43 protein-coding genes, 1 tRNA gene and 1 pseudogene are annotated in these 49,785 nt (G+C 67.8%); 34 read left to right on the top strand and 11 right to left on the bottom strand.

The window, feature by feature from the left end; genetic code table 11:
* Window positions 1-352 (bottom strand): annotated as a pseudogene (locus tag FA743_RS16405) (hypothetical protein); the annotation flags it as partial.
* A 200-nt stretch (window positions 353-552) separates the two neighbouring features.
* On the opposite strand from FA743_RS16405, the gene infC reads away from it, so the two are divergent.
* The 4 genes from infC (at window position 553) to FA743_RS16425 (ending at window position 4,749) form a co-directional block, all read left to right on the top strand.
* Complete coding sequence (infC, locus tag FA743_RS16410) at window positions 553-1,092, top strand: translation initiation factor IF-3 (protein ID WP_136887183.1); 540 nt, start codon at window positions 553-555, stop codon at window positions 1,090-1,092.
* A 74-nt stretch (window positions 1,093-1,166) separates the two neighbouring features.
* A complete protein-coding gene (gene dut, locus FA743_RS16415) occupies window positions 1,167-1,646 on the top strand; it encodes a dUTP diphosphatase (RefSeq protein WP_136887184.1) in 480 nt (159 codons plus the stop codon).
* A complete protein-coding gene (locus FA743_RS16420; RefSeq protein ID WP_136887185.1) occupies window positions 1,646-2,698 on the top strand; it encodes a HesA/MoeB/ThiF family protein in 1,053 nt (350 codons plus the stop codon). Before dut ends, FA743_RS16420 begins: the two co-directional genes overlap by 1 nt.
* 26 nt (window positions 2,699-2,724) lie before the next feature.
* Window positions 2,725-4,749 (top strand): M3 family metallopeptidase, encoded by a 2,025-nt coding sequence (locus FA743_RS16425; RefSeq protein WP_136887186.1) that lies wholly within the window; start codon window positions 2,725-2,727, stop codon window positions 4,747-4,749.
* A gap of 78 nt (window positions 4,750-4,827) precedes the next feature.
* On the opposite strand, the gene FA743_RS16430 is transcribed toward FA743_RS16425, so the two are convergent.
* Window positions 4,828-5,313 (bottom strand): SH3 domain-containing protein, encoded by a 486-nt coding sequence (locus FA743_RS16430; RefSeq protein ID WP_246055011.1) that lies wholly within the window; start codon window positions 5,311-5,313, stop codon window positions 4,828-4,830.
* Window positions 5,314-5,553: 240 nt separating this feature from the next.
* On the opposite strand from FA743_RS16430, the gene FA743_RS16435 reads away from it, so the two are divergent.
* A complete protein-coding gene (locus FA743_RS16435; RefSeq protein ID WP_136887220.1) occupies window positions 5,554-6,558 on the top strand; it encodes a 2-hydroxyacid dehydrogenase in 1,005 nt (334 codons plus the stop codon).
* A gap of 12 nt (window positions 6,559-6,570) precedes the next feature.
* Window positions 6,571-7,716 (top strand): MFS transporter, encoded by a 1,146-nt coding sequence (locus FA743_RS16440; protein WP_136887188.1) that lies wholly within the window; start codon window positions 6,571-6,573, stop codon window positions 7,714-7,716.
* Window positions 7,717-7,902: 186 nt separating this feature from the next.
* On the opposite strand, the gene panB is transcribed toward FA743_RS16440, so the two are convergent.
* Window positions 7,903-8,712, bottom strand: a complete 810-nt coding sequence (gene panB / locus FA743_RS16445) for a 3-methyl-2-oxobutanoate hydroxymethyltransferase (protein ID WP_136887189.1) — start codon at window positions 8,710-8,712, stop codon at window positions 7,903-7,905.
* A gap of 9 nt (window positions 8,713-8,721) precedes the next feature.
* Window positions 8,722-9,567 carry a pantoate--beta-alanine ligase gene (gene panC / locus FA743_RS16450; protein WP_136887190.1) on the bottom strand — a complete coding sequence of 282 codons (846 nt, stop codon included), beginning with the start codon at window positions 9,565-9,567 and terminating at the stop codon, window positions 8,722-8,724.
* A gap of 152 nt (window positions 9,568-9,719) precedes the next feature.
* On the opposite strand from panC, the gene FA743_RS16455 reads away from it, so the two are divergent.
* Window positions 9,720-12,212, top strand: coding sequence for a GcvT family protein (locus FA743_RS16455; RefSeq protein ID WP_136887191.1), 2,493 nt, complete (start codon window positions 9,720-9,722; stop codon window positions 12,210-12,212).
* Between the two features lie 156 nt (window positions 12,213-12,368).
* Here the strand turns inward: FA743_RS16455 and FA743_RS16460 are convergent.
* Window positions 12,369-12,443, bottom strand: a tRNA-Gly gene (locus tag FA743_RS16460).
* Between the two features lie 125 nt (window positions 12,444-12,568).
* Complete coding sequence (gene uvrA, locus FA743_RS16465) at window positions 12,569-15,430, bottom strand: excinuclease ABC subunit UvrA (RefSeq protein ID WP_136887192.1); 2,862 nt, start codon at window positions 15,428-15,430, stop codon at window positions 12,569-12,571.
* Window positions 15,431-15,606: 176 nt separating this feature from the next.
* On the opposite strand from uvrA, the gene FA743_RS16470 reads away from it, so the two are divergent.
* From FA743_RS16470 to trmB, 23 genes are all read left to right on the top strand, one after another.
* Window positions 15,607-19,041: a pyruvate carboxylase gene (locus tag FA743_RS16470; protein WP_136887193.1), complete on the top strand. Its 3,435-nt coding sequence runs from the start codon at window positions 15,607-15,609 to the stop codon at window positions 19,039-19,041.
* A 144-nt stretch (window positions 19,042-19,185) separates the two neighbouring features.
* Complete coding sequence (locus tag FA743_RS16475; RefSeq protein WP_425467202.1) at window positions 19,186-19,584, top strand: NADH-quinone oxidoreductase subunit A; 399 nt, start codon at window positions 19,186-19,188, stop codon at window positions 19,582-19,584.
* Window positions 19,575-20,108, top strand: coding sequence for a NuoB/complex I 20 kDa subunit family protein (locus FA743_RS16480; protein WP_176562710.1), 534 nt, complete (start codon window positions 19,575-19,577; stop codon window positions 20,106-20,108). The genes FA743_RS16475 and FA743_RS16480 overlap by 10 nt, the downstream gene beginning before the upstream one ends.
* Window positions 20,109-20,110: 2 nt before the next feature.
* Window positions 20,111-20,731 carry an NADH-quinone oxidoreductase subunit C gene (locus FA743_RS16485; RefSeq protein ID WP_136887195.1) on the top strand — a complete coding sequence of 207 codons (621 nt, stop codon included), beginning with the start codon at window positions 20,111-20,113 and terminating at the stop codon, window positions 20,729-20,731.
* On the top strand, window positions 20,731-21,969 hold the full coding sequence (locus FA743_RS16490) for an NADH-quinone oxidoreductase subunit D (RefSeq protein WP_211242305.1): 1,239 nt from the start codon (window positions 20,731-20,733) through the stop codon (window positions 21,967-21,969). Before FA743_RS16485 ends, FA743_RS16490 begins: the two co-directional genes overlap by 1 nt.
* Window positions 21,969-22,880, top strand: coding sequence for an NADH-quinone oxidoreductase subunit NuoE (gene nuoE, locus FA743_RS16495; protein WP_136887197.1), 912 nt, complete (start codon window positions 21,969-21,971; stop codon window positions 22,878-22,880). The genes FA743_RS16490 and nuoE overlap by 1 nt, the downstream gene beginning before the upstream one ends.
* 48 nt (window positions 22,881-22,928) lie before the next feature.
* Complete coding sequence (locus FA743_RS16500; protein ID WP_246055010.1) at window positions 22,929-23,192, top strand: DUF5337 domain-containing protein; 264 nt, start codon at window positions 22,929-22,931, stop codon at window positions 23,190-23,192.
* A 24-nt stretch (window positions 23,193-23,216) separates the two neighbouring features.
* Window positions 23,217-24,512, top strand: coding sequence for an NADH-quinone oxidoreductase subunit NuoF (nuoF, locus tag FA743_RS16505; RefSeq protein ID WP_135815953.1), 1,296 nt, complete (start codon window positions 23,217-23,219; stop codon window positions 24,510-24,512).
* A 101-nt stretch (window positions 24,513-24,613) separates the two neighbouring features.
* Entirely contained in the window at window positions 24,614-25,012 is a 399-nt protein-coding gene (locus FA743_RS16510) for a DUF5333 domain-containing protein (protein ID WP_136887198.1), read from the top strand.
* A 10-nt stretch (window positions 25,013-25,022) separates the two neighbouring features.
* Window positions 25,023-27,035, top strand: coding sequence for an NADH-quinone oxidoreductase subunit NuoG (nuoG, locus tag FA743_RS16515; RefSeq protein ID WP_136887199.1), 2,013 nt, complete (start codon window positions 25,023-25,025; stop codon window positions 27,033-27,035).
* A gap of 5 nt (window positions 27,036-27,040) precedes the next feature.
* On the top strand, window positions 27,041-27,790 hold the full coding sequence (locus FA743_RS16520) for a hypothetical protein (protein WP_136887200.1): 750 nt from the start codon (window positions 27,041-27,043) through the stop codon (window positions 27,788-27,790).
* Between the two features lie 18 nt (window positions 27,791-27,808).
* Entirely contained in the window at window positions 27,809-28,840 is a 1,032-nt protein-coding gene (gene nuoH, locus FA743_RS16525) for an NADH-quinone oxidoreductase subunit NuoH (RefSeq protein WP_136887201.1), read from the top strand.
* Window positions 28,841-28,843: 3 nt separating this feature from the next.
* Window positions 28,844-29,335, top strand: coding sequence for an NADH-quinone oxidoreductase subunit NuoI (nuoI, locus tag FA743_RS16530; RefSeq protein ID WP_042248536.1), 492 nt, complete (start codon window positions 28,844-28,846; stop codon window positions 29,333-29,335).
* Window positions 29,332-29,745, top strand: a complete 414-nt coding sequence (locus FA743_RS16535; RefSeq protein WP_136887202.1) for a carboxymuconolactone decarboxylase family protein — start codon at window positions 29,332-29,334, stop codon at window positions 29,743-29,745. Before nuoI ends, FA743_RS16535 begins: the two co-directional genes overlap by 4 nt.
* The gene (locus tag FA743_RS16540) at window positions 29,742-30,344 is read left to right on the top strand and encodes an NADH-quinone oxidoreductase subunit J (RefSeq protein WP_136887203.1); all 603 of its coding nucleotides are present in this window, start codon (window positions 29,742-29,744) and stop codon (window positions 30,342-30,344) included. Before FA743_RS16535 ends, FA743_RS16540 begins: the two co-directional genes overlap by 4 nt.
* Window positions 30,345-30,404: 60 nt before the next feature.
* Window positions 30,405-30,710 (top strand): NADH-quinone oxidoreductase subunit NuoK, encoded by a 306-nt coding sequence (nuoK, locus tag FA743_RS16545; RefSeq protein WP_136887204.1) that lies wholly within the window; start codon window positions 30,405-30,407, stop codon window positions 30,708-30,710.
* A 4-nt stretch (window positions 30,711-30,714) separates the two neighbouring features.
* Window positions 30,715-32,820, top strand: coding sequence for an NADH-quinone oxidoreductase subunit L (gene nuoL, locus FA743_RS16550; protein WP_136887205.1), 2,106 nt, complete (start codon window positions 30,715-30,717; stop codon window positions 32,818-32,820).
* A 2-nt stretch (window positions 32,821-32,822) separates the two neighbouring features.
* Window positions 32,823-34,376, top strand: a complete 1,554-nt coding sequence (locus tag FA743_RS16555) for an NADH-quinone oxidoreductase subunit M (protein WP_136887206.1) — start codon at window positions 32,823-32,825, stop codon at window positions 34,374-34,376.
* A 10-nt stretch (window positions 34,377-34,386) separates the two neighbouring features.
* Window positions 34,387-35,865 carry an NADH-quinone oxidoreductase subunit NuoN gene (gene nuoN, locus FA743_RS16560; protein WP_136887207.1) on the top strand — a complete coding sequence of 493 codons (1,479 nt, stop codon included), beginning with the start codon at window positions 34,387-34,389 and terminating at the stop codon, window positions 35,863-35,865.
* The gene (locus tag FA743_RS16565; RefSeq protein ID WP_136887208.1) at window positions 35,855-36,622 is read left to right on the top strand and encodes a biotin--[acetyl-CoA-carboxylase] ligase; all 768 of its coding nucleotides are present in this window, start codon (window positions 35,855-35,857) and stop codon (window positions 36,620-36,622) included. Before nuoN ends, FA743_RS16565 begins: the two co-directional genes overlap by 11 nt.
* Window positions 36,623-36,626: 4 nt before the next feature.
* A complete protein-coding gene (locus tag FA743_RS16570) occupies window positions 36,627-37,406 on the top strand; it encodes a type III pantothenate kinase (protein WP_135313610.1) in 780 nt (259 codons plus the stop codon).
* On the top strand, window positions 37,399-39,075 hold the full coding sequence (locus tag FA743_RS16575; protein ID WP_136887209.1) for a ribonuclease J: 1,677 nt from the start codon (window positions 37,399-37,401) through the stop codon (window positions 39,073-39,075). The genes FA743_RS16570 and FA743_RS16575 overlap by 8 nt, the downstream gene beginning before the upstream one ends.
* Window positions 39,076-39,234: 159 nt before the next feature.
* Window positions 39,235-39,948, top strand: a complete 714-nt coding sequence (gene trmB, locus FA743_RS16580) for a tRNA (guanine(46)-N(7))-methyltransferase TrmB (RefSeq protein WP_136887210.1) — start codon at window positions 39,235-39,237, stop codon at window positions 39,946-39,948.
* Window positions 39,949-39,981: 33 nt separating this feature from the next.
* Here the strand turns inward: trmB and glmS are convergent, their stop codons facing one another.
* Both glmS and glmU read right to left on the bottom strand, forming a co-directional pair.
* A complete protein-coding gene (gene glmS / locus FA743_RS16585) occupies window positions 39,982-41,799 on the bottom strand; it encodes a glutamine--fructose-6-phosphate transaminase (isomerizing) (RefSeq protein WP_136887211.1) in 1,818 nt (605 codons plus the stop codon).
* Window positions 41,799-43,142, bottom strand: coding sequence for a bifunctional UDP-N-acetylglucosamine diphosphorylase/glucosamine-1-phosphate N-acetyltransferase GlmU (gene glmU, locus FA743_RS16590; RefSeq protein ID WP_136887212.1), 1,344 nt, complete (start codon window positions 43,140-43,142; stop codon window positions 41,799-41,801). The genes glmS and glmU overlap by 1 nt, the downstream gene beginning before the upstream one ends.
* A 115-nt stretch (window positions 43,143-43,257) precedes the next feature.
* On the opposite strand from glmU, the gene FA743_RS16595 reads away from it, so the two are divergent.
* Window positions 43,258-43,932 (top strand): HAD-IA family hydrolase, encoded by a 675-nt coding sequence (locus FA743_RS16595; RefSeq protein WP_136887213.1) that lies wholly within the window; start codon window positions 43,258-43,260, stop codon window positions 43,930-43,932.
* Between the two features lie 118 nt (window positions 43,933-44,050).
* On the opposite strand, the gene bfr is transcribed toward FA743_RS16595, so the two are convergent.
* Complete coding sequence (gene bfr, locus FA743_RS16600; RefSeq protein WP_136887214.1) at window positions 44,051-44,536, bottom strand: bacterioferritin; 486 nt, start codon at window positions 44,534-44,536, stop codon at window positions 44,051-44,053.
* The gene (locus FA743_RS16605; RefSeq protein WP_136887215.1) at window positions 44,484-44,777 is read right to left on the bottom strand and encodes a (2Fe-2S)-binding protein; all 294 of its coding nucleotides are present in this window, start codon (window positions 44,775-44,777) and stop codon (window positions 44,484-44,486) included. Before FA743_RS16605 ends, bfr begins: the two co-directional genes overlap by 53 nt.
* A gap of 119 nt (window positions 44,778-44,896) precedes the next feature.
* Between FA743_RS16605 and queA the strand changes: the two genes are divergently transcribed.
* The 3 genes from queA to lpdA all read left to right on the top strand — a co-directional run bounded on the left by queA (window position 44,897) and on the right by lpdA (window position 48,738).
* Window positions 44,897-45,943 carry a tRNA preQ1(34) S-adenosylmethionine ribosyltransferase-isomerase QueA gene (gene queA, locus FA743_RS16610; protein ID WP_136887216.1) on the top strand — a complete coding sequence of 349 codons (1,047 nt, stop codon included), beginning with the start codon at window positions 44,897-44,899 and terminating at the stop codon, window positions 45,941-45,943.
* 85 nt (window positions 45,944-46,028) lie between these two features.
* Window positions 46,029-47,279, top strand: a complete 1,251-nt coding sequence (locus FA743_RS16615) for an MFS transporter (protein ID WP_136887217.1) — start codon at window positions 46,029-46,031, stop codon at window positions 47,277-47,279.
* A gap of 67 nt (window positions 47,280-47,346) precedes the next feature.
* Window positions 47,347-48,738, top strand: coding sequence for a dihydrolipoyl dehydrogenase (gene lpdA / locus FA743_RS16620; RefSeq protein WP_136887218.1), 1,392 nt, complete (start codon window positions 47,347-47,349; stop codon window positions 48,736-48,738).
* Between the two features lie 100 nt (window positions 48,739-48,838).
* Here the strand turns inward: lpdA and FA743_RS16625 are convergent.
* Window positions 48,839-49,785: penicillin acylase family protein (locus FA743_RS16625; protein ID WP_136887219.1), on the bottom strand; the 947-nt coding region annotated here is incomplete at its 5' end.

The following is a 49,785-nucleotide window of genomic DNA, read 5'->3' on the forward strand; positions in this document are numbered from 1 at the left end:
CGGCATCGGCGGCGATGGCGGCCGCGTCGGCTGCGGCATCCGCGGCGGTCTCGGCGGCGGCCTGATTGTCCGCGTCGGAATCCGAGGGCGCCTCGTCCGCCCGCTGCGCGGCGTCGCCCGCCGCCTCGGCCGCATCCTCGGCCAGCCGCGCGGCTGCGCCGGCATCGGTCTGCGGGACATCGGTCTCGGCAGGCGTTTCGGCGGGCATCTCAGTAGGCATCTCGGTGGGCGTTTCGACGGGGGCAGGGGCCTCGGCCACGAACTCGGTCTGGTCGTCGGTGCCCCGCAGGGCCATCCATCCCCCTCCGGCCGCCAGCAGAAGAATCACGACGATCGGCAAAAGCTTGGACATGCGGCACCTGGGAACTGGGATCTAGGCTCTTCTATGGCACAGCCCTTCGGGTCAGAAAACCCGCCGCAAGGCCGCCACGACCCCCGATCCGGCCGCCGATGGTCGATTTGCGGCCCAATGCGATCAATTCCGGTTGAAACATGGCGCGCGGGGCCTTATTTTCCTGCCACTTGCGCATTGGCCATTAAAGGAGCACCGCCATAGCCCGTCGCCCGCATAACGCACCGCCCACCCGTGACACCGGCCCCCGGACGAACGAACGCATCCGCGTGTCGGAAATCCGCCTGATCGGCCCCGAGGGAGAGAATATCGGCGTCGTGCCGCCCTCGGTCGGTCTGCAGATGGCCCAGGATGCCGGTCTGGATCTGGTCGAGATTTCGCCGAACGCGGCCCCTCCGGTCTGCAAGGTCATGGACCTCGGCAAGTACAAGTACGAGATGCAGAAGCGCGAGGCCGAGGCCCGCAAGAAGCAGAAGGTCATCGAGGTCAAGGAGATCAAGTTCCGTCCCGGGACCGACATCCACGACTATGACGTCAAGATGCGCAGCGTGATGAAGTTCCTGGAAGGCGGCGACAAGGTCAAGGTGACCCTGCGCTTCCGCGGCCGCGAGATGGCCCACCAGGATCTGGGGCTTGAGCTGCTGCACCGCGTGCGCGACGATGTGGGCGAGGCCGGCAAGGTGGAAACCATGCCCAAGCTGGAAGGCCGCCAGATGGTCATGATGATCGCGCCGAAATAGGCCTGCGACATATGCGACATCTTCAGGGCCGCGCGGGCATTGCCGCGCGGCCTTTTGCATGGCTAGGGTGGCGCATGAGTGACGCACCCCAGATCCGCCTGATGCGCCTGCCCGAGGGCGATCCCGCCATTCCCCTGCCGCATTACCAGACGCCCGGCGCGGCGGGTGCCGATCTGTGCGCGAACCTGGCCCCGGCTGACCGGGCCGCCGGGATCACGCTGCCGCCCCTGGGGCGCACGCTGATCCCCACCGGACTGGCGCTGGCCATCCCCGAGGGGTGGGAGGTGCAGATCCGCCCCCGCTCGGGTCTGGCGCTGAAGCATGGCATCACCCTGCCCAATGCGCCCGGCACCATCGACAGCGACTATCGCGGCCCGCTCGGGGTGATCCTGCTCAATCTGGGCGATGCGCCCTATACGGTCGGCCATGGCGACCGGATCGCGCAGATGGTCGTGGCCCCGGCCCCGCAAGCCCGCTTCGCGCTGGTCGATGCGCTGGAGGAGACGGCGCGCGGGCAGGGCGGCTTCGGCTCGACCGGGATGGGGGGGCTCTGATGCTGGGCGTCTTCCTGATCGTGATGCTGCTGATCCTGGGCCGCGTGCTGGCCCTGCCGCGGCAGGTGGTGCTGCTGATGATCGGCCTGCTGTGGGTGGGCATGCTGTCGCTGCAGGTGGCGGCGCCGGGCAGCGGGGCTGCGGCGGCGGTGGGCGGATCGGCGGCGGGCTGGCTGGTGCTGGGCGCCATGGTGGGTCTGGTCATCGCCTATCGCGGCCTTCTGCGCCGGTTGCGCGCCCGCGCCACGCCCGATCCCGTGCCGGTCACCCGCGACGCGGGCCTGTCGGGCGCGGAACTGGACCGATACGCCCGCCATCTGGTCCTGCGCCAGATCGGCGGGGCGGGGCAGATGCGGCTGAAGGCCGCGCGGGTGCTGGTGGTCGGCGCGGGGGGGCTGGGCTCGCCCCTGTGCCTCTATCTGGCGGCGGCGGGGGTCGGGCGGATCACCCTGGCCGATGACGACACGGTCGGCCTGTCCAACCTGCAGCGGCAGGTGATCTTCCGCAACGACCTGCGCGGCGAGCCCAAGGCCTATGCCGCGGCGCAGGCGATGTTGGCCCTGAACCCGCATCTGGACATCACCCCCCTGACGCGGCGCATCACCGAAGGCGATGGCGCGCTGATCGCCGACCACGATCTGGTCATCGACGGCACCGACAGCTTCGCCACCCGCGCCGCCATCAACCGCGCCTGCGTGGCGGCGGGCGTGCCGCTGCTCTGGGGTGCCATCGGGCAATGGGACGGGCAGGTGACCCTGTCCGATCCCGCGCGGGGCGGCCCCTGCATCGCCTGCCTCTTTCCCAAGGCCCCCGAGCATGACGCGCCCTGCGCCGAGGCGGGCGTCGTCGGTGCCCTGCCCGGGGTCATCGGCAGCCTGATGGCGCTGGAGGCGATCAAGCACCTGACCGGCGCGGGGCAGGGGCTGCGGGGCCGGATGATCCTGTTCGACGGGCTCTATGGAGAGACGCGGACGATCGGCACTGCGCCCGACCCCGCCTGCCCGGTCTGCGGGGGGCAATCGGCTCTGGCCGGGGCGGCGGCGCGTATCTAGGGTGGCGCCAACAGACAGGAGGTCTCATGAACCCGCAACTGACCCGCTGGACCGGCCCCGAGGGGCTGCCGCGCTTCGATCTGATCGCCGACACCGATTTCGCCCCGGCCTTCGACCGCGAACTGGCCGCGTCGCAGGCCGCGCATGAGGCGATCGCCGCCAATCCCGACGCGCCCAATTTCGCCAACACCATCGCCGCGATGGAGCTGGCCGACGAGGGGCTGAACCGCGTGTTGTCGGTCTTCTACACCCTCGCGGGCGTCGATTCGAACGCGGCGCGGCAGGCGCTGCAGCGCGATTTCGCGCCGCGCCTGGCCGATCACGGCAGCCGCATCAGCATGGACCCCCGTCTTTACGCCCGGGTCAATGCGGTGGCGCAGACCGCCTCGACCCTGCCGCCCGAGGATGCGCGGATCACCGAGCTGGCGCTGCGCGACCTGACGCGGGCGGGGGCCGGGCTGGACGAGGCCGGGCGCGCCCGGATGACCGCGATCCGCGCCCGGCTGGCGGTCCTGACCACCCAGTTCACCCAGAACGTGCTGGAGGATGAGCGCGACTACATCCTGCCCATTCCCGACGACCGGCTGGAGGGCCTGCCGGGCTGGCTGCTGCGCGCCATGCGGGCGGCGGCGAAGGAACGCGGGCTGACCGGCCAGATCGTGACGCTGAACCGCTCGCTGATCGTGCCCTTCCTGGAGCATGCGGGCGACAGGGCGCTGCGCGAGACCGCCTTCCGCGCCTGGACCGCGCGCGGCTCGGGCAATGGCGCGGGCGGGCAGGCGACCGACAACCTGCCGGTCCTGCACGAGATCCTGGCCCTGCGCCATGAGCGCGCGCAGCTGCTGGGCTTTGCCGATTTCGCCTCGTGGAAGCTGGACACCCAGATGGCCGCCACGCCCGAACGGGTCGAGGCGCTGCTGTCCGAGGTCTGGACCGCCGCCCGTGCCCGCGCCGCTGCCGATGAGGCCCGGCTGACCGAGATGCTGCGCGCGGACGGCGTCAACGGCCCGCTGGAGGCCTGGGACTGGCGCCTCTACGCCGCCCGGCTGCGCCAGCAGGATCACGATGTCGATGCCGATCAGGTCGCGCCCTATCTGACGCTGGACGCGATGCTGGGCGCGGTCTTCGACGTGGCGCAGCGCCTCTTCGGGCTGGAGTTCCAGCCGCTGCAGGCGCCCATGTGGTCGCCCGATGTGCGGGCCTGGCGAGTGACGCGGGACGGCCGGTTGATGGCGGTCTTCGTGGGCGACTATTTCGCGCGACCCTCCAAGCGGTCGGGGGCCTGGTGTTCGTCGCTGCAGGTCCAGCACAAGCTGGGCGAGGGGCAGCGGCCCATCGTCGTCAATGTCTGCAACTTCACCCCGCCCGAGGACGCCGGCGCGCCTGCCTTCCTGTCCTGGGACGATGCGCGGACGCTGTTTCACGAGTTCGGCCATGCCACGCATCACATCCTGTCCGACGTGACCTGGCCCTCGATCTCGGGGACCTCGGTGGCGCAGGACTTCGTGGAACTGCCCAGCCAGCTCTATGAGCACTGGCTGGAGCAGCCCGCCGTGCTGGACGCCCATGCCCGCCACCACGAGACGGGCGAGGTGCTGCCCGCCGATCTGCGCGACCGCCTGCTGGCAGCGGGCAAGGCCGGGGCGGGGTTCTCGACGGTGGAATACCTAGAGAGCGCGCTGGTCGATCTGGCCTTCCATCGCGGCGCGCCGCCCGAGGATGCGATGGCCCGGCAGGCCGAGATCCTGACCGCCCTGGACGGGCCGCGGGCGATCCCGATGCGCCATGCCACGCCGCATTTCGCCCATGTCTTCGCGGGCGACAGCTATGCCAGCGGATACTACAGCTACATGTGGTCCGAGGTCATGGATGCGGACGCCTTCGCGGCCTTCGAGGAGACGGGCGACATCTTCGATCCCGCCACCGCGCGGCGGCTGGAGGAGACGATCCTGTCGCGCGGCGGATCGGCCCCGGCGGACGAGCTGTGGATGGCGTTCCGCCAGCGCATGCCGGGGGTGGATGCGCTGCTGAAGGGGCGCGGGCTGGTCTGAGGCGCCCGAGAGGGGGCTCTGCCCCCGCGCCTGCGGCGCCCCCCCGGGATATTTTCGGACCGTCGCAGAAGGTGAGAGTCAGTCGCGGATCTCTGCGGCGTCGACGCCCCAGATGGTGGCCTTGGGCACCCAGCCCCGCTGGCCGCCGCCCGAGACGCGGCACCACTCGGGGTCGCATTCGTTCAGGCGCAGGATGGCCCCGGCCTCGGCCCGGGCCACGATGTCGGCATCCGGGTTGGGGCGGGTGCGCAGCTCCAGCATGTCCTGGGTCACCAGCGCGGTGCGCACGCCGGACAGCAGCGCGTAATGGATCCAGCCGCCAGTGCCGTCGCGATCCTCGACCCGGCGCCAATGGCCGAATTCGGCCACCACGCGCAGCGGCATGCCGGCATGGCGGAACACCCAATCGATGCGGTGCGACAGGCTGGGGCCGCGCCGGGCATTGCCCTCGTTTCCCTTGAGGCTGACATAGCGGGGCAGGGGCAGGTTGGTCACCGGGCCGCGCTGACCGGCCACGGTCTGCGCCTGCTGGGCCGGGGTCTGCGCCGCGACGGGCGTCGCCATGCCCCATGCCCCGATGATCCCCGCCAGCGCGAGTGCCACCGCTGCGCCTGTCCTGCCTGGCCGTGCCGTCATGCCCTGTCCGTCCCTGTCCTGCGCGGGCCACCCTGGCCCCGGATGGGGCGGCGGTCCTCTGGGGACTTGTGCCGGCCCCTCAACGCGGGCAGTTTGCCAAATGCGGCCCCCGATGGAAAGGGCGGGCCGACATGCCTGTCCGACCGCGTGCAACACAGTGAGGTGACCATGCCCGCCAGCCCCATGTCCGATCGTCGCAAGCTGCGCGTGGCCGTCACCCGGCGCCTGCCCGACGCGGTCGAGACCCGCATGTCCGAGCTGTTCGACATCGTGCTGCGCAATGACGACCGCAAGCTGGGTCAGGACGAGCTGGTGGCGCTGATGGAGGGGGTGGACGTGCTGGTGCCCACCGTCACCGACCAGATCACCGCCGCCATGCTGGCGCGTGCGGGTGAGCGGCTGAAGCTGATCGCCAATTTCGGCGCGGGCGTGGATCATATCGACGTGCTCTCGGCGCGGCAGCGCGGCGTGCTGGTCAGCAATACGCCGGGCGTGGTGACCGAGGACACCGCCGACATGGTGCTGGCGCTGATCCTGGCGGTGACGCGCAAGATCCCCGAGGGGCTGGCCGAGATGCAGGCCGGGCGCTGGCAGGGCTGGTCGCCCACCGCGCATCTGGGCGGGCGCGTGGGGGGGCGGCGGCTCGGCATCCTGGGCATGGGCCGGATCGGGCAGGCGGTCGCGCGCCGGGCCAATGTCTTTGGCATGCAGGTTCATTACCACAACCGCAAGCGCCTGCGCCCCGAGATCGAGGAGGCGCTGCAGGCCACCTGGTGGGAAAGCCTGGACCAGATGCTGGCGCGCATGGACATCGTCAGCGTGAACGCGCCGCACACGCCCTCGACCTTCCACCTGCTGAACGCGCGGCGGCTGAAGCTGATGAAGCCCTCGGCGGTGATCGTGAACACCTCGCGCGGGGAGGTCATCGACGAGAACGCCCTGACCCGGATGCTGCGGGCGGGCGAGATCGCGGGCGCGGGGCTGGACGTGTTCGAGCATGGGCACGAGATCAATCCCCGGCTGCGCGAGCTGCCCAACGTGGTCCTGCTGCCGCATATGGGCAGCGCCACGGTCGAGGGCCGCGCCGAGATGGGCGAGAAGGTCATCATCAACATCAAGACCTTCGCGGATGGTCACCGGCCGCCCGATCTGGTCGTGCCGTCGATGCTGTAGGAATTCAGGGACATGACGGATGGACGCGCGCGCTGGGCGGTTTCGGCCCTGTTCTTCGCCAATGGGCTGCTGGTGGGCAGCTGGGCGCCCAAGATCCCGGTGCTGATGGCGCGATTGGGAATCACCGAGGCGATGGCCGGGCTGATCGTGCTGGGGCTGGGGGCGGGGTCGCTCTGCGTGATGCCGATCTTTGGCGCGATGGTGGCGCGGGCGGGATCGGCGCGGGCGGTGCGGGTTGCGGCCTCGGCGGCCTGCAGCTCGCTCGTCTGGATGTCGGTGATGCCGGGATACTGGTCGGTCGCGGCGGCGGTGTTCCTGTTCGGGGGCGTGATCGGCGGCATGGATGTCGCGATGAATGCCAATGCGGTCGCGGTCGAACGGCACCGAAAGCGGGCGATCATGTCGTCCTGCCACGGCTTCTGGAGCCTGGGCGGGTTGGCCGGGGCGGGGGCGGGCGGCGCGCTGATCCTGCAATTCGGTGAAGTATTTCATGCGGTTATCGTGACCATGGCGGTGGCCGGGGTGCTGGTGCTGGCCCTGCCGCGCCTGCTGGAGGATCGCCCGGCGCCGGAGGCCGAGAAGGTGCCGCTGCGCCTGCCGCGCACGCCCTTGCCCTATCTGATCGGGCTGATGGCGCTGACTGCGATGATCCCCGAAGGCGCGATCCTCGACTGGGCCGCCGTCTATCTGCAGCGCGAGATGGGCGCCTCGCTGGCGGTGGCGGGCTGGGGCTTTGCGGCCTGCGCGGGCACCATGGCGGTGATGCGGTTCCTGGGCGACGGCTTGCGGCGGCGCTTCGGGGCGGTGGCGACGCTGCGCGCCAGCGCCGGCGCGGCCATGGCGGGGCTGGCGCTGGCGGGGCTGTCGGATGCGCCCGGCCCAGCAATCGCTGGCTTTGCGCTGGCCGGGATCGGCATTGCCAACATGGTGCCCATCGCCTTCTCGGCGGCCGGGAACGTGCCTGGACTGGCCGCCGGGATGGGCCTGTCGGTGGTCACGATGATGGGCTATTCCGGCATCCTTCTGGCGCCGGGCAGCATCGGCTTTCTGGCCGAATATGTCAGCTTCGGCAGCATCTATCTGGGGCTGGCGGTTCTGCTGCTGGTGCCGGTGCTGCTGTCGCCCTTGGCGCGGACGGCGGATTTCGAAAAGGGCTGAGGTCCGGCGCAACGGCTGCGGGCGTTGCTTTGGCGGTGCGCGCAACAGCCGTGGCCCGGGCGGCACGGATCGGCCAGTGATTGCTGGAGTTTGCATCGCACCGGGGATGCACCGGGGCGGCACCGCCTGTGCACAGGGCGTACACCGGGTGCGGGCGTTGCGGGACCGTCAGGAACGGCGCCCGGGTCAGCGGTAGAGGTTGTCGGGGCCCGGGAAGCTGCGGTCGCGGACGGCCTGCGCATAGGCGGCGATGGCCTCATCGGTGCGGGGGCCCAGATCGCCGAATTTCTGCACGAAGCGCGGCACGCGGCCCGACAGGCCCAGCATGTCGTCCAGGACCAGGATCTGGCCGTCGCAGCAGGCGGAGGCGCCGATGCCGATGGTCGGGATGGCGACGGCCTCGGTCAGCCGGTCGGCCAGTGCCTCGGTCACGCCTTCGATGACGACCGAGAAGGCGCCGGCCTCGGCCACCGCCTGGGCATCGGCCAGATGGGCGGGCCAGGTGGCCTGATCGCGGCCCTGCGTCCTGAAGCCGCCCAGCGTGTTGGTCGATTGGGGCGTCAGGCCGATATGGGCCATGACCGGGATGCCGCGATCGGTCAGGAAGCGGATGCTGGGGGCCATGCGGGCGCCCCCCTCCAGCTTGACCGCGCCGGCGCCGGTCTCGGCCATCACCCGGGCGGCGTTGCGGAAGGCCTGCTCGGGGCTTTCCTCGTAGCTGCCGAAGGGCATGTCGATGACGACCAGCGCGCGGGCGCTGCCGCGCATGACCGCCTGCCCGTGCAGGATCATCATCTCCAAGGTGACGCCGAGGGTCGAGGGCAGGCCGTGGACGACCATGCCAAGGCTGTCGCCGACCAGGATCACCTCGGCATGGGGATCGACCGCGGCGGCCATGGGCGCGCTGTAGGCGGTCAGCGCGACGATGGGCGTGTCGCCCTTGCGGGCGGCGATCTGGGGGGCGGTGATGCGGCGGATGGTTGCATGGGTGGACATGGGCATTCCCTATGGATGGGCGACGCGCTGGTCGATCAGCAGCACCTCGCCGAAGCGGACGGCCAGCAGGATCACCACGGGGCGGTCCAGCGTGGCGACGCGCGACAGGTCGCCCGCGTCGCGGATGTCGATGGAGCGGATCTGGCCCCGGGGCTCGGCCGCCAGCAGCGTGCGGATCGCGCGGCGCAGGGCGGCGGGCGTCGTGCCTTGGGCGACCATCGCCTGCGCCCGGTCCAGGGCGCGGGCCAGCACGGGGGCGGCCACGCGATCCTCGGGCGAAAGGCGCTGGTTGCGCGAGGACAGCGCCAGCCCGTCGGCATCGCGCACGGTGGGTCCGGCCAGGACCTGCACGGGGATGTCCAGATCCGCGACCATCTGCCGGATCAGGGTCAGCTGCTGATAGTCCTTTTCCCCGAAGACCGCCGCCTGCGGCTGGATGATGTTGAAGAGCTTGGTCACCACCGTCGCCACGCCGCGGAAATGGCCGGGCCGCAGCCGCCCCATCAGCATGCGCCCCAGGCCCGTGACCTCGACCTGGGTCTGCGCGCCGGGGCGGTAGATGTCGGCGACCTGCGGCAGGAAGACCGCGTCGCAGCCCGCGCCCGCCAGCAGGTCCAGATCCTGCGCCTCGGACCGGGGGTATTTGTCCAGATCCTCGGATGCGCCGAATTGCGTGGGGTTGACGAAGATCGAGGTGACGACCCGGCCGCCGCCCTGCGCCTCCAGCCAGTCGCGGGCGCGGGTGACCAGCGACAGATGGCCCGGATGCAGCGCGCCCATGGTGGGGACCAGCGCCACGCGGCCAGCGTCTTGGCGCCAGTCGCGCATGGCCTGCGTGCTGCGGCAGATCTGCATGAGGGCCCCCCTGGAAACGTGGCGCAACCTAGCGGCGGGGCCGGGCATGGGCAAGGCCATGTCGTTTTTCGCCCGCATGTGTCGGGCGCCTTGGACGCCACGTCGCAAGGATGGGGCATCACAGGGAAAATCGGTCCAGATGAGGTCACGGGATGAAGTCGCAGGTGAAGGTTCTTGTCGTCGGAGGCGGCGCCGTGGGCTGCGGGATCGCGCTGCATCTGGCCCGCGCGGGCTGGGAGACGCTGCTGGTCGAGCGCGACGAGCTGACCGCCGGGTCCACCTGGCATGCGGCGGGGCTGCTGCCCCTGTTCAACATGGGTTATGCGACCAGCCATATCCACGATTACTCGGTCAGGCTTTATGCGGGGCTGGAGGCCGAGACGGGGCTGAACGCGGGCTTCACCCGCTGCGGCAACCTGCGGATGGCGCAGACGGACGAACGGATGGACGAATACATGCTGTATTCCGCCACCGCCGAGACGGTGGGGATCGAGCATCAGTTCCTGACCCCCGCCCAGATTCGCGACCGCTGGCCCTTGGTGCGGACCGAGGATCTGAAGGGCGCGCTGTTCCATCCGACCGACGGCTATATCAACCCCGCCGACGTGACCCAGGCCATGGCCAAGGGCGCGCGCATGGCGGGATGCAGCATCGAGCGCAAGATCCAGGTGAACGGCTATCGCTGGACCGGGTCCGACTGGGTCGTGACGGTCGAGCGGATGGTCGAGAAGGGCGGCAACCTGATCCCCTCGGGCGAGGTCTTCGAGATCCGCGCCGAGCATGTGGTGACCGCGACGGGCAACCATGCGCAGCGCACGGCGCGGCTGCTGGGCATCCGCATCCCCGCGATCCCGGTCGAGCACCAGTTCATCGTGACCGAGCCGGACCCCGCGCTGATGCGCTGGCGGGCCGAGGGCAATCCCGAGCATCCGGTGCTGCGCGACGCGGACGCCAAGTGGTATCTGCGCGAGGAGCGGGGCGGCTGGATCCTGGGCCCCTATGAGAAGGGCGCCCCGGCGCGCTTCCCCTATGGCGTGCCCGACAGCTTCCGCGCCGATCTGTTCCCCCTGGATCTGGAGCGGATCGAGGAGGAGTACATGGCGATGATCCACCGCATCCCGACCAGCGAAACGGTGGGGCTCAAGGACGATTTCAACGGGCCGATCTGCTACACGCCGGACGGGAACCCTCTGGTCGGGCCCGCGCCGGGCCTGCGCAACATGTGGCTGGCCGAGGGGTTCAGCTTCGGCATCACCGCCGCCGGGGGGGTGGGGCATTATCTGGCGCAGATGATGGTCGAGGGCGAGGCCGAGATCGACATGGCGTCTTTGGACCCGCGCCGGTTCGGGGACTGGATGACCACCGAATATGCGGTGAAGAAGAACGAGGAGGCCTATGAGAACGTCTTCGTGCTGCATCACCCGGATGAGGAGCGGGGGGCGGCGCGGCCGCTGCGGACCTCGCCCGCCTATGACCGGCAGGCGGCGCGGGGCGCGCAATTCGGGCAGGTGAACGGGTGGGAGCGGCCGAATTACTATGCGCCGATGGGGTTTGACGACCATGACAGCCGCAGCTTCCGGCGCGGCGGCTGGTGGCAATATGCCAAGGCCGAGGCCGAGGCGGTGCGGTCCACGGCAGGGCTGGTCGATGCGACGGCTTTCGCCAAGCATGTGGTGACCGGGCCGGGGGCGACGGCGTTCCTCGATTGGCTGACGACCAACAAACTGCCCAAGGTGGGGCGGATCAACCTGACCTATGCGCTGACCGAGGCGGGCACGGTGCGGACGGAATACACGATCGTGCGGCGGGGCGAGCAGGATTACTATCTGGTCTCGGCGGGGGCCTGGACGGATTACGACCGCGATCACCTGGTGAAATCGGCCGAGGATTTCATGGCCGCGGGCGGGGCCTTCGTGGCGGTGCAGGACGTGACGACGCAATGGGGCGTCTTCGCCATCGCCGGGCCGCAGTCGCGCGCGGTGCTGGCGCAGCTGGTCCGGGATGCCGAGCCGGAGACGGCCCTGTCCAACAAGCGCTTTCCCTGGCTGTCGATGCGGCGGATCGAGCTGGGCATGGTGCCGGTCATGGCCATCCGCGTCGCCTATACCGGCGAGCTGGGATGGGAGCTGCACCACCCGATCGAGATGCAGAACCACCTGTTCGACCGGCTGATGGAGGCGGGCGAGCCCCTGGGCCTGACGCTGGTCGGCGCGCGGGCTCAGAACTGGTTGCGCCAGGAGAAGTCCTATCGCGCCTTCGGGACCGAGCTTGGCCGCGATGCCACGCCGCTGGAGGCCGGGCTGGACCGCTTCGTGGACCTGTCGAAGGAGTTCCGGGGCAAGGCGGCGATGGAGGGCAAGGGGATCCGGTCGCTCTGCGTCACGCTGCGCATCGACGGGCCGGCGGATGCCGATCCCTGGGGGCGCGAGGGGCTGTTCCTGGACGGCGAGAAGGTCGGGCGGCTGACCTCGGGCGGGTATTCGGTGGCTTTCGGGCAGCAGATCGGCATGGGCTATGTCCGGCCCGACCTGGCGGTGCCGGGGACGAGGTTGCAGGTGCGGATGTTCCGCGCGCTGCATGACGCGGTGGTGACCGAGGACAGCCCGCATGATCCGCAGAATGCGCGGATCCGGGTCGATGGGTGAGGCCCTGGTCGGGCGGTGAGGGAGGAAGGGGGGCCTTGCGCCCCCCGTCGCGTGCCGCGACTCCCCCCGCAGGATATTTTTGCCAAGATGAATTGGGGGGCTGGAGATGGGGGGCAAATGCAAAAGGCCGGACCCTTGGGTCCGGCCTTTTTGTGTTGGAGCGGGCGAAGAGATTCGAACTCTCGACCCTAACCTTGGCAAGGTTATGCTCTACCCCTGAGCTACGCCCGCGCTCCGTACCTGTGGCATCCCGGTTGGACCGTTCCGCCTTCGGTGAGCGGTGATCTAAGGGAGGGCGCGCGGGGCTGCAAGGGAAAAAACGACCTAAGGCGTCATTTTTTCCCCGGCAGGCGGGGTCATTCGGCGGCGCGGATGCGGACGGGTTTCAGCATCGGGCCGAGATAGCGGCCCGTATGGCTGGCCTCGACCTGCGCCACGTCCTCGGGGGTGCCGGTGGCCACGATCACGCCGCCGCCATCGCCGCCCTCGGGGCCGATGTCGATGATCCAGTCGGCGGTCTTGATGACATCCAGATTGTGCTCGATGACGACGACCGTGTTGCCCTGATCGACCAGCTCGTGCAGCACCTCCAAGAGCTTGCGCACATCCTCGAAATGCAGGCCCGTGGTGGGCTCGTCGAGGATGTAGAGGGTGCGGCCGGTGGAGCGGCGCGAGAGTTCCTTGGACAGCTTGACGCGCTGCGCCTCGCCGCCCGACAGGGTCGTGGCCTGCTGGCCGACCTTGATATAGCCCAGCCCCACCTGCATCAGCGCGTCCATCTTTTCGCGGATGGGCGGGACGGCGGCGAAGAAGCCCTGCGCATCCTCGACCGTCATGTCCAGCACGTCGGCGATGGACTTGCCCTTGAACTGCACCTCGAGCGTCTCGCGGTTGTAGCGCTTGCCCTTGCAGGTCTCGCATTCGACATAGACGTCGGGCAGGAAATGCATCTCGATCTTGATGACGCCGTCGCCCTGGCAGGCCTCGCAGCGGCCGCCCTTGACGTTGAAGCTGAAGCGCCCGGGCTTGTAGCCGCGCGCCTTGGCCTCGGGCAGGCCCGCGAACCAGTCGCGGATGGGGGTGAAGGCGCCGGTATAGGTGGCGGGGTTCGACCGGGGCGTGCGGCCGATGGCGCGCTGGTCGATGTCGATGACCTTGTCGAGATGTTCGAGGCCGCGGATCGTCTCGCAGGGGGCCGGGGTCTGGCGGGCGCCGTTCAGGCGCAGCGAGGCGGTCTTGAACAGCGTCTCGATGGTCAGGGTCGACTTGCCGCCGCCCGAGACGCCGCTGATGCAGACGAACTTGCCCAAGGGAAACTCGGCGGTGACGTTCTTGAGGTTGTTGCCGGTGGCCTTGACCACGGTGACCTTCTTGCCGTTGCCCTTGCGGCGCTCCGCCGGCACCTCGATGGCGCGGGCGCCCGAGAGGTACTGGCCGGTCAGGCTGTCCGGATCGGCGGCGATCTGGTCGGGGGTGCCGTGGCTGACGACCGTGCCGCCATGCACGCCCGCGCCCGGGCCCATGTCGAAAACGTAGTCGGCGTGGCGGATCGCATCCTCGTCATGTTCCACGACCAGCACAGAATTGCCCTGATCGCGCAGGTTCATCAGCGTGGTCAGCAGGCGGTCGTTGTCGCGCTGGTGCAGGCCGATCGAGGGTTCGTCCAGCACGTAGAGGACCCCGGTCAGGCCCGAGCCGATCTGGGAGGCCAGACGGATGCGCTGGCTTTCGCCGCCAGAAAGGGTGCCCGCCGCGCGCGACAGGGTCAGGTAGTTCAGGCCCACATTGACGAGAAAGCCTAGACGCTCGCGGATCTCCTTGAGGATGGCGGCGGCGATCTCGGTCTTCTGCTTGGAGAGGTGGTTGGGAGCGTCCTGCACCCAGTCCAGCGCCTCCTGGATCGACAGCTGCACGACGCGGCCCACATGGTCGCCGGCGATCTTGACGGCCAGCGCCTCGGGTTTCAGGCGATAGCCGTTGCAGGCGCCGCAGGGGCGGTTGTTCTGGTAGCGCTCGAATTCCTCGCGGACCCAGTTCGAATCGGTCTCGCGCAACCGGCGTTCCATGTTGGGGATGACGCCCTCGAAGACGCGGGAGATTTCATAGACGCGTCCGGCATCGTCGAAGCGGAACTTGATCTCGTCCTTGCCCGAGCCGCGCAGAAACATCTGCTGGATGTTCTCGGGCAGGTCCTTCCACGGGGTCTTCTTGTCGAAGCCGTAGTGTTTCGCCAGCGCGTTGATGGTCTGGGTCAGGTAGGCGGACTTGGTCTTGGCCCAAGGGACGATGGCGCCCTTGTCGACGGACAGGGCGGCGTCTGGGACCACGAGGCGGTCGTCGAAGAACAGCTCGACCCCCAGGCCGTCGCAGACGGGGCAGGCGCCGAAGGGGGCGTTGAAGGAAAAGAGGCGCGGCTCGATCTCGGGGATGGTGAAGCCCGAGACGGGGCAGGCGAATTTCTCGGAAAAGGTCAGGCGTTCGGGCTCTTCCTCGCCCTCGGTGGCCAGCTCCAGATGGGCGATGCCATCGGCCAGGTTCAGGGCGGTGCGCAGACTGTCGGCCAGCCGCGTATCCAGCCCCTCGCGGACCACGATGCGGTCGACGACGATGTCGATGTTGTGGCGGAATTTCTTGTCGAGGGTGGGCGCCTCGTCCAGGTCGTGGAAGGTGCCGTTGATCTTGACGCGCTGGAAGCCCTGGCGCTTCAGCTCCATCAGCTCCTTCTTGTACTCGCCCTTGCGGTCGCGGACGATCGGGGCCAGCAGATAGGCGCGCGTGCCCTCGGGCAGGGCCATGACGCGGTCGACCATGTCCTGCACCTGCTGCGCCTCGATCGGCAGGCCGGTGGCTGGCGAATAGGGGGTGCCGGCGCGGGCGAACAGCAGGCGCAGGTAGTCGTAGATTTCCGTGACGGTGCCGACGGTCGAGCGGGGGTTCTTGGAGGTCGTCTTCTGCTCGATGCTGATCGCGGGCGAGAGGCCCGAGATGTGGTCCACGTCGGGCTTGCCCATCATGTCGAGGAACTGGCGCGCATAGGCCGACAGGCTTTCGACATAGCGGCGTTGCCCCTCGGCATAGACCGTGTCGAAAGCGAGGCTGGACTTGCCCGAGCCCGACAGGCCGGTGATCACCACCAGCTTGTCGCGCGGAATGTCCATGTCGACGTTCTTCAGGTTGTGTTCGCGCGCGCCGCGCACTTCGATGAACTTCTGTTCCATGCGTGCCCCTTTGACCGCTGCCACAGATAGGGACGCTTGGGCGAAAAGCAAGTTCCATTTGTGAACATACGCGGAACATGGCGGGTCTGCACCCAAGGTCGCGCGTGATCACGGGCACTTGCGCTGCACTGCGGCAGGGCTAGGATGCGGCAATCAGTCATAGGGGGACCCGCGCCATGTTCAAGAAAATCCTGATCGCGAACCGGGGCGAGATCGCCATCCGCGTCATGCGCGCGGCCAACGAGCTGGGCAAGAAGACGGTCGCCGTCTATGCCGAGGAGGACAAGCTGGGCCTGCACCGCTTCAAGGCGGACGAGGCCTATCGGATCGGCGAGGGGATGGGGCCGGTGGCGGCCTATCTGTCCATCCCCGAGATCATCCGCGTGGCCAAGCTGGCGGGCGCGGACGCGATCCATCCGGGCTATGGGCTGCTGTCCGAGAACCCCGATTTCGTGGATGCCTGTTTCGAGGCCGGGATCACCTTCATCGGGCCGCGTGCCGACACCATGCGCGCGCTCGGCGACAAGGCCAGCGCGCGGCGGGTGGCGATCCAGGCGGGTGTGCCGGTCATCCCGGCGACCGAGGTGCTGGGCGAGGATTTCGACGTCATCAAGGCTGAGGCGGCCGAGGTCGGCTATCCGCTGATGCTGAAGGCCTCCTGGGGCGGCGGCGGGCGCGGCATGCGGCCCATCAACAACGAAGGCGAGCTGATCGAGAAGGTCCGCGAGGGGCGCCGCGAGGCCGAGGCGGCCTTCGGCAATGGCGAGGGCTATCTGGAGAAGATGATCCTGCGCGCCCGCCATGTCGAGGTGCAGCTTCTGGGCGACACGCATGGGGGGCTCTATCACCTCTATGAACGCGACTGCACCGTGCAGCGCCGCAACCAGAAGGTCGTGGAACGCGCCCCCGCCCCCTATCTGACCGAGGACCAGCGGGCCGAGGTCTGCGCGCTGGCGCTGAAGATCGGCCAGGCGGTCGGATACCAGAATGCCGGGACCGTCGAGTTCCTGATGGATATGGACAACCAGCAGTTCTACTTCATCGAGGTAAACCCCCGCGTTCAGGTCGAGCATACCGTGACCGAGGAGGTCACCGGCATCGACATCGTGCAAAGCCAGATCAGGATCGCCGAGGGCGCCACCCTGGCCGAGGCCACGGGGCACGGCGCGCAGGCCGACATCACCCTGTCGGGCCATGCGCTGCAATGCCGGGTCACGACCGAGGATCCGCAGAACAACTTCATCCCCGATTACGGCCGCATCACCGCCTATCGCAGCGCGACCGGCATGGGCATCCGCCTGGACGGCGGCACGGCCTATTCCGGCGGCGTCATCACGCGGTATTACGATTCGCTGCTGGTCAAGGTGACGGCCTGGGCGCAGACCCCCGATCAGGCGATCAAGCGCATGGACCGGGCTTTGCGCGAGTTCCGCGTGCGGGGGGTCAGCACGAACATCGACTTCGTCATCAACCTGCTGAAGCACCCGGTGTTCCTCGACGACACCTATACGACCAAGTTCATCGACACGACGGACGACCTGTTCACCTTTGCCAAGCGGCAGGACCGGGCGACGCGCATCCTGACCTATCTGGCCGATATCAGCGTGAACGGGCATCCCGAGACGGCGGGGCGGCCTCTGCCGCCCGCGCAGGCGCGCGCGCCGATCCCTCCGGCCCCCAAGGGCGCGCCCGCGCCGGGCACGCGGCAGATGCTGGAAAGCCAAGGCGCGCAGGCGGTGGCCGACTGGATGGCGGCGCAGACGCAGCTGCTGATCACCGACACGACCATGCGCGACGGGCACCAGTCGCTGCTGGCGACGCGGATGCGGTCCATCGACATGATCCGCGTGGCACCCAGCTATGCCGCCAACCTGCCGCAGCTGTTCTCGGTGGAATGCTGGGGCGGGGCGACCTTCGACGTGGCGTACCGGTTCCTGCAGGAATGCCCGTGGCAGCGGCTGCGCGACATCCGCGCCAAGATGCCGAACCTGATGACGCAGATGCTGCTGCGGGCCTCGAACGGGGTGGGCTATACCAACTATCCCGACAATGTGGTGCAGTTCTTCGTGAAGCAGGCGGCCGAGACGGGCGTCGACGTGTTCCGCGTCTTCGACAGCCTGAACTGGGTCGAGAACATGCGCGTGGCCATGGATGCGGTGATCGAGAGCGGCAAGATCTGCGAGGGCACGGTCTGTTATACCGGCAACATGCTGGACCCCGACCGGGCCAAGTACGACCTGCAGTATTACGTGAAGACCGCGCAGGATCTGAAGGCCGCTGGCGCGCATGTGCTGGGGCTGAAGGACATGGCGGGGCTGTTGAAGCCGCCCGCCGCGCGCATCCTGATCAAGGCGCTGAAGGAGGAGGTGGGCCTGCCCATCCATTTCCACACCCATGACACCAGCGGCATGGGCGGGGCGACCATCCTGGCGGCGGCGGATGCGGGCGTCGATGCGGTCGATTGCGCGATGGATGCGCTGTCGGGCAATACCAGCCAGCCGACCCTTGGGTCGGTGGTCGAGGCGCTGGCGCAGACCGAGCGCGACACCGGCCTCGATATCGGCGCGGTGCGCGCGATCAGCAACTATTGGGAGCGGGTGCGCGAAAGCTATGCCGCCTTCGAATCGGGGCTGCAATCGCCCGCCTCCGAGGTCTATCTGCACGAGATGCCGGGCGGGCAGTTCACCAACCTGAAATCGCAGGCGCGCAGCATGGGGCTGGAGGATCGCTGGCACGAGGTGGCGCAGGCCTATGCCGACGTGAACCGCATGTTCGGCGACATCGTCAAGGTCACGCCGTCCTCGAAGGTGGTGGGGGACATGGCGCTGATGATGGTGTCGCAGAACCTGACGCCCGAGGATGTCATGAATCCCGAGCGCGACATGTCCTTCCCGGATTCGGTCGTGGACATGATGCGCGGCAATCTGGGCCAGCCTCCGGGCGGCTGGCCGCAGGCGATCCAGGCCAAGGTGCTGAAGGGCGAGGCCCCGATCACCGACCGCCCCGGCGCGCATCTGGAGCCGGTCGATCTGGAGCAGATCCGCGCCAAGCTGTCCGAGGAGCTGGACGGCAAGGCCATCGACGACGAGGATCTGAACGGATACCTGATGTATCCCAAGGTCTTCACCGATTACATGGCGCGGCACGAGACCTATGGCCCGGTGCGCACCCTGCCCACCCGCACTTTCTTCTACGGCATGGAGCCCGGCGACGAGATCAGCGTCGAGATCGACCCCGGCAAGACGCTGGAGATCCGCCTGCTGACCCTGGGCGAGACCGACGAGAAGGGCGAGATGAAGGTCTTCTTCGAGCTGAACGGCCAGCCCCGCCAGGTCCGCGTGCCCAACCGCAAGGCGACCGGCACGGCGGCGGCGCGGCCCAAGGCGGATCCGGCGAACCCCGGCCATGTCGGCGCGCCGATGCCGGGCGTCGTGGCCTCGGTCGCGGTGACGGCGGGCGCCAAGGTCTCGCAGGGCGACATGCTCCTGACCATCGAGGCGATGAAGATGGAGACCGGCCTGCATGCCGACCGCGACGGCACCATCACCGCCCTGCATGTCACCCCCGGCCAGCAGATCGACGCCAAGGACCTGCTGGTCGAGATCGGGTGAGGCGGGAGGTCGGGCCGGGGCACCTCCCCGGCCCGGGATGCCGACAATCGAACCAATTCGCCGCGCCCCTGCGGCCCTGCGCCCGTTGACCCCGGACCCTGCCGGGTCTAAACCGCAGTCAGCCAACCCGTCGCGGGGCGAGCCATGATCCCGCGACCGACAAGGGGATCACCGCCCGTGGAACACCTCGCGCAGGACTATCTGCCCATCCTCGTCTTCGCGGGGATGGCTTCGGCACTCGCCCTGATCTTGCTGCTGTCAGCGATGATCATCGCGGTCCGCAACCCGGACCCCGAGAAGGTCAGTGCCTATGAATCCGGCTTCAACCCGTTCGACGATTCGCGGATGAAGTTCGACGTGCGGTTCTATCTGGTGGCGATCCTGTTCATCATCTTCGACCTGGAGGTGGCGTTCCTGTTTCCCTGGGCGGTCAGCTTCCAGTTTCTGAGCCCGACGGCCTTCTGGTCAATGATGGTGTTCCTGGGCGTGCTGACGGTCGGCTTTGCCTATGAATGGAAGAAGGGGGCGCTGGAATGGGCGTGATGACGGGCGCGAATACCGCAGGGCCCGACCGCGAGGTCGCGACCGGCGCGCTGAACCGCGAATTGCAGGACAAGGGCTTCCTGCTGACCACGACCGAGGACATCATCAACTGGGCGCGCAACGGATCCTTGCATTGGATGACCTTCGGGCTGGCCTGCTGCGCGGTCGAGATGATGCACACCTCGATGCCCCGCTATGATCTGGAACGCTTCGGGACCGCGCCGCGCGCCTCTCCGCGCCAGTCGGACCTGATGATCATCGCGGGCACGCTGACCAACAAGATGGCCCCGGCCCTGCGCAAGGTCTATGACCAGATGCCCGAGCCGCGCTACGTGATCAGCATGGGATCCTGCGCCAATGGCGGCGGATACTATCACTACAGCTATTCCGTGGTGCGCGGCGCCGACCGCATCGTGCCGGTCGACATCTACGTGCCCGGCTGCCCGCCGACCGCCGAGGCGCTGCTCTACGGCATCCTGCAACTTCAGCGCCGCATCCGGCGCACCGGCACGCTGGTGAGGTGACCATGGCGCAGTATCAAGACATCGACGCGATGGACCAGCTGGGCGAGCATATCAAGCTGCGCCGCCCCAACGAGGTCGTGGGCGTCTCGGTCGCCTTCGGCGAGCTGACCGTGACCGCCACGGCCAGCGGCGTGCTGGACCTGATCGACTTCCTGCGCAGCGACAGCTCGTGCCGCTTCTCGTCGCTGGTGGACATCACGGCGGTCGACTATCCGTCGCGCCCGCAGCGCTTCGACGTGGTCTGGCATTTCCTGTCGATGTACCAGAACCACCGCATCCGCGTGAAGGTGGCCATCCGCGAGGACGAGATGCTGCCGACCCTGACCGGCATCCATCCCTGCGCCAACTGGTTCGAGCGCGAGATCTTCGACATGTTCGGGATCCTGTTCACCGGGCATCCGGACATGCGGCGCATCCTGACGGATTACGGCTTCTCGGGCCATCCGCTGCGCAAGGACTTCCCGACCACCGGCTATGTCGAGGTCCGCTATGACGAGGCCGAGAAGCGGGTGATCTACGAGCCGGTCCGGCTGACGCAGGAATACCGGCAGTTCGATTTCCTGTCCCCGTGGGAGGGCGTGCAATACGCGCTGCCGGGCGACGAAAAGGGGGCCGCGAAATGATGGACGGCGATATCCGGAACAACCAGTACGACGACGGCAGCGAGGATCTGCTGACCGGCGAGCAGCGCATCCGCAACTTCAATATCAACTTCGGTCCCCAGCATCCGGCAGCCCATGGCGTGCTGCGTCTGGTGCTGGAGCTGGACGGCGAGATCGTGGAACGCGCCGACCCGCATATCGGGCTGCTGCATCGCGGCACCGAGAAGCTGATGGAAAGCCGCACCTATCTGCAGAACCTGCCCTATTTCGACCGGCTGGATTACGTCTCGCCCATGAACCAGGAACATGCCTGGTGCCTGGCGATCGAGCGGCTGACCGGCACGCCCGTGCCGCGCCGCGCCAGCCTCATCCGGGTGCTGTTCTGCGAGGTGGGGCGCATCCTGAACCACCTGCTGGGCCTGACCACCGGCGCGCTGGACGTGGGTGCGCTGACCCCGCCGCTCTGGGGCTTCGAGGCGCGCGAGGATCTGATGATCTTCTATGAACGCGCCTCGGGCGCGCGTCTGCACGCGGCCTATTTCCGGCCCGGCGGCGTCCATCAGGACCTGACCCCGGACCTGCTGGACGACATGGAGGAATGGTGCGGCCGTTTCCCCAAGGTGCTGGACGATCTGGACACGCTGCTGACGGAAAACCGCATCTTCAAGCAGCGGCTGGTCGATATCGGCATCGTCAGCGAACAGCAGGCGCTGGACTGGGGCTTTTCGGGCGTGATGGTGCGGGGATCCGGCATGGCCTGGGATCTGCGCCGCAGCCAGCCCTATGAATGCTATGACGAATTCGACTTCAAGATCCCGGTCGGCACGAATGGCGACTGCTATGACCGCTTTCTCTGCCGGATGCAGGAGATGCGCGAATCGACCAGCATCATGCTGCAGGCGATCGCCAAGCTGCGGGCCGAGGGGCCGGGCGAGGTGATGGCGCGCGGCAAGATGACGCCGCCCAAGCGCGCCGACATGAAGCGCGACATGGAAAGCCTGATCCATCACTTCAAGCTGTATACCGAGGGCTTCCGCGTTCCGGCGGGCGAAGTCTATGCCGCCGTCGAGGCGCCCAAGGGCGAGTTCGGCGTCTATCTGGTCAGCGACGGCACCAACAAGCCCTATCGTGCAAAACTCCGCGCGCCGGGCTATCTGCATCTGCAGGCGATGGACTGGATGGCCCGGGGCCATCTGCTGGCCGACGTGCCCGCGCTGATCGCCACCCAGGATATCGTTTTCGGAGAGGTCGACCGCTGATGCTGCGCCGCTTGCACCCCGTCCAGCCGGACAGCTTTGCCTTCACGCCCGCGAACCTGGACTGGGCGCGGGCGCAGATGACCAAGTATCCCGAGGGTCGCCAGCAATCGGCGATCATCCCGATCCTGTGGCGCGCGCAGGAGCAGGAGGGCTGGCTGTCCCGTCCCGCCATCGAATATTGTGCCAGCCTGCTGGGCATGGCCTATATCCGGGCGCTGGAGGTGGCGACCTTCTACTTCATGTTCCAGCTGCAGCCGGTGGGCCGCGTAGCGAACATCCAGATCTGTGGGACGACGACCTGCATGATCTGCGGGGCCGAGGATCTGGTCGCGGTCTGCAAGCGCAGGATCGCGCCGACCCCGCACACCCTGTCGGCGGATGGCAAATTCAGCTGGGAAGAGGTCGAGTGCCTGGGCGCCTGCGCCAATGCCCCGATGGCCCAGATCGGCAAGGACTACTACGAGGACCTGACCGCCGAGACCCTGGAATCGCTGATCGACCGTATCTCGGCGGGCGAGGTGCCGGTGCCGGGCTCGCAGTCGGGGCGCTTCGCCTCGGAGCCCGCGACCGGGCTGACCAGCCTGACGGAGGCCCAGGGCTTCGAGGCGGCGAATGCCAGCGTGGCGCTGGCCACCGAACTGGGCGAGACGCTGAAGCGCATCGACGGGACCGAGGTGCCGATCCTGACCAAGTGGCGGCGCAATCCGGAGGCTGCCACCGACGACCAGACCGGCGTCGACACCGCGCCCGAGATCGAGCCGCACCCGTCCGAGGGCGCACCCGCCGACGCGACCGGCGTGACCGAGCAGGAAGCGCAGGCCAGTTCCGCCGCGCGCCCTGTCTCGAAGCGCGAGCCCGCGAATGTGCGGGCGGACGAGACCGATGCCGTGACGGGCAAGGACGGGGACTGACCGACGACAGGTGGCTGACGCAGAAGGGATCGCCGCGATGCAGGGTTCATGCAGACCGACCGCAGCAGGCGCCGCGCCGGCCCCGCGCCGTGGGTGTGCGTGATGGCCGCGCCGGACCGGGATGCGAAGCAGATGCGGCTGGTGGCGATCGTGATCGCGGTCGCCATGCTGGGCTGGCTGGCCGTGCAGGCGATCGGGCGGGAATATGGCTGGGCGGCGGAATGGGCCTATCTGGCCGACCTTGCCGCCATCGGCGCTTTTGTCTGGTCGCTGATCGTGACCTGGCGTATCTGGCGACGCAGGAATGCGTGACGCCGGGAAGAGAGGATTTGACGGATGCTGAAAGACCAGGATCGCATTTTCACCAACCTGTACGGCATGGGCGACCGCAGCCTGAAGGGCGCGCAGTCGCGCGGCCATTGGGACGGCACCGCCGAGATCATCGGGCGCGGCCGTGACAAGATCGTCGAGCAGATGAAGGCCTCGGGCCTGCGCGGGCGGGGCGGGGCGGGCTTTCCGACGGGTCTGAAATGGTCCTTCATGCCCAAGGAATCGGACGGGCGTCCGTCCTATCTGGTCATCAATGCCGACGAATCCGAACCCGCGACCTGCAAGGACCGCGAGATCATGCGCCATGATCCGCACACCCTGATCGAGGGCGCGCTGATCGCCAGCTTCGCGATGAACGCGCATGCCTGCTACATCTACCTGCGCGGCGAATACATCCGCGAGAAGGAGGCCCTGCAGGCCGCCATCGACGAATGCTATGACGCCGGCATGCTGGGCGCGAATGCGGCGGGGTCGGGCTGGGAGTTCGACCTGTACCTGCATCACGGCGCCGGCGCCTATATCTGCGGCGAGGAGACCGCGCTGCTGGAAAGCCTGGAGGGCAAGAAGGGCATGCCCCGGATGAAGCCTCCGTTCCCGGCAGGGGCGGGGCTGTACGGCTGCCCGACCACGGTGAACAACGTCGAATCCATCGCCGTCGTGCCGACGATCCTGCGGCGCGGGGCGGAATGGTTCGCGGGCTTCGGGCGTCCCAACAATGCGGGCGTCAAGCTGTTCGGCCTGACCGGGCATGTGAACACGCCCTGCGTGGTCGAGGAGGCCATGTCGATCCCGGTGCGCGAGCTGATCGACCGGCATGGCGGCGGCATTCGCGGCGGCTGGTCGAACCTCAAGGCGATCATCCCCGGCGGCGCCTCCTGCCCGGTGCTGACCGCCGAGCAATGCGAAAGCGCCATCATGGATTACGACGGCATGCGCGAGGTGAAATCCAGCTTCGGCACCGGCTGCATGATCGTGATGGATCAGTCCACCGATGTCATCAAGGCGATCTGGCGGCTGTCGGCCTTCTTCAAGCATGAGAGCTGCGGGCAATGCACGCCCTGCCGCGAGGGCACCGGCTGGATGATGCGCGTCATGCACCGCCTGGTCACCGGCGAGGCCGAGGTCGAGGAAATCGACATGCTGCTGGACGTGACCAAGCAGGTCGAGGGGCACACGATCTGCGCCCTGGGCGACGCGGCGGCCTGGCCGATCCAGGGCCTGATCCGCAACTTCCGCGGCGAGATCGAGGACCGGCTGAAGGCCAAGAAGACAGGCCGCATGGGCGCGCTGGCGGCGGAATGATCGCAGGGGCGGCATATCACGGGGCCCGCACGGGGTCGTGTCGGGAAAAGCGCCCGGCGGGTGCTTATGTGGGGACACGTCACCCCATGAAGGACCGTGCCATGTTTCGCCCCCTGCTGATCGCTGCCGCCCTGATGGCGGCCACCCCCGCCGCCGCGCTGGAGCCCCTGTCGTCCGAGGCCTATGTCAACGACCGTCTGGTCCAGGCCCGCGTGGCCGATCTGGTGCGGCGCGGCTGCCCCTCGATCGACGCGCGGCTGGTCCGGGCCTTCACCGAGGCACGCGCGCTCAAGCGCTATGCCCGCGACAAGGGCTATTCCGAGGCCCAGATCGACGATTTTCTTGACAGCCGGGAAGAACGGGCGCGCATTTACGCACAAGCCGACCGCTACATGGTCGAACGCGGCGTCGTGAATGGCGAGCCGCAGACATTCTGCCGCCTCGGGCGGGACGAAATCGCCCAGCAGACGGTCGCGGGATCGTTGCTGAGTGCCAGGTAAGGAAGACATCATGGCCGAACTGCGGACAATCAAGATCGACGGGACCGAGATCGCGGTCGATCCCAACCTGACGCTCATCCAGGCCTGCGAGCAGGCCGGGATCGAGATTCCGCGCTTTTGCTATCACGAACGGCTGTCCATCGCAGGCAACTGCCGGATGTGCCTGGTCGAGGTCGTGGGCGGCCCGCCCAAGCCCGCCGCCTCCTGCGCGATGCAGGTCAAGGACCTGCGCCCCGGCCCCGAGGGCGCGCCTTCGGAAATCCGTACCAACAGCCCGATGGTCAAGAAGGCCCGCGAGGGCGTGATGGAGTTCCTGCTGATCAACCATCCGCTGGACTGCCCGATCTGCGATCAGGGCGGCGAATGCGACCTGCAGGATCAGGCGATGGCCTATGGCGTCGATTTCAGCCGCTATCGCGAACCCAAGCGGGCGTCCGAGGAACTGAACCTGGGTCCGCTGGTCGAGACCCACATGACCCGCTGCATCAGTTGCACCCGCTGCGTGCGCTTCACCAGCGAGGTCGCGGGCATCAGCCAGATGGGCCAGACCGGACGCGGCGAGGACAGCGAGATCACCAGCTATCTGAACGAGACGCTGGCCTCGAACCTGCAGGGCAACATCATCGACCTCTGCCCGGTGGGCGCGCTGGTCAGCAAACCCTATGCCTTCACGGCGCGCCCGTGGGAGCTGTCCAAGACCGAGACGATCGACGTGATGGATGCGTTGGGCAGCGCGATCCGCGTGGACACCAAGGGGCGCGAAGTGATGCGCATCCTGCCGCGCAACCATGACGGCGTGAACGAGGAATGGATCAGCGACAAGACCCGCTTCGTCTGGGACGGCTTGCGCCGCCAGCGGCTGGACCAGCCCTATCTGCGCGAGAACGGCCGCCTGCGCCCGGCCACCTGGCCCGAGGCCCTGGCGGCGGCGGCCCATGCGATGACCGGCAAGAAGGTCGCCGGGCTGGTGGGCGATCTGGCCCCGGTCGAGGCGGCCTTCAGCCTCAAGACCCTGATCGAGGGTCTGGGCGGATCGGTCGAATGCCGCACCGATGGGGCCAAGCTGCCCGAGGGCAACCGCGGCGCCTATCTGGGCACCGCGACCATCGCCGATATCGACACGGCCTCGCGCATCATCCTGATCGGGACCAATCCGCGCGACGAGGCGCCGGTGCTGAATGCCCGCATCCGCCGGGCCTGGACGCAAGGCGCGCAGGTGTCGCTGATCGGCCCCGCGGTGGACCTGACCTTCGATTATGATCATCTGGGCACGGATCGCGCAGCGCTGGCCACGCTTCTGGGCGGCATCGAGGCCGACGAGGCGCGGGGGCTGGTCATCATCGGGCAGGGCGCGCTGCGCGAGGCCGATGGCGCGGCGGTGCTGGGCCATGCGATGGCGCTGGCCGAGGCCGGGAATTGCGGGCTTCTGGTCCTGCATGCCGCGGCCGGGCGCGTGGGCGCGATGGACGTGGGCGCAGTGACGCGCGGCGGCTTGCCGGCGGCCATCGAGGGAGCGCAGGTCATCTACAATCTGGGCGCCGACGAGGTGGACATCGCCGCCGGCCCCATCGTGATCTATCAGGGCAGCCACGGCGATCGCGGCGCGCACCGGGCCGACATCATCCTGCCCGCCGCCTGCTATACCGAGGAGATGGGCCTCTTCGTGAACACCGAAGGCCGGCCTCAGCTGGCGCTGCGCGCGAACTTTGCGCCCGGCGAGGCCAAGGAGAACTGGGCCATCCTGCGCGCGCTGTCGGGCGAGCTGGGCCGGACCCTGCCGTGGGACAGCATCGCGCAGCTGCGCCGCAAGCTGGTCGAGGCGGTGCCGCATCTGGGCCGGCTGGACCAGATCGTCGAGAACGACTGGCAGCCCCTGCCCAAGGGCGATCTGGGCCGCGCCAGCTTCGTGACCCCGGTGAAGGATTTCTATCTGACCAACCCGATCGCCCGCTCGTCGCCTTTGATGGGTGAATTGTCCCGGATGGCTGCGGCGCGTCAGGCGCCCGCCCTGGCTGCGGAGTAAGCCCGATGCGCAACCCGACCCGTCTGTCCTCCGCGGCCCTTCTGGGCGCCGTGCTGGCCCTGTCCGGCTGTTTCACCGGCAGCCCCTCGGGCGAGACCCGCCCGACAGCTGCGCCTGCCGCGCGGATCCCGGACACGGCGGGCCTGGGCGGTCTGGGGCGGGCCCGGATCTCGACCCAATCGGCCGAGATCCTGATCCTTGAAGAGGACGGATCGGTCACCACGATGGATCTGGACAGCCCCGGCGGGCGCGACGCCTTCGAGGTCAGCGAGGCCGATCTGGCCGCGCTGAATGCCAATCTGGACATGGATTTCGGCGGGCTGGTCGCCCCGAACCTGCCGCGCCGCAAGACCGCGCAGGAAGAAGCGCTGGAGGCCTTCGCGGCCCGGACCCAGCCCGCGCTGCCCATGCTGCCCGAGGGCGTCGAGATCGACCCCGAGATCTTCCTGGCGGTCAAGGTCGATGCGCTGAACCGGGGCGCCGGGGCCGATCTGGTCGAGGTGACGGCCAATCTGCGGCAAGGGGTGGACGCGGATATCGCGTTTTCGTATGCCACCTGCGCATTGGCTGGTTGGGCCAGGGACAACGGCAACCCCTATGGTCGGCATATCCGGACGCTGCAGGCCGAGCGGAACGGCAAGCTGCTGATCGGGTCGGCCTTCCTTCTGTCGGACGACAAGCCGATGGGATTGCGGGTGATGGAAACGGAAGAGACCTTGCGCGAATGCAGGGCACGCGGCATTCCCGCGGCGTAGGGCAAAGGGACGGGCATCATGGCTGAATTCTGGGCATCCTCCCTGGGGATCGCGATCATCCTTCTGGCGCAGGGGCTGGCGATCATCGTCTTCGTCATGCTGTCGCTGGTCTACATGGTCTATGGCGACCGCAAGGTCTGGGCGGCGGTGCAGATGCGCCGCGGCCCCAACGTGGTCGGGCCCTGGGGCATCCTGCAGACCTTCGCCGATGCCCTGAAATTCGTCGTCAAGGAGGTCGTGATCCCGGCCGGGGCCGACAAGTTCGTCTTCTTCCTGGCGCCCTTTTTGTCGATGACGCTGGCGCTGCTGGCCTTCGTGGCGATTCCCTTTGCCCCGGGCTGGGTGATGGCCGACATCAACGTGGGCATCCTGTTCATCTTCGCCGTCTCGTCCCTCGAGGTCTATGGCGTGATTATGGGGGGCTGGGCGTCCAACTCGAAATTCCCGTTCCTGGGCTCGCTGCGCTCGGCCGCGCAGATGATCAGCTATGAGGTCAGCCTGGGGCTGATCATCATCGGCATCGTGATCTCGGCCGGGTCGATGAACCTGACCGCCATCGTCGAGGCGCAGCGCGGCGCGGGGCTGCTGTCCTGGTTCTGGCTGGCGCATTTCCCGATGCTGGTGCTGTTCTTCATCTCGGCTTTGGCCGAGACGAACCGCGCGCCCTTCGACCTGCCGGAGGCGGAATCCGAACTGGTCGCGGGCTTCATGACCGAATATTCCTCGACCCCTTACCTTCTGTTCATGGCGGGCGAATACATTGCCATGTGGCTGATGTGCGCGCTGATCAGCCTGCTGTTCTTCGGCGGCTGGCTGTCGCCCATCCCGGGCCTGCCGGACGGGGCGATCTGGATGTTCCTCAAGATGGTGCTGTGGTTCTTCATGTTCGCCATGGTGAAGGCGATCGTGCCGCGCTATCGCTACGACCAGCTGATGCGGATCGGGTGGAAGGTCTTCCTGCCGCTGTCCCTGGGCTGGGTCGTGCTGGTGGCCTTCCTTGCGAAATTCGAAGTCTTCGGGACCTTCTGGGCCCGTTGGGCAGGAGTGTAAAAGATGGCTTTCGACGTCGTCCGCGCCACCAAGTATTTTCTGATGGTGGATTTCATCAAGGGCTTTGGGCTGGGGATGCGCTATTTCTTCGCCCCCAAGGCCACCATCAACTATCCCCATGAAAAGGGCCCGCTGTCGCCCCGCTTCCGGGGAGAGCACGCGCTGCGCCGCTATCCCAATGGCGAGGAACGCTGCATCGCCTGCAAGCTGTGCGAGGCGATCTGCCCCGCGCAGGCCATCACCATCGATGCCGAGCCCCGCGACGACGGCTCGCGCCGCACGACGCGCTATGACATCGACATGACCAAGTGCATCTATTGCGGCTTCTGCCAGGAGGCCTGCCCGGTCGATGCCATCGTCGAGGGGCCGAATTTCGAATTCGCCACCGAGACCCGCGAGGAGCTGTTCTACGACAAGGAAAAGCTTCTGGACAACGGCGCCCGGTGGGAATCGGAAATCGCCCGCAATCTGGCGATGGACGCGCCCTACAGATGACCGATCCCTTCACCAAGATGTTCCAGCAGATGCTGAGCCAGGGCCAGGAGATGGCCCGCACCTTCAACCCCGCGCTGGAGCATTTCGACCTGCGCGCGGTCGAGAAGATGTTCCCGACCATGCCCGCCGACATGCTGGAGATGTGGTTCGGCAAGACCTTCAACCGCGGCGGCTTGGATGCGCGCACCCGACTGCTGGTGACCATCGCGGCGATGACCGTGCAGGGCGCCCTGGCCGAGCCGCAGCTGCGCATGACCATCCGCCACGCGATGGAGGCCGGCGCCACGCCGCGCGAGATCGCCGAGGTGATCTATCAGATGGGGATGTTCGGCGGGCTTCCCGCGATGCAGAAGGCGCTGGAGATCGCGCAGGGCGTCTTCACCGAGACCGAGGGGAAAGCCCAGCCATGATGACCTTCGCCTTCTACCTCTTCGCCATCTCGGTCTGCACGGCGGGCTTCATGGTGGTGCTGTCGCGCAACCCGGTCCATTCGGTGCTGTGGCTGATCCTGGCCTTCCTTTCGGGGGCCGGGCTTTTCGTGCTGCTGGGCGCGGAATTCGTGGCCATGCTGCTGATCATCGTCTATGTGGGCGCGGTCGCGGTGCTGTTCCTGTTCGTGGTCATGATGCTGGATGTCGATTTCGGCAATCTCAAGGGCGAGTTCGCGCGCTACCTGCCGCTGGCGGGGCTGATCGCGGTGGTGCTGCTGGCGCAGCTGGCCATCGCCTTCGGAGCCTGGGAGAGCAGCGAGCAGTCGATCGCCCTGCGCTCGGTTCCCATCGTTGCCCAGGAGGTGAACACCAGCGCCATCGGGCTGGTGCTCTATGACCGCTACATCCTGCCGTTCCAGTTCGCGGGGCTGATCCTGCTGGTCGCGATGATCGGGGCGATCACCCTGACCATGCGCCACCGCAAGGACGTCAAGCGTCAGGACGTGATCGCGCAGATGCATCGCGACCCGGCCAAGGCCATGCAGCTGCGCGACGTCAAGCCGGGGCAGGGGCTGTAAGGCCCCCGCCCACGCCAACCAGAAGAGCAACGGGTACAAGAACCCGGAGGGACTGAGACGATGATCGGACTGACACATTACCTTGTCGTGGGGGCGATCCTCTTCGTCGCCGGGATCTTCGGCATCTTCGTGAACCGAAAGAACGTCATCGTCATCCTGATGTCGATCGAGCTGATGCTTCTGGCGGTCAACATCAACTTCGTCGCCTTCTCGGCCCATCTGGGCGATCTGGGCGGGCAGGTCTTCACCCTGTTCATCCTGACCGTCGCCGCGGCCGAGGCCGCCATCGGCCTTGCCATCCTGGTCGTCTTCTTCCGCAACCGCGGCACGATCGCGGTGGAAGATGTCAACGTGATGAAGGGGTAAGGCCATGCTGCAATTCATCCTGTTCGCGCCCCTGCTGGGCGCGCTGATCGCGGGCTTCGGCTGGCGGATCATCGGCGAACGCGGCGCCCAGGTGCTGACCACCGCCATCCTCTTCGCCGCCGCCGCCCTGTCCTGGGTGGTGTTCCTGACCTTCGACGGGCAGCTGCTGCAGGTGCCGGTGCTGGACTGGATCGTCTCGGGCGATTTCACCAGCGAATGGGCGATCCGGCTGGACCGGCTGACGGCGATCATGCTGATCGTGATCAACTCGGTCTCGGCGCTCGTGCATCTCTACAGCTTCGGCTACATGGCGCATGACGAGAATTTCGGCGATGACGAGCCCTATCGCGCCCGGTTCTTCGCCTATCTGTCCTTCTTCACCTTCTCGATGCTGATGCTGGTGACGGCCGACAACCTGCTGCAGATGTTCTTCGGATGGGAGGGCGTGGGCGTCGCCTCCTATCTGCTGATCGGCTTCTACTTCAAGAAGCAGTCGGCGGGGGCAGCCGCCATGAAGGCCTTCATCGTCAACCGGGTCGGCGATTTTGGCTTCCTCTTGGGCATCTTCGGGCTGTGGTGGATGACCGGCACGATCCAGTTCGACGAGCTGTGGGCGCAGGTCCCGATGCTGGCCGAGACGCAGATGACCTTCCTGTGGCGCGACTGGAACGCGGCCAACGTGCTGGCGATCCTGCTGTTCATCGGCGCGATGGGCAAGTCGGCGCAGCTGTTCCTGCACACCTGGCTGCCCGACGCGATGGAGGGGCCGACGCCCGTCTCCGCGCTGATCCACGCGGCGACCATGGTCACGGCGGGCGTCTTCCTGGTCTGCCGCATGTCGCCCTTGTACGAATTCGCCCCCGAGGCGAAGATGTTCATCGTCTATGTCGGCGCCACGACCGCCTTCTTCGCCGCCACCGTGGGCCTGGTGCAGAACGACATCAAGCGTGTGATCGCCTATTCGACCTGCTCGCAGCTGGGCTACATGTTCGTGGCGGCGGGCGTGGGCGTCTATTCGGTCGCCATGTTCCACCTGCTGACCCATGCCTTCTTCAAGGCGATGCTGTTCCTGGGCGCCGGATCGGTGATCCACGCGATGCACCACGAACAGGACATGCGCAATTACGGCGGCTTGCGGAAGAAGATCCCGCTGACCTTCTGGGCGATGATGATCGGCACCATGGCCATCACCGGCGTCGGCATCCCGCTGACCCATATCGGCTTCGCGGGCTTCCTGTCCAAGGATGCGGTCATCGAAAGCGCCTTCGTGGGCAGCAGCTATGCCTTCTGGATGCTGGTGATCTCGGCGCTGATGACCAGCTTCTACAGCTGGCGGCTGATGTTCCTGACCTTCTTCGGCACACCGCGCGGCGATCATCATGCGCATGACCACGCCCATGAAAGCCCGCGCGTGATGACGGCGCCGCTGATCGTGCTGGCCTTCGGCTCGATCTTCGCGGGCATGATCTGGTACAACAGCTTCTTCGAGGAAGAGGGCGTGCAGGGCTTCTTCGGCCTGCCCGTGGCCGAGGCCGAGCATGCCGCCGCCGAAGGTACCGACCCTGCCCTCATCGACCCCCCCGCCGACGAGGCGCCCGCGGATGCGGGCCACGCCGCCGCCGATGCCACGGACGGCATCCGGACCGAGGGCGTGGTCGTGGGGCAGGGGGCGATCTACATGCATCCCGACAACCACGTGATGCATGACGCGCATTACGTGCCTGCTTGGGTCAAGGTCTCGCCCTTCGTGGCGATGCTGATCGGGCTGGGGCTGGCTTGGCTGATGTATATCCGCCGCCCCGAGCTGCCCGGCCAGCTGGCCGCGCAGCAGCGTGGGCTGTACCAGTTCCTGCTGAACAAGTGGTATTTCGACCAGGCCTATGACGCGATCTTCGTGCGCCCGGCCCGCTGGATGGGCCGCAAGCTGTGGACGGGCGGTGACGGAGCCGTTATCGACGGCGCCATCAACGGGCTGGCCCTGGGAATCATCCCGCGCCTGACCCGCTTCGCCGGACGGGTGCAGTCGGGCTATCTGTTCCACTATGCCTTCGCCATGGTGCTGGGGATCGTGGGCTTGCTGATCTGGGTGATGATGCGGGGCACGTACTGATCATGACGAACCTTCTTTCGATCATCACCTTCCTGCCCATCGTGGCGGCGGGCATCCTGGCGCTGTTCCTGCGCGGCGACGACGCCGCCTCGCAGAAGAACGCCAAGTGGCTGGCCCTGATCGCCACCGGCGCGACCTTCCTGATCTCGATCTTCCTGCTGACCGGGTTCAACCCCGCCGACACGGGCTTCCAGTTCGTCGAGGATCACGCCTGGATCATGGGCCTGCGCTACAAGATGGGCGTGGACGGCATCTCGATCCTGTTCGTGATGCTGACGACCTTCCTGATGCCGCTGACCATCCTGTCCTGCTGGGACGTCAAGATCCGCGTCAAGGAATACATGATCGCCTTCCTGGTGCTGGAGGGGCTGATGATCGGCGTGTTCACGGCGCTGGACCTGATCCTGTTCTACCTGTTCTTCGAGGCGGGCCTGATCCCGATGTTCCTGATCATCGGCATCTGGGGCGGCAAGGACCGCATCTATGCCAGCTTCAAGTTCTTCCTCTATACCTTCATCGGATCGGTGCTGATGCTGGTGGCGATGATCGCCATGGCGCGCACGGCGGGCACCACCGACATTCCCACGATGCTGGCCTTCGACTTTCCGTCGGTCACGATGCAGGTGCTGGGCTTCACCGTCATCGGCGGCATGCAGACGCTGCTGTTCCTGGCCTTCTTCGCCAGCTTCGCCGTCAAGATGCCGATGTGGCCGGTCCATACCTGGCTGCCCGACGCGCACGTGCAGGCGCCGACCGCCGGATCGGTCGTGCTGGCCGCCGTGCTGCTGAAGATGGGCGGCTACGGCTTCCTGCGCTTCTCGCTGCCGATGTTCCCGGTCGCCTCCGACCTGCTGCAGCCGCTGGTGCTGTGGATGTCGGCCATCGCGATCGTCTACACCTCGCTGGTGGCGCTGGCCCAGTCCGACATGAAGAAGCTGATCGCCTATTCGTCGGTGGCCCATATGGGCTATGTCACCATGGGCATCTTCGCCGCCAACCAGCAGGGGCTGGACGGGGCGATCTTCCAGATGCTGTCGCACGGCTTCATCTCGGGCGCGCTGTTCCTCTGCGTCGGCGTCATCTATGACCGGATGCACACGCGCGAGATCGACGCCTATGGCGGGCTGGTCAACCGGATGCCCGTCTATGCGCTGGTCTTCATGTTCTTCACCATGGCCAATGTCGGCCTGCCCGGCACCTCGGGCTTCGTGGGCGAGTTCCTGACCCTGATGGGGGCCTTCCGCGCCAATACCTGGGTGGCGCTGGTCGCCACGACGGGCGTGATCCTGTCGGCGGGCTATGCGCTGTGGCTCTATCGCCGCGTCACCATGGGCGCGCTGATCAAGGAGAGCCTGCGCACGATCACCGACATGACCCCGCGCGAGCGCTGGATCTTCGCGCCGCTGATCGCCATGACCCTGATCCTGGGCGTCTATCCGCGCCTTGTCACCGACATCACCGGCCCCTCGGTCGAGGCGCTGCTGGTGAACTTCCACGACGCGCTGCCCGAAGAGGCCGCCGATGACGACCTGGCTGCGGCCGCCGTCAGCCATTGAGGAACGCAAGATGACCGGTTTGGATCTCTCCACCATTCTGCCAGAGCTGTGGCTTGCGATCTATGCGCTGGCGGCCCTGCTGGCGGGGGCCTATCTGGGCAAGGACCGGATCGCGATGCCGATCCTCTGGGCCAGCGTCGTGGCGCTGCTGGTGGCGGGGGCTTATGTGGGCCTGTCGGACCGCCCGCAGCAGATCGCGTTCTTCGGGATGTTCGTCGACGACGCCTTCGGGCGCTTCGCCAAGGTGACGATCCTGCTGTCCGGTGCCGCCGTCCTTGCGATGAGCGCCGATTATCTGGACCGCCACGGGCTGATGCGGTTCGAATATCCGATCCTGATCGTGCTGGCGACGATCGGCATGATGATGATGGTCTCGGCCGGCGACCTGCTGTCGCTGTACATGGGGTTGGAGCTGCAGTCGCTGTCGCTCTATGTCGTGGCCGCGATGCGGCGCGAGAGCGTCAAGTCGTCCGAGGCGGGCCTCAAGTATTTCGTGCTGGGCGCGCTGAGTTCGGGCCTGCTGCTCTATGGCGCCTCGCTGGTCTACGGCTTTGCCGGAACGACCCAGTTCTCGGGCATCATGCTGGCGGTTCAGGCGGGCAGCCTGCCCTTGGGGCTGCTGTTCGGTCTGGTCTTCCTGCTGGTCGGTCTGGCCTTCAAGGTCTCGGCGGTGCCCTTCCACATGTGGACGCCCGACGTCTATGAGGGGTCGCCCTCGCCGGTGACGGCCTTCCTGGCCACCGCGCCCAAGGTCGCGGCCATGGCGTTGATCGCGCGGCTGATGTTCGACGCCTTCGGCAACGTGCCCGCCGACTGGACGCAGATCATCGCGGCGCTGGCGGTGATGTCGATGTTCCTCGGCTCGATCGCGGGCATCGGTCAGCGCAACATCAAGCGCCTGATGGCCTATTCCTCGATCGCGCATATGGGCTTCGCGCTGGTGGGTCTGGCGGCGGGCACGGCCTATGGCGTGCAGGCGATGCTGATCTACATGGCCATCTATGCGGTGATGAACGTGGGCACCTTCGCCTTCATCCTGTCGCTGGAACGCGAGGGGCGCCCGATCACCGACCTGGAAAGCCTGAACCGCTTTGCCCAGGCCGAGCCGCTGAAAAGCTTTGCCGTGCTGTTCCTGATGTTCAGCTTGGCGGGCGTGCCGCCCTTCCTGGGCTTCTTCGCCAAATACGGCGTGCTGACGGCGGCGGTCGATGCGGGCATGTCCTGGCTGGCCATCGCGGGCGTCATCGCCTCGGTCATCGGCGCGTTCTACTACCTGCGCATCGTCTATTACATGTTCTTCGGCGGCGAGAGCGAGGGCGTGACCAGCCGGATGGGCGCGGTGCAATACGCCGCGCTGCTGGTCTCGGCCGGGGCGCTGCTTCTGGGCGCGGTCACGATGCTGGGCGTGGACGAGGCGGCGGCCACCGCCGCGCTGTCGCTGGTCGAGCCCCTGGTGGTCGTCGACCCGGCCGTGGTCGTTGTCGAGTAATCCCGCGTCCTGGCCCGAGGGCGTCGCGCGGCACGTCCTGGACCGGGTGGACAGCACCAATGCCCATGCGCTGCGGCTGGCGCCCTTGCTGAGCGGCCCCGCCTGGATCATGGCGCGGCGGCAGGAGGCCGGTCGCGGCCGTCGCGGCCGGGCATGGACCGACCCGCCGGGCAATTTCGCGGCCACGCTGGTGATGCGCCCCGAGGGCGGGCCGGGCGATGCCGCGCGCCTGTCCTTCGTCGCGGCGTTGGCGGTGCATGACGCGCTGCGCGCCCTCTGCGGCCCGGGGCTGGCCCTGTCGCTGAAATGGCCCAATGACGTGCTGCTGAACGGCGGCAAGCTGTCGGGGATCCTGCTGGAAAGCAGCGGCGCGGGCGGGCAGGTAGCCGTGCTGGCCGTGGGCATCGGCATCAATCTGGTCGCGGCGCCCGAGCCCGAGCAGTTGGAACCCGGCGCCCTGCGCCCGGTCAGCCTGGCCGGAGAGACGGGATTGCAGATCGCGCCCGAGGATCTGCTGGACGCGCTGGCCGCCAGCTTCGATCACTGGCAGCGGCAGATGCGGACCCAAGGCTTCGAGCCGATCCGCAGCGCTTGGATGGCCCGGGCGGCACGCTTGGGCGAGACGATCACCGCCCGCATGGGCACGACCGAGACGACCGGCCGCTTCGACGGCATCGACCCCACCGGCGCGCTGGTCCTGACGACGCCGCGCGGCCGGCAGGCGATCTCGGCCGCCGACATTCAGTTCGGCGGATAGACCCATGCTTCTGTGCATCGACACCGGCAACACCAACACCGTCTTCTCGGTCTGGGACGGGACGCAGTTCCTGGCGCATTGGCGCATCCGCACCGACCACCGGCGCACGGCGGACGAATACTATGTCTGGCTGTCCACGCTGATCGCGGTGAAGAAGTTCGAGCTGCAGATCGACGCCTGCATCATCAGCGCCACCGCGCCGCGCGTGGTCTTCAACCTGCGCGTGCTGTGCAACCGCTATTTCGACACGCGGCCGCTGGTGGTGGGCAAGCCCGACTGCCTGCTGCCGGTCGAGCCGCGCGTCGACATGGGCACCACGGTCGGCCCCGACCGGCTGGTGAACACCGTGGGTGCCTATGACCGCCACGGCCCCGACCTGATCGTGGTCGATTTCGGCACCGCCACAACTTTCGACGTGGTCGATGTGGACGGCGCCTATATCGGCGGCGCCATCGCGCCCGGCGTGAACCTGTCGCTGGAGGCGCTGCACATGGGCGCGGCCTCGCTGCCTCATGTCGATGTGACGATGCCCGGGCGGGTGATCGGTACGAATACGGTTGCATGTATCCAGTCCGGCGTGTTCTGGGGATATGTCGGTCTGGTCGACGGTATCGTGGACAAGATCCGCGCCGAGCGCGACCGCCCGATGAAAGTCATAGCCACTGGCGGGCTTGCGCCATTGTTCGATCAGGGGTTCGACCTGTTCGATGCCATTGAAGACGATCTGACGATGCACGGGCTTCGGCTCATTCACGATTACAACAAGGAGATGGGAAATGGCTGAACGCCTGATCTATCTGCCGCTCGGCGGAGCGGGCGAAATTGGCATGAATGCCTATGTCTACGGTTACGGTCAGCCCGGCAAGGAACGACTGATCCTTGTCGACCTGGGGGTGACCTTCGGCGACATGGACGGCAGCCCGGGCATCGACCTGATCATGCCCGACATCACCTGGCTGGAGCAGAACCGCCACCGGCTGGAGGCGATCTTCGTCACCCATGGGCACGAGGACCATATCGGCGCCATCGGCCATCTTTGGGGCCGGCTGGATGCGCCGATCTATGCCCGCCGCTTCACCGGCACGTTGGTGCGGCTGAAGATGGAGGAATACGGTCTGCCCGCCGAGGCGGTCAACATCGTGGCCCCCCGCCCCGAGGTCACGCAGGTGGGACCCTTCTCGGTCCAATACGTGCCGATCAGCCACTCGATCCCCGAAAGCTCGGCGCTGATCATCGACACGCCGGCGGGCCGCATCGTGCATACGGGCGATTTCAAGACCGACGTGACGCCGGTCCTGGGCGATGCCTTCGATCCGGTCGGCCTGTCCGAGATCGCCGCCGAGGGCGATGGCGTGAAGGTCCTGGCCTGCGACAGCACCAACATCTTCTCGACCCATCCGGGCCGGTCCGAGGCCGTGCTGGCGACCCCGATCCTGGAATGGGTGATGGCGCAGCCGAACATGGTGGTGGCGACGACCTTCGCCAGCAACGTGGCGCGGCTGAAGACGCTGGCCGATGCGGCCCGCGCTTCGGGGCGCAAGGTCTGCCTGCTGGGCCGTGCGATGCGGCGCATGGTCGGCGTGGCCTTTGATTCGGGCGTGCTGAAGGACTTTCCGGACACGATCGGCCCGGAAGAGGCGGCCAAGCTGCCCCGCAACAAGGTCCTGCTGCTGGTCACCGGCAGCCAGGGCGAACGCCGCGCCGCCAGCGCGCAGCTGTCGCGTGGCCGCTATCTGGGCCTGTCGCTGAAGGAGGGCGACAGCTTCCTCTTCAGCTCCAAGACCATTCCCGGCAACGAGAAATCGGTCGGCCGCATCATGAATGCGCTGAGCGAGGCGGGGGTCGAGGTCTATGACGCCGATGACGGGCTCTATCACGTGTCGGGCCATGCCAACCGCCCCGACATCGAGGCGGTGCATGACCTGCTGAAACCCCGGATCGTGATTCCCATGCATGGCGAACACCTGCATCTGCGCGAGCACATGCTGCTGGCCCGCGCCAAGGGGATGACCTCCGAGATCGTGACCAATGGCAAGATGCTGGACCTGACGGGCGACCGCCCCAAGGTCGTGGACCATGTCGAGACCGGGCGCCTCTATCTGGACGGCAACCAGCTGATCGGGTCCATGGACGGGGTCGTGCGCGACCGCATCCGGCTGGCGCTGAACGGCCATGCCATGGTCAGCGTGATCGTGGACGAGGACGACAAGGTCCTGCCCGATGCCTGGGTCGAGCTGATGGGCCTGCCCGACAAGACCCGCGCCGGCGGCGATCTGGCCCGCCATGTCGAATCCGAGCTGTCCGAGTTCCTCGAGCGCGCCGATGCCCGCACGGTGCGCGACGACGGCAAGATGGACGAGGCGATCCGCAAGATCACCCGCCAGGTGGCCATGGAGGAGATCGGCAAGAAGCCGGAGGTGACGGTCATCATCAGCCGCCTGATGGCCGACTGACCCCGAAAGCGTCTCGCGACCGCCGGGGGGCTTCGCGCCCCCCGGACCCCCCGCGGGATATTTGTGCCAAGATGAACGCAAAGTCCCCCGGCCGTCGCGGGACGCAATGGCCGCGCGCCGGGGCTTGAAACCGGCCCCGCCTTGTTGCACTTCGGCGTCATGAGCGACTCAAGCCCCCCCGTCTTCGATCCGAACCCGCCGCGCCGCAACTTCTATGGTCGCCGGCATGGCAAGACCCTGCGCCAGAGCCAGAAGGGCTATCTGTCCGAGGATTTGGGCGAGCTGCGCCCGTGCGGCATCACGGTCGAGGACAATCCCGACCGCACCCCCATCGACCCCAAGACGTTCTTCGGGGACGACCGCCCGCTCTGGCTGGAGGTGGGTTTCGGCGGCGGCGAGCACATGGTGCACATGGCCGCGACCTATCCCGACATCGGGATCATCGGCTGCGAGCCCTATATCAACGGCGTCGCCATGCTCTTGGGCAAGATCCGGGCGGCGGGGGTCGAGAATGTCAGCGTGCATCCCGGCGATGCGCGCGACCTGATGGACGTGCTGCCCGATGCCTCGATCGCGCGGGCCTTCCTCATGTATCCCGATCCCTGGCCCAAGCTGCGCCATCATCGGCGCCGCTTCGTCACGCCCGAGCATCTGCAGCCCCTGGCGCGGGTGATGGCGCCGGGCGGCATCTTCCGCGTGGCCAGCGACATCCCCGACTATATCCGCCAGACCCGCGAGGAGGTCCCTCCGGCGGGGTTCGAGATGATCGCCGATACCGACCGGCCCTGGGAGGACTGGATCTCCACCCGCTACGAGCAGAAGGCGCTGCGCGAGGGGCGGGCGCCCCATTACGTCACCTTCCGCCGGCTGTAGGGACAAGGCCCGCCGGGGTGGCGGGCCGTCCTCTCATTCCACGGTGACGGATTTGGCGAGGTTCCGGGGCTGGTCCACGTCGGTGCCCTTCGCGACCGCCGTGAAATAGGCCAGGTACTGCATCGGCACCGCATAGAGGATCGGCTGGAACACCCCGCCGCCCGAGGGCAGCGCCAGGCTGGCCGTCACCCCTTCGCCCGCCGCCGCGATCCCGCCCGCATCCGAGATCAGCAGGACGCGGCCGTGTCGGGCCATCACCTCCTGCATGTTCGAGATGGTCTTGTCGAAGAGCGCGTCATGCGGGGCCAGCACCACCACCGGCACGTCGCCGTCGATCAGCGCGATGGGGCCGTGCTTCAGCTCGCCCGAGGCATAGCCCTCGGCATGGATGTAGCTGAGCTCCTTGAGCTTCAGCGCGCCCTCCAGCGCCACCGGGTAGAGCGCGCCGCGCCCCAGATAGAGGACGTCGCGGGCCTGGGCCAGCCAGTCAGCCTGCACCCGGCAGTCGTCCGACAGGGCCAGGGCCTGGGCCAGCAGCGCGGGGATGCTGCGCAGGTCGCGCAGATGGGCGGCCAGCCCCGCATCGTCGATCCGGCCCCGCACATGCGCGGCCTTCAGCGCCAGCACGGCCAGCACCGCCAGCTGGCAGGTGAAGGCCTTGGACGAGGCCACGCTGACCTCCATCCCCGCCAAGGTCGGCAGGGCCAGGTCGGAGTCGCGGGCGATGGCCGAGGTGCCCACGTTCACCAGCCCCACGGTCTGCGCGACCTTGCCGCGCGCGTAATGCAGGGCGGCCAGCGTGTCGGCGGTCTCACCGGACTGGCTGACGGCCACGAAGAGGCTGCGGTCCGACAAAGGCGGCTCGCGATAGCGGAACTCCGAGGCCACGTCGATGTCGCAGGGCAGGCCCGCAAGGCTCTCGAACCAGTATTTCGCGACATGGCCCGCCAGATGCGCCGTGCCGCAGCCGACCAAAGTGATGCGGTCGATGCTGGCCAGGTCCAGCCCGTCGGGCAGCACGATGCGGTCTTCCTTGACGTAATGGGTCAGCACGTCGCCGATGACCACCGGCTGCTCGGCGATCTCCTTGGCCATGAAATGGCGGTGCCCGGCGCGGTCGATCACGCTGGCGCCCACGTCGATGCGGGCGATGGGGCGGTGGGTCTGCTGGCCCTCGGCATCCCAGACCTGCAGGCCCGCGCGTGTCAGGACGGCGTGATCGCCGTCCTCCAGATAGGTGATGCGGTCGGTGAAGGGCGCCAGCGCCACGGCGTCCGAGCCCAGATACATCTCGCCGGTGCCGTGGCCGATGGCCAGCGGGCTGCCCCTGCGGGCGGCGATCATCAGGTCGCCCTCGCCCTGGAACAGGAAGGCCAGCGCGAAGGCGCCGTGCAGCTGCGCCAGCGTCGCGCGGGCGGCCTCCAGCGGGGTCAGGCCCCGGCCCAGGTGATGGGCGCACCACAGGGCGACGGTTTCGGTATCGGTCTGCGATTCAGGCTGGATGCCCAGATCGGCCAGACCGGCGCGCAACTCGCGGAAATTCTCGATGATGCCGTTATGGACGACGGCGACGCGGCCCGACTGGTGGGGATGGGCGTTGACCTCGGTCGCGGCGCCATGGGTGGCCCACCGGGTGTGGCCGATGCCCGCATGGCCGGGGAGGGGGTCGTGAACCAGCCGGTCGCTGAGGTTGACCAGCTTGCCCACCGCGCGGCGGCGGTCCAGCCGGCCCGAGGCGTCGACGGTGGCCACGCCCGCGCTGTCATAGCCGCGATATTCCAGGCGCCGCAGCGCGTCGACCAGCTGGGGCGAGACCTCGTGGCTGCCCAGGATTCCAATGATGCCGCACATCAGCGCGCCTCCCGTGCGGCGCGCAGCGCCGTCATCAGTCGGACCGCAAGGCCCGGTTTCGTGGCCTGCCGCGCGCGGCCGATCGCCAGCGCGCCGTCGGGGATGTCCTGGGTGATGACGCTGCCCGATCCGGTCATGGCATCGGCGCCGACCGTCACCGGGGCGACCAGCATCGTGTCGCTGCCGATGAAGGCGCGCGGCCCGATCACCGTGCGGTGCTTGCTGACGCCGTCATAGTTGCACGTGATGGTGCCCGCGCCGATATTGCTGTGCTCGCCCACATGGGCGTCGCCCAGATAGGTCAGGTGGCCGACCTTGACGCCCTCGTCCAGGACCGCGTTCTTGATCTCGACGAAGTTGCCGACATGCACGTCAGAGCCCAGCTCGGCGCCGGGGCGCAGGCGGGCGAAGGGGCCGACGGTGGCGCCGGCACTGACATGGCAGCCTTCCAGATGGCAGAAGGGCAGGATCTCGGCCCCCGATTCGATGGTGACGCCGGGGCCGAAGACCACGTTCGGGCCGACGATCGCGTCGCGCCCGATCACCGTGTCCAGCGCGAAGAAGGTGCTGGCCGGATCGGTCAGGGTGACCCCGTCCTCCATCGCGCGGGCGCGGGCGCGGGCCTGGAAGGCGGCCTCGGCACCGGCCAGTTCGGCGCGGGTGTTGATGCCGAGCGTCTCCTCCTCGTCGCAGATGACGACATCGGCGCGGTGACCCTCGGCACGGGCCAGGGCGGGCAGGTCGGTCAGGTAGTATTCGCCCGAGGCGTTGTCATTGGTGAGCCGCACCAGCAGGCGCCGCAACAGGCCCGCATCCAGCGCCATGACGCCCGAATTGCACAGCGCGATGTCGCGCGTGGCGGCATCGGCGTCCTTGTATTCGACGATCCGGTCCAGCCCCTCGGCGGTGACGATCAGGCGGCCGTAGCGGCCCGGATCCTCGGCCTCGAAGCCCAGCACCACCAGGTCGGAGGGGTGGCTGGCCAAGGCGGCCAGCGTCTCGGGGCTGATGAAGGGGGTGTCGCCGTAAAGGACGATGACGCGACCCTCGAACCCCTCCAGCGCGGGCAGGGCCTGGCGGACGGCATGGCCGGTGCCGAGTTGCTCGGGCTGCAGCACGGTCGCCACCTCGGGGTCGAGGCGGGCGACGGCCTTGGCGACGGCGGGGGCGCCATGGCCGGTGACCACGACGATCTGTTCGGGATCGAGGCTGTGGGCGGCGGAGAGCGCGTGGCCCACCAGCGGCACGCCCCCCAGCCGGTGCAGCACCTTGGGCAGGTCCGAGTGCATCCGGCTGCCCTGGCCTGCCGCCAGAATCACAACCGCCATCGCATTTTTCGACATGCCGACCCCATCGCCTGTTTGCTTTTCGTCCCCGGCGTTCTAATCGGGGCGGGACGCGCTGGCTAGGGCCGGTGCATCACCTTTGTTTTCCGATCGTTTCCGAAGGGGATGGCGCATGGCGGGCACGGTGGTCTTCGATCTGGACGGCACGCTGGCCGATACGTCGAGCGATCTGGTCGCCGCCGCCAATGCCTGCTTCCGGGCGCGGGGCCTGGGCGACCTGCTGGATCCGGTCGGCGACGCGCTGACGGCCTTCCATGGCGGGCGGGCGATGCTGCGGGCGGGATACGGGCGCATGGGCCCCGAGCATCTGCTGCCGCCGGGTGCCGAGGACGAGGATTTCGGCCTTCTGCTGGGCCATTACGGCGCCTCCATCGCGGTGCATACGAAGCTGTATCCGGGTGTCATGGACGCACTGGATCGGCTGGCCGGGGACGGGCACATCCTGTCCATCTGCACCAACAAGCCCGAGGCGCTGGCCCATCAGCTGCTGGGTGCCCTGGGCATCGCCGACCGCTTTGCCGCGATGATCGGGGCGGACACGCTGCCGGTGAAGAAGCCCGATCCGCGCCATTATCGCGCCGCGGTCGAGCAGGCGGGGGGCGAGGTCGCGCGGTCCTTCCTGGTGGGCGATACCGAGACTGACCGCAAGACCGCTGCCGCCGCCGGGGTGCGCTGCGTGCTGGTGGGGTTCGGCCCCGAGGGCGAGGCGATCAGCCGACTGGCGCCGGACGCGCTGCTGGCGCATTTCGACGCGTTGCCCGATCTGGCGCGGGACTGGCTGGGGTAGGAAGAGGGGGGCGCTGCCCCCCATCGCCTGACGGCGCTCGCCGTTGAAAAAGATCCACCGGATCTTTTTCGGGCATGGCTCACCCCCCGGGATATTTGGGCCAAAATGAACGACGTGCTTACTTTGCGTCGTCGGCGGGATCGGCGTTCAGCTGGCCGTAGTTCTGGGGGCCGATCGTCTCGAAGAGGTGCAGCTGCGTCTCGAGGAAGTCGATATGGCCTTCCTCGTCCTGGATCAGCTCCTCGAACAGGATCTTGCTGGCATAGTCGCGGACCTGATCGCAATGGTCGCGCGCCTCGATATAGAGGCTGCGGGCCTCGTGTTCGGCGGCGAGGTCGCTTTCCAGCGTCTCCTTGAGGGTCTGGCCGATGCGCAGCGGGTCCAGCTTCTGCAGGTTCGGATGGCCCTCGAGGAAGATGATCCGCTGGATCAGCCTGTCGGCGTGGTTCATCTCTTCGATGGATTCCTCGCGCGACTTCTTGGCGATCTTGCCGAAGCCCCAGTCCTCCTGCAGGCGGTAATGCAGCCAGTACTGGCTGACCGCCGTCAGTTCAGACCGCAGCGCGGCGTTGAGATAGTCGATGACCTTGGCGTCGCCCTTCATCGGGGAGCTCCTTCTTGATGTCTGTTCGCGCCCGCAAGATCGGCGGAGCGACGCCCAGCCTATCGCAGGCGCGCATGGTGTCCAGAAAGAGCGGCATGCAGCCGCCGCAATCGGCGCGTTTCCCCAAGGCGTGATAGATCTTGCCGGGCGTGATGATGGTCTGCGCATCCGCCGTCCGCATCCAGTCGATGGCGGCGCGGATGTCGTGATCCGAGATCTGGGTGCAATGGCAGACGATCATGGCGGGCTCCCTGTCGCGGCGAAACTGACGGACTCGCTCGGGCTTGTAAAGTCCGAGCGTTTCGCTTGGGCATCACGGCCGCTTGACCCGGGCGCGGGCGCGCCGCACAAGCCGGGGCCATGAAGCTGTCCGATTTCGATTTCGACCTGCCCGCCCATCTGATCGCCACGCGTCCCGCCCGGCCGCGCAGTTCCGCGCGGCTGCTGCGCGCCGAGGGCGGGCGGATCGAGGACCGGCATGTGGGCGATCTGCCCGACATCCTGCGCCCGAGCGATCTGCTGGTGCTGAACGACACCAAGGTGATCCCCGCGCGCCTGTCGGGCACCCGCACGCGCCAGTCGGCGCAGGGCGAGGTCACCGCGCGGATCGAGATCACCCTGCTGGAGCCTGCCGCCGAGGGCTGGCAGGCGCTGGCCAAGCCCCTGCGCAAGCTGCGTGTGGGCGAGGTGATCCGCTTCGGCAATGCCTTGGCCGCGACGGTGGCCGAGATCGGCGAGGGCGGGCTGCGGCTGGTCTTCGACGCTGTGGGCGAGGCGTTCGATGCGGCGCTGAACCAAGTTGGGGCAATGCCGCTGCCGCCCTATATCGCCGCGCTTCGGGCGCCGGACGATCAGGACCGGCAGGATTACCAGACGGTCTGGGCCGCGCGGCAGGGGGCGGCCGCCGCCCCCACGGCCAGCCTGCATTTCGACGCGCCCCTGCTGGCGGCCCTGCGGGCGCGGGGGGTCGAGTTCGTGCATGTCACGCTGCATGTCGGCGCGGGCACCTTCCTGCCGGTCAAGGTCGAGGACGTGACCACGCACCGCATGCATGCCGAATGGGGCGAGGTGGACGCCGCCGCCGCCGCCGCCATCACCCGGGCCAAGGCCGAGGGGCGGCGCGTGATCCCGGTGGGCACCACCGCGCTGCGGCTGATCGAATCGGCCGCGACCGGGCCGGGGCGGGTCGATCCCTTCCGGGGGACCACCGACATCTTCATCTATCCCGGCCATCACTTCCGCGTCACGGACGGGCTGATGACCAACTTCCACCTGCCGAAATCGACGCTGATGATGCTGGTCTCGGCGCTGATGGGGCCGGAAAAGATCAGGGAAATCTATGGACATGCGGTCGGCAACGGGTATCGTTTCTTCAGCTATGGCGATGGGTCGCTGCTGATCCCCTGAGGTCGGATTCCGGCTGGCATCGGCGGGGCGGCCCGACTAGGGCAGGGGTCTGACCCCTTCCTCCCTCTGACGAACGAGTTCCGCGATGATTTCGGTGTTGCGCACCACCTGGCCGCTGCTTCTGGGCATGCTTCTGCTGATGGTCGGCAATGGCATGCAGGGCACGCTGCTGGGCATCCGCGGCGGCATCGAGGGCATCGCCACGTTCCAGATGTCCATCGTCATGGCCAGCTATTACGGCGGCTTCCTGCTGGGCAGCCTGACGGTGCCGGACCTGATCAAGAATGTGGGCCATGTGCGGGTCTTCGCGGCGCTGGGGTCGCTGATCTCGGCGGTCCTGGTGCTGTTCGCGGTGGAGCCGCACTGGATCACCTGGTCGGGGCTGCGGTTCATCATCGGGTTCTGTTTCTGCGGCGTCTACATCACCGCGGAAAGCTGGCTGAACGCGGGGTCCACGAACGAAAATCGCGGCCAGTCGCTGTCGGCCTACATGATCGTGCAGCTGCTGGGGATCGTGGTGGCGCAGGCGCTGCTGAACGTGGGCGATCCGGGGGGGTTCCTGCTGTTCATCATCCCGTCGGTGCTGGTGTCGCTGGCCTTCACGCCGATCCTGCTGTCGGCCCAGCCCGCGCCGCAGTTCCAGACCATCAAGCGGATGTCGTTCAAGCGGCTGTATCAGGCCTCGCCCCTGGGCTGCGTCGGCCTGTTCCTGATGGGTGGCGTGTTCGCGGCGCTGTCGGGCATGTCGTCGGTCTGGGGTGCGCAGGTGGGTCTGTCGGTGGCGCAGATCAGCCTGTTCGTGGCCGCGATCTATGCGGGCGGGCTGGTGCTGCAATATCCGATCGGCTGGATTTCCGATCGCTACGACCGGCGCAAGCTGGTGCTGATCCTGTCGGGGATGGGGGGGCTGTGCGCCCTGATCGTCATCGCCGCCCAGCCCGGCACGCTGGGGCTGATCATCGCCGGGGCGCTGATGGGCGGGGTCGCGAACCCGATCTATGCGCTGCTGCTGGCCTATACGAACGACTACCTGGACCAGTCGGACATGGCGGCGGCCTCGGCCGGGCTGCTGTTCATCCACGGGCTGGGCAGCATGGGCGGTCCGCTGATCACCGGCTGGCTGATGGGGGCGCTGGGTCCGGACGGGTACTGGGTGTATCTGGGCGTGCTGCTGGCCCTGCTGACCGCCTATGCCGCCTGGCGCGCCACGCAGCGTCGCGCCCTGACCCCCGAGGAACAGGGCAGCTATGCCGTGATCACCCCCGGCGCCACGACCCTGGCGGTCGAGGCGGTGCTGGACGAGGCGCAGTCCGAGGACCCCCAGCAGGCGGCCTGACCGGCCGCTTGCCGCCTTGGCACGAATGGTTTAACGCTGAACTATATCCATTTCAGCGGGGGACCCGATGGCCCAGAATTTCGACATGGTGGTGATCGGCGCCGGACCGGGCGGCTATGTCGCCGCGATCCGGGGCGCGCAGCTGGGCCTGAAGGTCGCCTGCATCGAGCGCGAGCATCTGGGCGGCATCTGCCTGAACTGGGGCTGCATCCCCACCAAGGCCATGCTGCGCAGCGCCGAGGTCTATCACCTGATGCACCGCGCCAAGGAATTCGGGCTGAAGGCCGAGGGCATCGGCTATGACCTGGATGCGGTGGTCAAGCGCTCGCGCGGGGTGGCCAAGCAGCTGTCGGGCGGGATCGGGCATCTGTTCAAGAAGAACAAGGTCACGACGATCATGGGCGCGGCCAAGCTGGCCGGCAAGGGTCGCGTGACGGTCACCACCGACAAGGGCACCGAGGAGATCACCGCCAAGGCGATCGTGCTGGCCACCGGCGCCCGCGCCCGCGAATTGCCGGGGCTGGAGCCCGACGGCAAGCGGGTCTGGAACTACAAGCACGCGTTGGTGCCGCCGCATATGCCCAAGAAGCTGCTGGTCATCGGATCGGGCGCCATCGGGATCGAGTTCGCCAGCTTCTTCAACACGCTTGGCGCTGAGACCACGGTGGTCGAGGTGATGGACCGCGTGCTGCCCGTCGAGGATGCCGAGATCGCGGCCTTCGCCAGGAAGCAGTTCGTCAAGCAGGGCATGACGATCCTGGAAAAGGCGTCGGTGAAGAAGCTGGACCGCAAGGGCGACAGCGTCACCGCCCATATCGAGACCGGCGGCAAGACCGAGACGCGCGAGTTCGACACGGTCATCTCGGCCGTGGGGATCGTTGGCAATACCGAGGGGCTGGGGCTGGAGGAGGCCGGGATCAAGGTCGATCGCAGCCATGTCGTGACCGATGCCTATTGCCGCACCGGCGTCGAGGGGGTCTATGCGATCGGCGATCTGGCCGGCGCCCCCTGGCTGGCGCACAAGGCCAGCCACGAGGGCACCATGGTGGCCGAGCTGATCGCGGGCGGCCATCCCCATGCGGTCGATCCGGGATCCATCGCGGGCTGCACCTATTGCCATCCGCAGATCGCCAGCGTCGGCCTGACCGAGGCCAAGGCGAAGGAGATGGGGCTGGAGATCAAGGTCGGCCGCTTTCCCTTCATGGGCAACGGCAAGGCCATCGCCCTGGGCGAGCCCGAGGGCCTGATCAAGACCATCTTCGACGCCAAGACCGGCGAGCTGCTGGGCGCCCACATGGTCGGGGCCGAGGTGACCGAGCTGATCCAGGGCTATGTCATCGGCCGCAAGCTGGAGACGACCGAGGCCGACCTGATGGAGACGGTCTTCCCGCATCCGACCCTGTCCGAGATGATGCACGAATCCGTGCTGGACGCCTATGGGCGCGCGATCCACTTCTGATCGCGCCAGATGACCGAGGGTGGCGGGGGGCCTTGCGCCCCCCGTCGCGTTCCGCGACTCCCCCCGCAGGATATTTGCGGACCGCCGCAGGAGCGGAGCCTCAGGGGAGGGGGGTCAGGGTGGTGACGCCCGCCGAGGCCGCCCGGGCCAGATCGGGGTCCAGCGACATGCCCACATATTCGCCCCGCCGCCAGAGGCCCGCCAGATCGTCGTAATGGCGCGACAGCGGATGGCCCGATTGCCCGGTCGAGGTGATGAAGACCGAGCTGTCGGGATCGGCCAGGTCGATCACCGCGCGGAACCCCGCCCCCGTATCGGCCTGGAAAGGCAGATCGCCGGCGCCGTAGAGGCTGCTGCGCGCGACGGTGAACTCTCCGCCCGACAGGGACTGGGTGATGTTCAGGATCCAGCCGAGCGCCGGCAGGCCGCCGAGGCCCGGATGGTGATGGCGGGCCTGATGCGCGTCGCCCCATCGCCAGCTGGCGACGTCGGGCCCGTAGCGCGCCGTCAGGTCCAGGATCGCGCGGTCCAGCGCCTGGCGCGCGATGGTGGCGCAATCCTCGGTCGCGGCGCTTTGCACGATGTCGCACCAGCGCGCGGCCCCCGCCCGGTTGCGGAAGACCGCGTCGAGGAAGGTCGGCTGCAACCGCGCGATGTCGTCGGCCAGAGGCCCCAGCTCGTCGCGGATCAGGCGGTCCTGCAGGGCGGCCATCCAGGCCACATGGATCAGCGGCTCGGGCAGGTGCTCGTTCATGGCGCCGTCCCATTCGGCCAGCAGGGTCAGGGCGTCCTGGCGCTGGCGCTCGGGCGTGCCGGGCGCGGCGGGATCGCCGGTGAACCACAGGTTCGCGCCCACCAGCGGCAGCAGCGCGCGGGCCGCCGGGCTGACGATGTCCAGCTGCGCCGCGATGAAGCTGTCGCGGGAATGGACCTCGCGATCGGCCAGCAGGCGGGTGAGGCGGCTGCGGCGCAGATCGTCCGCCCCCGGCTCTTCGGTGGAGAGGGACAGGCCGTCCGTGGCCCGCAGCCCCTCGCCCGCCAGCGGCC

Source organism: Paracoccus gahaiensis (assembly GCF_005048225.1).
In the GTDB taxonomy this organism is placed as follows: Bacteria; Pseudomonadota; Alphaproteobacteria; order Rhodobacterales; family Rhodobacteraceae; genus Paracoccus; species Paracoccus gahaiensis.

Bases quoted from the DNA above. Each gene is read 5' to 3' on its own strand.
- dut (WP_136887184.1), top strand. From the start codon at position 1,167: ATGAGTGACGCACCCCAGATCCGCCTGATGCGCCTGCCCGAGGGCGAT.
- FA743_RS16420 (WP_136887185.1), top strand. From the start codon at position 1,646: ATGCTGGGCGTCTTCCTGATCGTGATGCTGCTGATCCTGGGCCGCGTG.
- FA743_RS16425 (WP_136887186.1), top strand. From the start codon at position 2,725: ATGAACCCGCAACTGACCCGCTGGACCGGCCCCGAGGGGCTGCCGCGC.
- FA743_RS16430 (WP_246055011.1), bottom strand. From the start codon at position 5,313: ATGGCGACGCCCGTCGCGGCGCAGACCCCGGCCCAGCAGGCGCAGACC.
- FA743_RS16435 (WP_136887220.1), top strand. From the start codon at position 5,554: ATGCCCGCCAGCCCCATGTCCGATCGTCGCAAGCTGCGCGTGGCCGTC.
- FA743_RS16440 (WP_136887188.1), top strand. From the start codon at position 6,571: ATGACGGATGGACGCGCGCGCTGGGCGGTTTCGGCCCTGTTCTTCGCC.
- panB (WP_136887189.1), bottom strand. From the start codon at position 8,712: ATGTCCACCCATGCAACCATCCGCCGCATCACCGCCCCCCAGATCGCC.
- panC (WP_136887190.1), bottom strand. From the start codon at position 9,567: ATGCAGATCTGCCGCAGCACGCAGGCCATGCGCGACTGGCGCCAAGAC.
- FA743_RS16455 (WP_136887191.1), top strand. From the start codon at position 9,720: ATGAAGTCGCAGGTGAAGGTTCTTGTCGTCGGAGGCGGCGCCGTGGGC.
- uvrA (WP_136887192.1), bottom strand. From the start codon at position 15,430: ATGGAACAGAAGTTCATCGAAGTGCGCGGCGCGCGCGAACACAACCTG.
- FA743_RS16470 (WP_136887193.1), top strand. From the start codon at position 15,607: ATGTTCAAGAAAATCCTGATCGCGAACCGGGGCGAGATCGCCATCCGC.
- FA743_RS16475 (WP_425467202.1), top strand. From the start codon at position 19,186: ATGATCCCGCGACCGACAAGGGGATCACCGCCCGTGGAACACCTCGCG.
- FA743_RS16480 (WP_176562710.1), top strand. From the start codon at position 19,575: ATGGGCGTGATGACGGGCGCGAATACCGCAGGGCCCGACCGCGAGGTC.
- FA743_RS16485 (WP_136887195.1), top strand. From the start codon at position 20,111: ATGGCGCAGTATCAAGACATCGACGCGATGGACCAGCTGGGCGAGCAT.
- FA743_RS16490 (WP_211242305.1), top strand. From the start codon at position 20,731: ATGGACGGCGATATCCGGAACAACCAGTACGACGACGGCAGCGAGGAT.
- nuoE (WP_136887197.1), top strand. From the start codon at position 21,969: ATGCTGCGCCGCTTGCACCCCGTCCAGCCGGACAGCTTTGCCTTCACG.
- FA743_RS16500 (WP_246055010.1), top strand. From the start codon at position 22,929: ATGCAGACCGACCGCAGCAGGCGCCGCGCCGGCCCCGCGCCGTGGGTG.
- nuoF (WP_135815953.1), top strand. From the start codon at position 23,217: ATGCTGAAAGACCAGGATCGCATTTTCACCAACCTGTACGGCATGGGC.
- FA743_RS16510 (WP_136887198.1), top strand. From the start codon at position 24,614: ATGTTTCGCCCCCTGCTGATCGCTGCCGCCCTGATGGCGGCCACCCCC.
- nuoG (WP_136887199.1), top strand. From the start codon at position 25,023: ATGGCCGAACTGCGGACAATCAAGATCGACGGGACCGAGATCGCGGTC.
- FA743_RS16520 (WP_136887200.1), top strand. From the start codon at position 27,041: ATGCGCAACCCGACCCGTCTGTCCTCCGCGGCCCTTCTGGGCGCCGTG.
- nuoH (WP_136887201.1), top strand. From the start codon at position 27,809: ATGGCTGAATTCTGGGCATCCTCCCTGGGGATCGCGATCATCCTTCTG.
- nuoI (WP_042248536.1), top strand. From the start codon at position 28,844: ATGGCTTTCGACGTCGTCCGCGCCACCAAGTATTTTCTGATGGTGGAT.
- FA743_RS16535 (WP_136887202.1), top strand. From the start codon at position 29,332: ATGACCGATCCCTTCACCAAGATGTTCCAGCAGATGCTGAGCCAGGGC.
- FA743_RS16540 (WP_136887203.1), top strand. From the start codon at position 29,742: ATGATGACCTTCGCCTTCTACCTCTTCGCCATCTCGGTCTGCACGGCG.
- nuoK (WP_136887204.1), top strand. From the start codon at position 30,405: ATGATCGGACTGACACATTACCTTGTCGTGGGGGCGATCCTCTTCGTC.
- nuoL (WP_136887205.1), top strand. From the start codon at position 30,715: ATGCTGCAATTCATCCTGTTCGCGCCCCTGCTGGGCGCGCTGATCGCG.
- FA743_RS16555 (WP_136887206.1), top strand. From the start codon at position 32,823: ATGACGAACCTTCTTTCGATCATCACCTTCCTGCCCATCGTGGCGGCG.
- nuoN (WP_136887207.1), top strand. From the start codon at position 34,387: ATGACCGGTTTGGATCTCTCCACCATTCTGCCAGAGCTGTGGCTTGCG.
- FA743_RS16570 (WP_135313610.1), top strand. From the start codon at position 36,627: ATGCTTCTGTGCATCGACACCGGCAACACCAACACCGTCTTCTCGGTC.
- FA743_RS16575 (WP_136887209.1), top strand. From the start codon at position 37,399: ATGGCTGAACGCCTGATCTATCTGCCGCTCGGCGGAGCGGGCGAAATT.
- trmB (WP_136887210.1), top strand. From the start codon at position 39,235: ATGAGCGACTCAAGCCCCCCCGTCTTCGATCCGAACCCGCCGCGCCGC.
- glmS (WP_136887211.1), bottom strand. From the start codon at position 41,799: ATGTGCGGCATCATTGGAATCCTGGGCAGCCACGAGGTCTCGCCCCAG.
- glmU (WP_136887212.1), bottom strand. From the start codon at position 43,142: ATGTCGAAAAATGCGATGGCGGTTGTGATTCTGGCGGCAGGCCAGGGC.
- FA743_RS16595 (WP_136887213.1), top strand. From the start codon at position 43,258: ATGGCGGGCACGGTGGTCTTCGATCTGGACGGCACGCTGGCCGATACG.
- bfr (WP_136887214.1), bottom strand. From the start codon at position 44,536: ATGAAGGGCGACGCCAAGGTCATCGACTATCTCAACGCCGCGCTGCGG.
- FA743_RS16605 (WP_136887215.1), bottom strand. From the start codon at position 44,777: ATGATCGTCTGCCATTGCACCCAGATCTCGGATCACGACATCCGCGCC.
- queA (WP_136887216.1), top strand. From the start codon at position 44,897: ATGAAGCTGTCCGATTTCGATTTCGACCTGCCCGCCCATCTGATCGCC.
- FA743_RS16615 (WP_136887217.1), top strand. From the start codon at position 46,029: ATGATTTCGGTGTTGCGCACCACCTGGCCGCTGCTTCTGGGCATGCTT.
- lpdA (WP_136887218.1), top strand. From the start codon at position 47,347: ATGGCCCAGAATTTCGACATGGTGGTGATCGGCGCCGGACCGGGCGGC.